We start from the raw sequence: 57,671 nt of genomic DNA on the forward strand, positions 1-57,671 counted from the left end.
GTCGAGCGCGTCTCCGCCAGCCGCGGCCAGGACGCTCCCGACCTCGCGCTGCTGACCGACGGTCTGCGGGCGGAGCGGGAGCAGGGCATCACGATCGACGTGGCCTACCGGTACTTCGCCACGACCAGGCGGCGGTTCATCCTCGCCGACACCCCGGGGCATGTGCAGTACACACGGAACATGGTCACCGGTGCGTCGACGGCCGAGCTGACGGTGATCCTCGTCGACGCGCGCAACGGTGTGGTCGAACAGACCCGCCGCCACGCCGCGATCGCCGCGCTGCTGCGCGTCCCGCACGTCGTCCTCGCGGTGAACAAGATGGACCTGGTCGACTACCAGGAGCCCGTCTTCGCCTCGATCGCCGAGGAGTTCACCGCCTACGCCACGGAGCTGGGTGTCCCCGAGGTCACGGCGATACCGATCTCGGCGCTCGTCGGCGACAACGTGGTCGAGCCGTCCGCGCACATGGACTGGTACGGCGGGCCCACCGTCCTGGAGCACCTGGAGACGGTGCCGGTCAGTCACGACCTGACCCGCTGCCACGCCCGGCTGCCCGTGCAGTTCGTGATCCGGCCGCAGAGCCCCGAGCTCCCCGACTACCGCGGCTACGCCGGGCAGATCGCCGCCGGCACCTTCCGCGTCGGCGACGAGATCACCGTGCTGCCCTCGGGGCGGTCGACCACCATCACCGGCATCGACCTGCTCGGCAAGCCCGTCGACGTGGCCTGGACGCCGCAGTCGGTGACCCTGCTGCTCGCCGACGACATCGACATCTCCCGCGGCGACCTGATCGTCCCCGCCCAGGACGCCCCCGACACCACCCAGGACCTCGAAGCGACCGTCTGCCACGTCGCCGACGAGCCACTGACGGTGGGCCACCGGGTGCTGATCAAGCACGGCACCCGGACGGTGAAGGCGATCGTGAAGGACATCCCGTCCCGGCTCACCCTGGACGACCTGTCCCTGCACCCGCACCCGGGCCGGCTCACCGCCAACGACATCGGCCGCGTCGTCATCCGCACCGCCGAACCCCTGCCCGCCGACACCTACGCCGACTCCCGCCGCACCGGATCGTTCATCCTCATCGACCCGAACGACGGAACGACGCTCACCGCGGGCATGGTCGGCGAGTCCTTCGCCACCCCCGAACCCGTCACGGACGGGGACGACGACGGGTGGGACTTCTGACCACCCGCTGACCTCGGCCCTTCTTCGTCCCGCCCTCGCCGACACCGACCCGCCGACGACCCGGCCGCGCACCGACCGACGCGTGACCGCCGGGCCGCCACCGAGAGGAACGTCCCCTTGCCTGCCACGACCGCCCTGCGCCGCGCCTTCGCGGTGACGGCCGCGCTGCCGTTGCTGGCCCTGGCCGCCTGCGGTTACGGATCGCAGGCGAAGGACGACGACACGGTCCGGGTGACCGCGGGGGCGGAGAAGACCGACGGTCTCGACTCGGTCAGGATCGGCTACTTCGGCAATCTCACGCACGGCACCGCGCTGGTCGGCGCCCGCAAGGGCCTTTTCCAGAAGGAACTCGGCGGAACCGAGGCGAAGTACGCGGTGTTCAACGCGGGCCCGTCGGAGATCGAGGCGCTCAACTCCGGTTCCCTGGACATCGGTTTCATCGGCCCCTCCCCCGCGATCAACGGCTGGACCAAGGCGGACGGCAAGAACCTGCGGATCGTGGGCGGTTCGGCGTCCGGCGGGGTGAAGCTGGTGGTGAACCCGGACAAGGTGACGTCGCTGAAGGATGTCGAGGGCAAGCGGATCGCGACCCCGCAGCTCGGCAACACCCAGGACGTCGCCTTCCTCAACTGGGCGGCCCGGCAGGGCTGGAAGGTCGACCCGCAGAGCGGCAAGGGCGACGTCACCGTCGTCCGCAGCGACAACAAGGTCACCCCCGACGCCTTCAGGTCCGGGTCGGTCGACGGCGCCTGGGTGCCGGAGCCGACCGCCTCCCGGCTGGTCGCCCAGGGCGGCAAGGTCCTGCTGGACGAGGCCTCGCTGTGGCCGGACAAGAAGTTCGTGATCACGAACATCGTCGTCCGCCAGGAGTTCCTGGAGAAGCACCCGAAGGCCGTGGAGGCGGTGCTGAGGGCGTCGGTCGGGACCAACCGGTGGATCAACGCGCATCCGGACGAGGCGAAGGCCGCCGCCAACGAGCAGCTGGCCGCCGACACCGGCAAGCCGCTGCCCGCCGACGTGCTCGACCCGGCCTGGGAGTCGATCACGTTCCTCGACGACCCGCTGGCCGAGACCCTCAGAACGCAGGCGGGCCACGCCGTGGAGGCGGGCCTGCTGGAACAGCCGGACCTGAAGGGGATCTACGACCTCTCTGTGCTCGGCAAGGTCCTGGAGGCGGCCGGCCGGCCACCCGTCGACGACGCCGGACTCGGCACCGCCCAGCCCCGGATCACGCACGCACCCAGGAGGTGACGACCATGGCCACGACCCTCGCCAAGGCCGCCGACGACACGCAGTCGGCGACGCACGCGGCCCGCATCGAGCACGTCTCGAAGTCGTTCGCGGGCGGCCCCGCCGGGCAGCAGCTCGTGCTGGACGACATCAGCCTCGACGTCGCCCCCGGCGAGTTCGTCACCCTCCTCGGTGCCTCCGGCTGCGGCAAGTCCACCCTCCTCAACCTGGTCGCCGGCCTCGACAAGCCCACCCAGGGCGCCATCACCACCGACGGCCGCCCCGCCCTGATGTTCCAGGAGCACGCCCTCTTCCCCTGGCTCACCGCCGGCAAGAACATCGAACTCGCCCTCAAACTCCGCGGCACGCCGAAGAACGAACGCCGCGACCGCGCCGAGGAACTGCTGGAACTGGTCCGGCTGGGGGGCGCGCACGGCAAGCGGGTGCACGAACTGTCCGGCGGCATGCGCCAGCGCGTCGCCCTCGCCCGCGCACTCGCGCAGGAGAGCCGGCTGCTGCTGATGGACGAACCCTTCGCCGCGCTCGACGCCATCACCCGCGACGTCCTGCACGACGAACTCACCCGCATCTGGCGCGAGACCGGCCTGTCGGTCCTGTTCGTCACCCACAACGTCCGCGAGGCCGTCCGCCTCGCCCAGCGCGTCGTACTGCTGTCCTCCCGTCCCGGTCGCGTCGCCCACCAGTGGACCGTGGACATCCCGCACCCGCGCCGCATCGAGGACACCGCCGTCGCGGAACTGTCCGTCGAGATCACCGAGCAACTCCGTGGGGAGATCCGCCGCCATGGCCAGCACTGACACCACCCCCGCCACGGCCAAGGACGGCGCCGGCGACCTGGCCGGGCTCGAAGCCGGGCTGGACGCGCTGGAGACCGTGCAGACCAGCCGCAAGCCGTTCCGTGAGACGTTCACCCAGAAGATCCTCCCTCCGGTCGTCGCCGTCGCGCTCGTGCTGGCCGTGTGGCAGTCGCTGATCACCTTCAAGGTCGTCGACGACCCCACCAAGCTGCCCGCGCCCGCCGACGTCTGGCACGTCCTGGAGAAGGCCTGGCTGCAGGGTGAACTCCTCGGCTACATCTGGACGTCCGTCTCCCGCGGCCTGCTCGGCTTCTGCCTCGCCCTGCTCATCGCCACCCCCCTCGGCCTCCTCCTCGCCCGCGTCAGACTGATCCGCGCCGCGATCGGGCCGATCCTGTCCGGGCTGCAGTCCCTGCCGTCGGTCGCCTGGGTCCCGCCCGCCGTCATCTGGCTCGGCCTGAACAACCAGATGATGTACGCCGTCATCCTCCTCGGCGCGGTCCCTTCCATCGCCAACGGACTGCTCTCCGGCGTCGACCAGGTCCCGCCCCTCTTCCAGCGCGCCGGACGCACCCTCGGCGCCACCGGCATCAAAGGCACCTGGCACATCACCCTGCCCGCCGCCCTCCCCGGCTACGTCGCCGGCCTCAAACAAGGCTGGGCCTTCTCCTGGCGCTCCCTCATGGCCGCCGAAATCATCGCATCCTTCCCCGACCTCGGCGTCGGCCTCGGACAACTCCTGGAGAACGGCCGCAACGCCAGCGACATGGCCATGGTCTTCGAAGCCATCCTCCTCATCCTCACCGTCGGCATCGCCATCGACCTGCTGATCTTCAGCCCCCTCGAACGCCGCGTCCTGCGCACCCGCGGACTCCTGGTGAAGAGCTGAGGTGCCCGCCATGCGTCGTCCCGTCCTCCTCGTCGTCGCCCACGGGAGCCGTGACCCGCGGCACGCCGCGACCGTGCACGAACTGGTGCGCCGCGTGCGCGCGCTGCGGCCCGGGCTGCGGGTGGAGACCGGCTTCCTGGACTTCAACGTGCCGTCCGTGAACGGTGTGCTGGAGTCCCTCGACGCGGAGGACGTGCGGGACGTGGTCGCGCTGCCGCTGCTGCTGACCCGGGCGTTCCACGCCAAGGCGGACATCCCCGCGGTGCTGGCCGAGGCCCCGCCGCGGCTGCGGATCCGCCAGGCCGAGGTGCTGGGCCCGTCCCCGCTGCTGCTGGCGGCGCTGGAGCGGCGGCTGTACGAGGCGGGCCTGACGCCCGCCGACAAGTCCTCGACCGGGGTCGTGCTGGCCTCGGCGGGGTCCTCCGACCCGGAGGCGATCGCAGTGATCGCAGACGTCGCGCGGGAGTGGCGGCACACCGGTTGGTGCGCCGTGCGGCCTGCGTTCGCCTCCGCTTCCCTTCCGCGCACCGAGGACGCGGTGCGGGAGCTGCGGGAGCTCGGCTGTGCCCGCGTGGCCGTCGCCCCGTACGTCCTGGCGCCGGGGCGGCTGCCCGACCGGATCGCCCGGGGCGCGGCCGGGGCCGACGTCCTGGCGGACGTGCTGGGCCCGGCGCCGGAGGTGGCCCAGGTGCTCGTGGAGCGCTACGACGCGGCGCGGACGCCGGTGCTGACGGCGCTGGGCGCGTGAGCCGGCCCGCTCAGGCCCCGGTCAGCTCCACCAGCTTGACCACGGTGTTCCAGTTGCGGCTCGTGGCGACGACGCCCTTGGTGATGCGGGGCCTGGACAGGAACTCGGCGAGCTTGGAGCGGCCGAGGCCGTCGGGGGCGTACAGGTAGAGGGCGCGGTCGCCGAGCCGGAACTCCTCCGGGAGGTAGGTCTCGCGGTCGATCTCCGCGAACCGGTCCTCGGTGACCGGTGCGGAGAAGTAGGTGACGTGGAGCTGCTTCGGCTCCAGGCCGGCGGCCGGGAAGGGGCAGGCGTCGACCACACCCTTCAGATAGGCGTGGTCGCGGACGATCACGTCCACGTCGAAGCCGAAGTGCCGGGCGAGCGCCCCGGACATCTCGGCCGCCAGCGACTCCTCGTCGCCGTGCCCGGCCGTGAAAGCGGCCTGACCGCTCTGCAGGTGGGTGCGTACGTCCTCGTGGCCGAGGCTCTCCAGGAGTGCGCGCAGCTCGGCCATCGGGACTTTCCTGCCGCCGCCCACGTTGATGCCGCGCAGCAGCGCCGCGTATCTCTTCGCCATGCCCCGACTGTAGAGCGGCCGTCGTGCCCCGTGGGGGTGGGCACGACGGCCGTGCCCCGCGCGTGGCGGGCCTCGCAACTCTGACCGACGGGCGGCTTCCGGAGCAACCTGAACACACTGCTGTGACTTATTCAACAAGGTTGCGGAATGGCCGGGACCGGTCCCTGTCGCTCCGCCCCCGCCCCTGATCCACCGTGCCGGTGTCCCGGACATGTGTAGGGGGCCACGGTCCTCCCCAGTGGGGAGGCCGGACGCACCGTCGGGATGAGCCGGGGCCCGCCGGCTTCACCGGGCAGCACGACGAGACGCCCTCACGCCGCCCCTACCGTCGAAACGTCAGGTGGCGGCAGGGGGTCGCTGCCGCATTCGAGGGAGCGAACCCGTCATGGGGAACGGAGACGCGCGGGTACGGGGGCTCGCCGCCCGGGCCGGCGGCTGGAGCGCGCGGCACCGCTGGGCGGCCGTCGGCATCTGGGTGCTGTTCGTGGTGCTGGCGATGGGGCTCGGCTCGGCGGCGGGCCGGGTCGACGTCGAGGACAGCGAACAGCTCAAGGGGGAGACCAGCACCGCGGCCCGCATCATCGAGGAGGCCGGGATCGAGGAGCCGGCCTCGGAGACCGTGCTCGTCCAGGCGAAGGACGACGGTCCCACGTCCACGGACGCGGAGTTCCGGTCTGCGGTCGCCGCGGTGATGACGGCCGTGGAGCGGACCGGCGAGGTCACGGACGTCACCTCGCCGTACGACAGCGGCACGGTCTCGAAGGACGGGCGCAGCGCGCTGGTCCAGTTCGACGTGCGCGGGGACCCGCGGACGGCCGGTGAGCGGATCGAGCCGGTGCTGGAGGCGGTGGCGGACGTCCAGAAGGACCACGGGTCGCTGCGGATCGAGGAGATCGGCGGCGCCAGCATGATGAAGACGTTCGACGACGCGTTCGGCGACGACTTCAAGAAGGCCGAGTACTCCGCGGTGCCGGTGGCCCTGGGCATCCTGCTGATCGCGTTCGGCGCGCTGGTGGCGGCGCTGCTTCCGGTGGCGCTGGCGATCACCGCGATCGTGGCGACCATGGGACTGATGGGACTGGTGAGCCACCTCCAGCCGATGAGTGACACCGCCAACTCGGTCATGCTGCTCGTGGGTCTCGCCGTCGGTGTCGACTACTGCCTGTTCTACCTGCGGCGTGAGCGGGAGGAGCGGGCGGCCGGCCGGGACGCGCAGACGGCGTTGCGGATCGCCGCCGCGACCAGCGGCCGGGCGATCGTCGTCTCCGGCGTCACCGTGTGCGTGGCCATGGCGGGCATGCTGTTCACCGGCATCGCCGAGTTCGAGGCGATGGGTCTGGCCTCGCTGATGGTGGTCGCGGTCGCCATGGTCGGCTCCGTCACCGTGCTGCCCGCGCTGCTGTCGCTGCTGGGCGAGCGGGTCGAGAAGGGCAGGCTGCCGTTCCTGCGCCGGCGTCGCAGCGGCGCCGGCAACGACAGCCGGTTCTGGTCGGCCGTGCTGAAGGGGGTGCTGGCCCGTCCGGTGCTCTCGGTGGTCGTGGCGGCCGGTGCGCTGCTCGCGGTGGCCGCGCCCGCGCTCGGCATGAAGACCGAGAACCTGACGCTGGACCAGGAGTTCGGCGACTCGCTGCCGATCGTGCAGACGTACAACCAGGTCAATGAGGCGTTCCCGGGCGGTTCCGAGCCGGCCGAGGTGGTCGTCAAGGCCGACGACATCAACGCGCCCGAGGTGAAGGCGGCGCTCGCCGACTTCCGTGCGCAGGCGGTCAGTTCGGGCGCCTCGCGCGGCCCGGTGGAGATCAGGCTGCACGACCAGCAGAACCTGGCCCTGGTGTACGTGCCGCTGGTCGGCGGCTCCGACCAGGACGCGGCGGGCGCGAGTCTGGAGAAGCTGCGCGACGAGGTGCGGCCGGCGACGCTGGGCAAGGTCGACGGGGTCGAGGCGCCGGTCACCGGTCAGGTGGCGGGCAACAAGGACTTCAACGACCAGCTGGTCGGCTCGGTGGTCCCGGTGTTCGCGTTCGTGGTGGTGTTCGCCTTCGTGCTGATGCTGCTGTCGTTCCGCTCGCTGACGGTCGCGATCACCTCGATCGTGCTGAACCTGCTGTCGGTGGGCGCCGCGTACGGCATCCTCGTGGCGGTCTTCCAGCACGGCTGGGGCGCGTCCCTGGTGGGCGCGGAGGGCGTGGGCGCCATCATCACCTGGCTGCCGCTGTTCCTCTTCGTGATCCTCTTCGGCCTGTCGATGGACTACCACGTGTTCGTGGTCTCCCGGATCCGGGAGGCGCGGGCGCGGGGTCTTGAGACGCGGGACGCGATCCGGCACGGGGTGGTCACCACGGCCGGTGTGGTCACCAGCGCCGCCGTCATCATGGTGGCCGTCTTCGCGATCTTCGGGACGCTGTCCATGCAGTCCATGAAGCAGATGGGCGTGGGCCTGGCGGCGGCGGTGCTGATCGACGCGACGGTCATCCGGGGCGTGCTGCTCCCGGCGGTGATGTCGCTGCTCGGCGAGCGCAACTGGTACTTCCCGAAGTGGCTGCACCGGCTGCCCGACCTGACGCACGACGAGGCGCCGGAGGCGGTCGCGGCGTCGCCGCGGGCGAAGGACGACGAGGGCGAGAAGGTGCCGGTCTGACCGGCACGGACAGGGAAGGGCCCGGCGGCTGCCACCGCCGGGCCCTTCCCTCGCGTCAGCCCCGTGCGGGGAGTTCGGCCTCGATCAGGTCGGCGGCCCTGCGGGTGCCGCCCTCATCCGCCATCTCCGCCTGGACGCTCTTCAGGCGGCGGGCGACCTCCGGGTCGTCGACCAGGGCGAGGGCGGCGGTGCGCAGCGCCTCGGCGGTGGCCTCCTCGGTGGGCAGGTGCCGGGCCACCCCGAGCGCCTGGAGCATGTCGGCGTTGCCGAACTGGTCCACCGCCTGCGGTACGGCGATCATCGGGGTGGCCGTGGCCAGACCCTCCTGGCTGCCGCCCGCCCCGGCGTGGGTGACGAACAGGTCGGCCTGCCTGAGGATCGCGAGCTGCGGCACCCAGGAGCGCACCTCGACGTCGGGCGGCAGGTCGCCGAGCTCGGCGGGGTCGACGTGCTTGCCGACCTGGAGCACCAGGTGCCAGCCGGTCAGTCCGCCGAACGCCTCGACGCACCGCCGGTAGAAGGCCGGCTGCTTGGTGAAGGACGACCCGAGCGACACCAGGACGACCTTCTCGGCGCCGGCGGGCCGCTGCCAGTCCCCCTCGGCGCCGCGGTCGCCCTGGCAGGCGCCGACGAAGGAGTACACCGTCTCGTCGACCCGGTCGGCGTTCGGCTGGAGGGCCTTCGGGATCAGGACGAGGGAGCGGGCGGGGCGGCCCCCGAAGTCCTCCGGGCTCGTGGTGATCCCGTTCTCCTCCAGCCAGGCCCGGAAGCGGGCCTGGTACGCCTTGCCGCGTTCGGTCCTGTTCGGCTCCTCCCACATCGGCTCGGCGACCTCCTTCTCGTAGCCGTCCCACGCGACCAGGTTCGGTGAGAGGGAGACGGCGGGCACGCCCCAGCGGTGGGCGAGCACGCGGGCCGGGTAGGAGGTGATGTCGTGCAGCACGAGGTCGGGGGTGTCGCCCTCGTAGGCCTCGATGAGCTGCGGGAGCGCCTGGATCGCGTCCGCGAGGAACGGCTCCACGTTGTCGAGGAGGGTGGTGCCCCAGGCCTCGGGGTCGTCGTCGGGGCCGGGCAGGGTGGAGTTCCACAGTCTGGGTTCGGCGCCCGTCCCGGCGACCTTCTCCGCGAAGAGCGGCGGGATCGCGTAGGTCACCCGGTGACCGCGCGCCACGAGCTCGCGGATCACCTCGAGGCTGGGGTTCACGTGCCCGTGGGCGGCGATGGAGAACATGGCGATGTGCGCGGGAGCGGTCATATACCGACCGTAGACGAGACGATACGTCTCGTGCAACCGAATTGGCCGGCGGCCGGGCGAGGGAGGGGAGTCCTCTTCCGGAACCGGCCGACGGCGCGCGGGGGGGTCCGCACGGCCGCGCCCCGCGCCTGCGCCGGCAGGGCGGCCGGGAAGGCGAGCCGCGTGCTCCGACGGTCGCCCGGGGAGGGCCTCCGCGGGCGGCGGCGCGGGGGACCGCGGACGCGCTCCCCCGCGCCGGGCCGTGCTCACCGGCCCGGGCATCCCGGCCGGGCGGCCGTACCCGCGTGCGCCGCCGGGTGCTAGGGGTCCCACCGGGAGGACTCATCTTCCGTAGGGCGGCGGTCCCGCCGGAGGGCTCACCCCCGTCGGCATGTGACGGTCGTTCCGCCGGGAAGGCTCACCTCCCGCCACCGGGCAACCGCCGACCCACCGGGAAGGCTGACCTCCCACCCCCGGGCGACGGCGGTCCCGCCGGGAAGGCTCACCTCCCACCCCCGGGCAACCGCCGACCCACCGAGAAGGCTCACCTTCCGCCACCGCGTGACGGTGGTCCTGCCGGGAGGGGTCACCTCTGGTAGCGGGCGAGTACCAGGTTGCCGTCGTCCTCCAGGCGGGCGCGCAGCTCGCCCAGGCCGATCGCGCCGCTGTAGTACTCCTGGAGCGCCGGGGTGGCGACCTTGTCCTTCCACTCCGGGTAGCCCCGTACGGACTGGGCGGGGGCCGGGCGCAGGTGGGCGGCGAGGGCCGTACCGGTGGCCCAGCCGTGCTCGGGGGTGCGCAGCGCGGGGTGGGCGAGGGCCTGGCGGCCCGTGGGCAGCATCCAGTCGCCGAGCGCGAGGCGGACCATGTTCCGCGGCTGGAGCAGGAAGTCCAGGAAGGCGACGGCCTCCTTCTTGTGCGGGCAGTCCTCGGCGACGGAGAGCGTCTGCGGGCTGACGCCCTGGGCGAGCCCGCCGGTCCCGGCCGGTGCGGGCAGCACCTGCCAGTCGAAGCCCTCGGGCGCCTGCTGGACGATCTGCTGGCGGTAGGAGAAACCGAGCGGCACCATCGCGTACTTCCCCGCGAACAGGCCGGGCAGGGTGTCGGAGCCGCCGCTGCCGAGGGTGGTGGGTGAGGCGCTGCGGTCGGTGTTCACCTGTTCGTGGATCGTGCGCGGGACGACCTCGTCGCCGTCCTCGAACCGCACGGTGACCTTGCCGTCGGCGTCCCGGTGGAAGAGGTGGCCGCCGGCGGAGAGGGACAGGTTGAGCGTGGCGGACACCGGCTCCTTGAGAGGCCAGGCCACGCCGTATCTGCCGTCGCCCGACAGCTTCTTCGTCACCTGCTGGAACTCCGCCCAGCTCCAGGGGTGTCCGGGTGTCGGGACGCGGACTCCGGACTCCTTCAGCCGGGCGGTGCCGGCGATGAGCACGCGCGGCTCCTGGAGGAAGGGGACGCCGTAGACGCCGTCGCCGAAGGTGACGGACCGCCACGCGAGCGGCGGGATGTCGGACCTGAGCCGCTCGGGCAGCAGGTCCGTGAGGTCGGCCAGGTGGCCCCCGTAGGCGAAGTCGGCGAGGTCGTCGGAGGCGTCGTGGACGATGTCGGGGGCCTCACCCCCCTCGAAGGAGGTGAGGAGCTGGTCGTGGACGCTGTCCCAGCTGCCCTGGACGTACTCCACCCGGACGTCGGGGTGGGCGGCGTTCCACTCCTCGACCAGTTCCTTGGTGGCCTCGACCGACTCCTGCTGCCAGGCCAGGGACTGGAAGCGCAGGGTGATCCGGCCGTCGTCGCGGGTGCCGCCGGAGGAGCAGCCGGCCAGCAGCAGGGCGAGCGCGAGGGCCGCGACGAGAAGCCTGGTGCGGGTCATCAGCCCTTCACCGCCCCGGCGAGCACGCCGCCCGTGATGCGGCGCTGGATGAGTGCGAAGACGAGCAGGGACGGCAGCGTCGCGAGGAACGCGGCGGCCGCCAGCGGGCCCAGGTCGGCCACCCCCTCGGCCCCGATGAAGCGGGTGAGGAGCACCGGCAGGGTCTGCTGCTCCGGCGTCTTCAGCAGGACGAGGGCGAAGAAGAACTCGTTCCACGCGGTGACGAAGGCGAACAGCGCGGTCGCCGCGATCCCCGGCGCGAGCAGCGGCGCCGTCACCGACACCAGGATGCGCAGCCGCCCGGCGCCGTCGACGGCCGCGGCCTCCTCCAGCTCGGCCGGCACGGCGCGGACGTACCCGGTGAGCATCCACAGGGCGAAGGGCAGCGCCCAGACGACGTAGACCAGCACCAGGCCGGGCAGGGAGTCGATGAGCCGCAGGTTCTTCAGCACCAGGAACAGCGGGATGATCAGCAGCACGAACGGGAACGCCTGGCTGACCACCACCCAGCCGGTCGTCGCGCGGCCCAGGACGGTGCGGTGCCGGGCCGTCACGTACGCCATCGGGGTGGCCACGGTGACCGCGACGACCGCCGCCGCGGAGGCGGTGAGCAGAGAGTTGAGGGCGGCCCGCAGCAGCGGCTGCTCGTCGAAGGCCTGCCGGAAGTTGGCGAGGGTGGGGTCCTCGGGGATCCAGGTGGGGTGCAGCCCGGCCAGCTCGGCCGGGGGCTTGAACGCGGTGGACGCCAGCCAGACGAGCGGGAAGGCCAGGAAGACCAGGTACGCGAGCAGCGCGGCGTACTGGCCGGCCCGGGCGGCGGTGCGGGTCCTCATGTCTCGTCGCCTCCCTTGAGCCGGCCGGCGAGGAAGACGGCCAGCAGGACCGAGATCGCGGCGACCATGACGCAGCCCATGGCGGCCGCGTAGCCGAACTGCCCGTACCGGAAGGCCTCTTCGTAGGCGAACAGCATGGGCAGCCGGGTGCGTCCGCCGGGGCCGCCGTTGGTCAGCACGTAGACCAGGGCGAAAGAGTTGAGGTTCCAGATCAGGTTGAGCGCCGTGATGGCGAACGCGACGGGCCGCAGGGCGGGCCAGGTGACCGTGCGGAAGCGGCGCCACGGTCCGGCGCCGTCCACGGCGGCGGCCTCGTGCAGCTCGCGCGGGGTGTTCTGGAGCCCCGCGAGCAGTGCCACCGTCGTCTGCGGCATCCCCGCCCACACGCCGACGACGATCACCGCGGGCAGGGCGGTGGCGAGCCCGCTCAGCCAGTCCCGGTCGCCGCCGAACCCGAGGTCGCGCAAGGTCTCGTTGAGGATGCCGGCGTCCGGGTTGTAGGTGATCCGCCACATGATGCCGACGACCACCTCCGGCATCGCCCAGGGGACGATGGCGAGGGCGCGGGCCGCCCAGCGCAGTCTCAGGTCCTGGTTGAGCAGCAGGGCGAGGCCGAGCGCCAGCAGGAACTGCGGCACCGTCACACCCACCGCCCACACCAGGCCGATGCGGAACGACTCCCAGAACAAGGTGTCCTGGAGCAGGTCCTGGAAGTTCAGGGTGCCGATCCAGCGGGTCGGCCCGGTACGGCCCGACTGGGCGTCGGTGAAGGCCAGCAGGACGCCGTAGAGCAGCGGGCCGACGCTGAGCACCAGAATCGGGATCAGCGCGGGGAGCACCAGGAACCACGGGCCGTGACCGGCGGCGCGCCGCACGCGGCGGTCCGGGTCGGGCGCGCGGGGTTCGGATCTCCTCGCCTCGGTCACCGAGGTCACGGCATCAGCCCCTTCGCACGGTGGGGGGTGGGCCCGGTCATGGTCGTGAACCTGCCATCCCCCGTCAAGGGCCCGCGCACACCACCCGACCTGTACGAATGCGAGACTGACCGGCGAAGGGCCGCCGGACGGCGGCGTCCGGCGGGACGGCGGGCTCAGGGCGGACACGGAGGCGGGACGATGGACGAGGCACGGGCGCGGGAGGTCCTGGACGCCGCGGGGGTGCTTCCCGGGGGCGCCGGGGACGCGCGGCTGCTGGCGCTCGGGGAGAACGCCGTCTTCGCGGCCGGCGACCTGGCCGTCAAGGTGGGCCGGGACGCCGAACTGCTGGAGCGGGCCCGCCGGGAGCTGGCCGTCGCGGGGTGGCTGGCGGAGCAGGGCGTGCCCGCGGTGCGGCCGGCCGTACCGGAGGCGCTGCTGGTCGACGGGCACCCGGTGACCGTCTGGCACCGGCTGGCGGAGCCGGTGCGGCCGGCGGGCCCCGCGGACCTGGCCGCGCTGCTGCGGCAGGTCCACGCGCTCCCCGCTCCCCCGTTCGCCCTGCCGCCCCGCTCGCTGCTGGACGGCGTCGAGCGCTGGCTGCGGCTCGCGGGCGACGCCGTCGACCCGGCGGACGCCGCCTATCTGCGCGAACGCCGCGACGGATTCGCCGAGGCCGCCGCCGCGCTGACGCCCCGGCTGCCGCGCGGGCCCATCCACGGCGACGCGCTGACCCGCAACGTGCACGTCGGTCCGGACGGACCGGTCCTGATCGACCTGGAGACCTTCTCCTCGGACCTGCGCGAGCACGACCTGGTGGTGATGGCCCTCTCGCACGACCGCTACGGGCTGCCGGACGAGGCGTACGCCTCCTTCACCGGGACCTACGGCTGGGACGTGCGGGAGTGGGACGGCTGCTCGGTGCTGCGCGGGGCGCGTGAGACGGCCAGCTGTGCCTGGGTCGCCCAGCACGCCCCGGGGAACCCCAAGGCGCTGGCCGAGTTCCGCCGCCGGGTGGCGTCGCTGCGGGACGGCGACGAGACGGTGCGCTGGTATCCGTTCTGATCGGGCCGGGTCAGGAGGCGGTGGGCCGCAGGGGCTCGCCCGCCGGCTCGCGCAGCGGCCAGGTGCTGTCGACGACGGCGGCCGGGTCGCCCTTGCGGCGCAGGAAGTCCTGGAAGTCCGCCGCCCAGGCCGCGTACCACTCGATCTGACGGCGGTGCAGCTCCCCCGGGCCGAGGGCCGCGACCTTCGGGTGGCGGACGGCTATCGCGCAGGCCAGCCGGGCGGCGGCGAGGGCGTCGGCCGTCGCGTCGTGCGCCGCGTCGAGGACGACGCCGTACTCCGCGCAGACCGCTTCGAGGGTGCGCTTGCCGCGGCGGTAGCGGTCGACGGCGCGGTCGATGGTGTACGGGTCGATGACCGGGGCCGGGTCGGCGCCGCCCAGGCGGTCGCGCAGGGACGGCAGTCCGTACCGCCGCAGTTCGGCGGAGAGCAGGCTCAGGTCGAAGGAGGCGTTGTAGGCGACGACCGGGACGCCGGTCTGCCAGTAGGCGGCGAGGACGCCGGCGATGGCGTCGGCGACCTGGTCGGCGGGGCGGCCCTCGGCGGCCGCGCGCTCGTTGCTGATGCCGTGGACCGCGACCGCGTCGTCCGGGATCGGCACGCCCGGGTCGGCCAGCCACTCACGGCGCCCCAGCGGCTCCCCCGCCCGGAGCTCGATCACGGCTCCCGTGACGATCCGCGCCTCGCGCGGGTCCGTCCCCGTCGTCTCCAGGTCGAAGCCGATCAGCAGCTCCCGGTGCCAGCCCATGGGCTGTCCCCCTTCTGTGTGGTGCGTTCCCCCAGTGGCTTTCACCCTGACACGCGCCACTGACAATCAGAGGATCGCATTCCGCTTGCTGAGAGAAACGGCCCGGCCCGGCCCCGAGCGGTACGGCCCGCACGAGCCCGGACAGTCACCCGCTTTCAGGACACCGGCCGCGAATCCGCCCACATCAGCTCGAACTCCTCGCGGTAGGTGGGGAACAGGCCCCCCTCCTCGATCTCGCCCGGCTTGACCACCTTGGTCCCGTTACGCAGGACCAGCACCGGCGCCTCCATGCCGCGGACGCGCCGCAGGTGGTTCTGCACCACGGCGATGCCGTCCGAGCCGTCGCCGTCCACCAGGTAGGCCGTGCAGCGCGGCGTCTCGTCGTACACCTGGATCTCGAAGGCGCCCGGGTCCCGCAGCCGCGACCGCACGCGGCGCATGTGCAGGATGCTCATCTCCACGGAACGGCCCAGCTCGCCGCGCTTGATGCCCAGTTCGCGCTCGCGGCGCTTGACCGCGCTGGAGGCCGGGTTGAGGAACAGCAGCCGCACCCGGCAGCCGGACTCGGCCAGCCGCACCAGCCGGCGCCCGGAGAAGTTCTGCACGAGCAGGTTCAGGCCGATGCCGATCGCGTCGAGCCGGCGGGCCCCGCCGAATATGTCCTCGGCCGGGAACTGGCGCAGCAGCCGCACCCGGTCCGGGTGGACGGCGACCACGTCCGCGTACCGGTCGCCGACCAGGTCCTCCACCGCGTCCACCGGCAGCCGGCGCGCCGAGGGAACGTCGCCGCCCGCGCCCAGCATCTCCAGCAGCCGCGCGGAGGCCCGCTCGGCCTGGTTCAGCACCGCCTCGGACAGCGCCCGGTTGCGGGAGACCACGTTGCGGGTGACCTCCAGCTCGTCCAGGGCCAGTTCGACGTCCCGGCGGTCGTCGAAGTACGGCTCGAAGCACGGCCAGTGCTGCACCATCAGCTCACGCAGCTGCGGCAGGGTGAGGAACGACAGCACGTTGTCGTCGGCCGGATCGAGCAGATAGCCCTTGCGGCGGCTGACCTCGCGCACGGCGACCGCGCGCTGCACCCACTCCTGCCCGGCGGGCCCGGCGGCGGCCACCACCCAGTCGTCGCCGTGCACGGGCTCGTAGATCGGCCGCAGGACGGCGGCCACGACCGCGCGCAGCCGCTGCTCGACCAGATTCAGCCAGATGTAGGCCCGGCCGGCCCGCTGCGCGCGGGTGCGCACCTCGCGCCAGGCGTCCGCGCCCCAGTCCAGCTCCGGCCCGATCGAACCCGCGTCCATCGGCCGTGCCAGGGACACCGCACCGGGCGGGACGTCCGTGGAGCCGCTCCCCTCGTGACCCTCGTCACCAGGGGGCAGTTCCAGCCCTCCCGACCCCACCCGCGCACCGCCTTCCGCTCCCCCGAGCACTCCCCGTCCTGACGATCAAGGAGAGTACTCCGCCTGCGGTGCACGGTGCAGCCCGATGGACAGGGTCGTTTCCCAACTTCCCCCGTCCAAGCGACCGTTCCGCCCTCCGCGGGACGGCGAGTGAGCGGTTTCATAGCGGATTCGCGAGGTGTGCGGTCGTCGGCGGCGAGGGCCGGGGTAGAAGGTTCTTCCCGCCCTTTCGGGGAGACACGGAGACACTCGGACCCAAGGCGTCCCCACCGGCGCCGTACACCTGAAAGAGTCGTGTCCATGCAGGTCTGGCCTGGCGAGGCATATCCGCTCGGTGCCACGTACGACGGCGCCGGAACGAATTTCGCGGTCTTCACGGAGGCCGCGGACCGAGTAGAGCTGTGTCTGCTGCACGACGACGGCTCCGAGACCGCGGTCGAACTGCGGGAGAGCGACGCGTTCGTGCGGCACGCGTACCTGCCCGGGGTCATGCCCGGGCAGCGGTACGGCTTCCGTGCGCACGGGCCGTACGCCCCCGAGAGAGGGATGCGCTGCAACTCCTCGAAACTGCTGCTCGATCCGTACGCGCGTGCGATCAGTGGCTCGATCCAGTGGGGCGAGGAGGTCTACGGCTACCACTTCGACGACCCCGAACGGCGCAACGACCTGGACTCGGCGCCGCACACGATGACGTCGGTCGTGGTCAACCCGTACTTCGACTGGGGGGACGACCGGCGCCCCCGGACGGAGTACCACCACACGGTGATCTACGAGGCCCACGTCAAGGGCCTCACCATGCGCCACCCGGGGCTCCCCGAGGAGCTCCGCGGCACCTACGCGGGCCTGGCGCACCCCGCGATCGTCGAGCACCTGACCGAGCTCGGCGTGACCGCGCTGGAACTGATGCCGGTGCACCAGTTCGTGAACGACCACCGGCTGGTCGACATGGGGCTGAACAACTACTGGGGCTACAACACCATCGGCTTCTTCGCCCCGCACAACGCCTACGCGTCCTGGGGCGACCGGGGCCAGCAGGTGCTGGAGTTCAAGTCGGCGGTGAAGGCGCTGCACGAGGCCGGGATCGAGGTGATCCTCGACGTGGTCTACAACCACACCGCCGAGGGCAACCACCTGGGCCCCACGCTGTCCCTCAAGGGCCTCGACAACCCCTCGTACTACCGGCTGACCGACGACCCCCGGTACTACATGGACACCACGGGCACCGGGAACTCGCTGCTGATGCGGTCACCGCACGTGCTCCAAATGATCATGGACTCGCTGCGGTACTGGGTCACCGAGATGCATGTCGACGGGTTCCGCTTCGACCTCGCGGCGACCCTGGCGCGGCAGTTCCACGAGGTGGACCGGCTGTCGTCGTTCTTCGACCTGGTGCAGCAGGACCCGGTGGTCTCCCAGGTGAAGCTGATCGCGGAGCCCTGGGACGTGGGCGAGGGCGGCTACCAGGTGGGCAACTTCCCGCCGCTGTGGACCGAGTGGAACGGCAAGTACCGCGACACCGTGCGGGACCTGTGGCGGGGCGAGCCGCGCACGCTCGCGGAGTTCGCCTCCCGGCTGACCGGCTCCTCCGACCTCTACCAGGACGACGGGCGGCGCCCGCTGGCCTCGATCAACTTCGTCACCTGCCACGACGGCTTCACCCTGCACGACCTGGTGGCCTACAACGACAAGCACAACGAGGCCAACGGCGAGGACAACCGGGACGGCGAGAGCCACAACCGGTCCTGGAACTGCGGCGCCGAGGGCGACACCGACGACCCGGACGTGCTGGGGCTGCGGACCCGGCAGATGCGGAACTTCATCGCGACGCTGATGCTCTCCCAGGGCGTGCCGATGATCAGCCACGGCGACGAGCTGGCCCGCACCCAGCGCGGCAACAACAACGCCTACTGCCAGGACAACGAGCTGGCTTGGCTGGACTGGCCGGAGGGGGAGGACGAGCCCGAAGAGGGGGACGTCCGCCGGCAGCTGCTGGAGTTCACCCGGGCGATGGTGTGGCTGCGCAAGGACCACCCGGTCTTCCGCCGACGCCGCTTCTTCCACGGCCGGCCGGTGGAGGGCACCCACGACGACCTCTCCGACATCGCCTGGTTCACCCCCGAGGGCGCGGAGATGATCCAGCGGGACTGGGACTCGGCGCGGGCGTCGGCGCTGACGGTGTTCCTCAACGGCAACGCCATCTCCGAGCCCGGGCAGCGCGGGGAGCGGATCGCCGACGACTCGTTCCTGCTGATGTTCAACGCCTCCCCCAAGCCGCTGGACTTCGTGGTGCCGGTGGACCACGGCGCCCAGTGGCAGGTGGTGGTCGACACCGCGCGCGCGGACGGCGTGCCCCCGGGCACGGGTCCGAAGGTGTCGGCCGGCACCCGGCTGACGCTGGCCGACCGCAGCCTGACGGTGCTGCAACGGCCGGCGTAGAGGGCGGAGAGGCTGAGGATCAGCCCCTCCGGCGTTTGAGGGGCGGGGTCCGGGACGGAGCCCCGGTGTCGGGACGGGAAGGGGCGGCGGGGGCGGAAAACCACCGCTCACACCCCCGAACGGAGCAGCGGTGGCACGAGACGCGCCTACGCGGGTACGTACGTCCCCATGACCCCTGAGCGCCCTGACCCGGCAGTCCCCACGGCGACCTACCGGCTGCAGCTCCAGCCCTCCTTCCCGTTCGCGGCGGCCGCGGAGGCCGTCCCGTACCTGGCCTCGCTCGGCGTGTCCCATCTGCATCTGTCGCCCGTCCTGGAGGCGGTGCCCGGCTCCCAGCACGGCTACGACGTGGTGGACCACGGGCGCGTACGGGAGGAGCTCGGCGGTGAGGAGGGGCTGCGGGAGCTGTCCCGCACCGCGCGGCGGCACGGGCTGGGTCTCGTGGTGGACATCGTCCCGAACCACATGGCGATGTCCCCCCGCCACAACGCGGCACTGTGGGAGGTGCTGCGCGACGGACCGTCCTCGCGCCGCGCCCGCTGGTTCGACGTCGACTGGGAGGCGCAGGGCGGGCAGGTGCTGCTGCCGGTGCTCGGCGGCCCGCTCGGCGACGAGGCGGACCGGCTGAAGGTCGACGGCGACGTCCTGCGCTACTACGACCACGCCTTCCCGCTGCGCGAGGGGACGGCGGGGCTGCCGCTGCCGCAGCTGCTGGACGCGCAGTGGTACCGGCCGGTGTGGTGGCGGCTGGCCCGCACCGAGCTCAACTACCGGCGGTTCTTCAGCATCTCCGAGCTGATCGGGGTGCGGGTGGAGGACCCCGAGGTGTTCGAGGCGACGCACGGGAAGATCCTGGAGCTGCTGCACGGGGGCGTGGTCGACGGGCTGCGCGTGGACCATCCGGACGGGCTCGCCGACCCCGACGGCTATCTGCGGCGGCTGCACGAGGCGACGGGCGGCCGCTGGACGGTGGTGGAGAAGATCCTCGCCGACGGCGAGCCGCTGCCGCCCTCCTGGCCGGTCGCCGGCACCACCGGTTACGACGCCCTGCGCCATGTCGACGGGGTGTTCACCGACCCGGCCGGGTTCGGGGAGCTGCTGGGCCGCTACCGGGCCTTCGCGGCCCCGCAGACGGACCGGGGCGGCGACTGGGACGCCACGGTGCGGCGGGCCGCGTACAAGGTGCTGACGCATGAGCTGGCCACCGAGATGGACCGGCTGACCCGGACGGTGAGCCGGCTGTGCGCGACCGCGCCGGAGACCGCGCTGCGGGACCGCGCGCCCTGGGCGTTGCGCACCGCCCTGCTGGAGCTGCTGGTACGGCTGGACGTGTACCGCCCGTACGCCTCCGTGGACGCGGCCTCGGTGGTGACCGAGGAGGCCGCGGACGGGGCCCGGCACGCGTTCGCCGTCCCGGAGGAGGCCGGCGCGGTGGACGTCGTACGCGACCTGGTGCTCGGGCGGTACGGGGACGGACCGGCGTACGTGGAGTTCCGTACGCGGTTCGCGCAGACGGCGTCGGCACTGCGGGCCAAGTCCGTGGAGGACACGGCGTTCTACCGCTACGTTCCGCTGCTTTCGGCGACGGAGGTGGGCGGCGAGCCGGGCGGTCCGGCGGTGGACCCGGACCGGTTCCACGCGTACTGCGCGCGCGCGCAGCGCGACTGGCCGGTCACGGGGACGGTGCTGTCGACGCACGACGCCAAGCGCAGCGCGGACGTGCGGGCGGCGCTGCATGTGCTCACCGAGTGCCCGGAGCGCTGGGCGGACCTCCTCGCCGAGGTGTCCCGCACCGGGGACGGGGTGCCCGACGCCCAGCTGGCGTGGGCGGCCTGGCAGACGGTGTTCGGGCTGGGACCGGCCGACGAGGAGCGGGTGCGGGCGGCGCTGCTGAAGCATGTGCGCGAGGCGGGCCTGTTCACCAGCTGGACCGAGCAGGAGCCGCCGTACGAGGAGGCGGTGGCGGGGTTCGTGTCGGCGGGCCCGTGCGGGGTGCCGGGCCGGAAGGTGGCGGAGTTCCGCGCGTCGCTGGAGCCGCACATCCGGGCGAACGTGCTGGGCGCGGCGCTGGTGCACCTGACGATGCCGGGCGTGCCCGACCTGTACCAGGGCACCGAGCACGAGTACCGGGCCCTGGTCGACCCGGACAACCGGCGGCCGGTGCGGTTCGGGGAGGACGGCGGCGACAAGGAGGCGGTCACGCGGGCGGCGCTGGCCCTGCGGGCACGGCGGCCGGAGCTGTTCGGCGAGACGGCGTCGTACGAGCCGCTGACGGCCGAGGGCCCGGCGGCGGCGCACTGCCTGGCGTTCGCCCGCTCCGGCGAGGTGATCACCGCGGTGACCCGCCTGTCCCTCCGCCTCGCCGAGTCGGGCGGCTGGCACGACACCCGCCTCCCGCTCCCACCGGGCCGGTGGGCCGATGTACGGGACGCGGGCCGGGAGTTCGGCGGCGAGGTGCTGGCGGCGGAGCTGTTCACGGCGTTGCCGGTGGCTCTGCTGGAGAGGGTGCCGGAGTGAGGTAGGCGGAGGCCCTCGTGGGCACGCGCACGCGAGGGTCTGGGGGCGGCGTGCGGGGCCGGTGGGGGGCTCGGGCGGGTGCGGCGGGCCCGGGGCGGCGGGTGTGCGGGCGGGGGCCGGGAAGTGCCTCCGGGCGCCCCCTGACGGCTCCCCCTCGGTGCCCTTGACACCACCTCGTGACCGTGGGGTACTGCGCAGTGCGGATGCGGGCGGTGACGGGGGGTGGGTCCGCTGCGGGAGTCGCGCTATCCGACGGTGGCCGAGCTGGTCTTCTCCGCCCGGGCGCTGGCCGTCCAGTGGCCGGGGCTGTGTGTGCTGCGACAGGTGGGCGTCTCCCGTGCGGGACGGCCCCTGCACCTGCTGTCCGTCGGACGCGCCCGTAGCGCCGTCCTCGTGGTGGCGGGCGCCCACGCCAACGAACCCGCGGGCAACGGCACGTTGCTGGCGCTGGCCCGGCGGACCCTGCAGCAGCGGGAGCTGCGCGACGGCATGTCGTGGCACTTCCTGCTGTGCGCCGACCCCGACGGGGCGAGCCTGCACGTCACACCGGCCCCGCTCAGCCTCTACGACTACCACCTCGGCTTCTTCCGTCCCGCCGGGCCGGAGCAGCCCGAGTGGGCCCCCTCGGTGCTGCCGGCCGACCGGCTGCCCCCGGAGACCCGGGCGCTGACCGGGGTGATCGACGAGCTGCGGCCCTTCCTCCAGGTGTCCCTGCACGGCACCGATCTGGGCGGCAGCTGGGTGCAGCTGACCCGGGACGTGCCGGGGCTGGCGGAACCGTTCGCCAAGTCCGCGGCCGAGCTGCACATACCGGTGGAGACGGGCGCCTCGGACGCGGCGGGCTGGCCCGCGTCGGGACCCGGGGTGCACGTGATGCCCGCGCCGGAGGCCGCGCCGGCCTACCCCAGCCTGTCCGACGACGCCCGGCACAGCACCTGGTACCACGCGCACCGCTACGGCGGGCTGACCGCGGTGATCGAGGTGCCGATGTGGGCGAGCGACCTGGTGGACGACCCCGCCCCGCATCCGGCGCCGGACACCGCGATGCACGCGCTCGCGGAGCGGCTGCTGCGGGACGCCGGGGAGGTGCGGCACGTACTCGAAGGTGCGCGGCCCCTGCCCGGTGACACCGACGGCCCCCTGCTGCGGGCGGCCACCTGGGTGCTGGAGCTGGTCCCGGGGCTGGCCGCCGACCTCGCCCACACACCGCCCGCCGACGGCACCCGCGCCTACGTCGGCAGCGTGGACGCCTTCGCCCGCCGGGTGCCGCTCCGGGCGGCGGCGATGCTGCGCCGCGCGCTGCGGCACACCGACGCGCAGGCGGCGGCACGGCTCGACCAGCTGGTCGCCCAGTGGAGCGACGCCTTCGCCACCCGGTTCCGGGCCCGTTGGGTACCGGTGCCGCACCAGGTGGAACACCAGTCCCGCACGGTGGTGGCGGCCGCACGGCAGGCGCGGGTCAGGCTGTGACCCCCGGGACCGGGCGCTCGGGGTCGTCGGCGATCCGCCGGGCCAGGGATGACGGCGTCGGGCCAGGGATGACGGCGTCGGGCCAGGGATGACGGCGTCGGGCGGGACGGGGGGCGACATAGGACCGCTCGGGGGCTGAGGGCCAACACCCGGGGAAGCCCGCCCGGGCTCCTGTCCGGCTGTGATCGGCAGCGGGCGCGGGGCGCAGGGGGTGCGGGTCCGGTGACCGGGCCCGTCCCCGGGCCTCTGGACCCGCAGGCCCAGGGGCCGGTGCCCGGACGGGCACGCGGCACGGTGACGACACGCCCGCTGGGCCAGTGCGCGGGCAGGCGTGCGGCACCGTGGAATGCCCGCCCGGGCCGGTCCGGCCGGTGGCCGGGCAACGGGCGTCAGGCCCCACCCGGGGGTCGACGGACCGGCCCGTCAGGTCGTGGGACGGGGCCTGCGCACGAGCCGGTGGGCAGGCACGCCCCGGGCAGATGAGCGGGCACTCCCCGGGCAGACGAACGGGCACGCCCGGGGCAGATGAGCGGTCACGCCCGGGCCCGGTGGGCGGGCGTGACCTACGGACCGTCCAGTGCGAACAGCGCCCCCGTGCGGGCGCGCAACGTGCAGGTGTTCGGGAAGGTTTCCGTGTAGTCCACGGGGCGGTCGCGCCACATGCCCTGGGCGTGGGCGGTGACCGGGGCGTAGATCATCGGGCAGAGGGCGTCCTCCGCGGGAAGGGCCGTGATGCGGCCGTCCGCCGCCGTCAGGTCCGCGCAGGCCTCCTCCGCGTGCGGGTGGCCGCCGCCGGGCGGGTCGCACCGCAGCATGGTGCCGCCGTCCGCCGCGGCCGGGGCCTCCCCGTGGCTGACGCCGAGCATCAGCCAGTTCGCGGACTCCTCCGGCGGGGTGTCGGCGTGGGCCGTGGGTGTCGCGCCGGCGAGCAGGAGGAAAGCAGCGGCGGCCAGTCCTGCCCGTACCGCTGTCACTGAGGTGTGCGTCATTCCCGGTGCATCGGCACGGCGGGCCCCGGACCCCAGCCCGGCTCACCCGAACGGGAGGGCCCCGGTGTCCGCCGTACCGCCAGGGCGCACGCGGCGAGCACCACCCGGGCCTGGTACTCCGCCTGGCGGTCCACCGGGATCCAGCGGGCGCCGAGCGCGTCACGCAGGTCGGCGCAACGCGCGTCGATCAGCCGGTCCAGCCGGGGCAGCGCCCCGACGGGATCGCGTCCGGCGCGGGTGACCAGCTGGTGCAGCAGCCCGGCGGTGCGCAGCGCCAGGCGCCGCCCGGCGAGCCTCAGGGCGGCGAGGCGGGCGGTGGTCATGGGCGGCAGCGGATGCGCGGAATCGTTTCCGCAGTCGGGGTCCCAGGCGTCGGCGAGGCCGGGACAGACCAGCAGGTAGTCGTCGACCGGGGCGAGCAGCCGGGCCGCGTCGGGCACACCGGTGAGGTACGGGCGGATCCGCTCAGCGAGGTCGCCGAGCATGCGGGTGTCCTGGCGCAGGGTGCGGCTTGCGGAGCGCAGTTCGCCGTCCGGGTCGGGGTGCGGTGCGCCGTCCTCGACGGCCGGCACGGCCCACATGGGCGCCTCCACGACCGCGGTGACCGTGCCGTACCCGTACGGGTGGAACCACGTCGACTCCACGGCCGCCTCGGTGATGGCGGCGGCGAGGTCCCGGCGGCGCGGGGGCGGGATGCGGTAGACGGCGGGGCCGAGGCCGGGCCAGTACAGGGCGTCGTACGCGCCGAGTTCACGCGGAACGCCGTGGCGGGCGGCGAGGGCGGCCACGCGGCGGTCCAGGCCCGGCAGGTCGTGGGTGAGTTCGACGAAGCCGCCGCCGACGTCGACGCCGTGCAGGGAGCACTGGAGGAAGGGGCGCAACTCGTCCTGGAGTGCGAGCAGCGCGCGGGTCTCCGGGAGCGCGGCGGAGGCGGCGCCGTCGGGCAGCCACTCGGGCTGTTCCAGGAAGCCGGGGCGGAAGAAGTTCCGGTAGTGCCGGCCGAGGGTGTACGGGCCGGTCAGCCAGCGTTCGTTGCGGCGAAGGCCGTCGGGGTCGAGGCAGAGCAGCAGGTTCCAGGTGACGTCGGCGCCGTCGGTGAACCGGCTGTCGGCGAGGGCGTGCTCGGCCAGCCGCAGCACGGTCGCGCCGCCCACCGGTTCGTTGGCGTGCGGACCGGCGACGACGAGCGCCTGACGGCTGCCGTGGCCGACGCGGAGCAGCCACAGCGGGGTGCCCGCGCGGGAGACGCCGACGCGGCGCAGTCGGGCGTCGCGGGGATGCCTGGCGGCGAGGGCGGCGGCCCGGGCGCCGAGTTCGTCGACGGTCGGATAGCTCAGGAGGGGCGTCAGGTCACACCTCCACGAAGCGACGCCGTCGTCCACCGGATGTACTGGCCGTGCGGGCAGTGCGGGCAGTGCGGGCAGTGCGGTGAGCACCGGGACGTGCAGATAGCGCCGGGTAGCGCGGGAGCACTCCGAGTGCACCGCACACCTACAGTCGGTCACGCATCATGGGGCCGCGTCAACACCGCGAACCCCCAACAATGCCTGACGAAACATCAGTTGACGGCGAGCCGGTAGCTGATCCGGCCGAAGCCGACCTGGTCGCCGTCGCGTACGACGGCCGCGCCGACCACCCGACGGCCGTTCACCGTCGTGCCGTTGGTGGAGCCGAGGTCCCGGAGGACCCACAGACCGCCCTGATGGCGGAGTTCGGCGTGCACCCGGGAGACCGTCTCGTGTGTCAGCCGCAGCCCGTTGGCGGGGTCGCGCCCTATCCGCAGCGGATGGCCGTGCGCCGGGTGCGGCAGCAGCAACTTCGGCAGCTTCTCCGCCTGCCAGGCCCGGCGCAGCCGGACGGTGAACCCGGAGACGGCCTCGACCGTGCCGAACACCGCACGCGAGAGGCGGTTCTCGCGCGGGAGGTCGGCGGTGAGCGCGGCGAGTTCGTCGGCGCGCCGCGCGGTGAGCGCCAGTTCCATGCGCCGGATGAACGTGTCGTGGGACAGGCGGCCCTTGGCGACGCCGTCCCGCAGCACGCTCAGCGCCTTGTCCCGCTCCGCGTCGGACAACCGCGCGGGGTACGTGGAGAACTCGAAGGACGACGTCACGCTGTCGATTGTCGGTCAGTCACGGCCGGGCTGTCCAGAAACCGCGGAAACGGACGCCCTTCGCACGCACGCCTCGTACGACACCCGCCGCAAAACGGCGGATCCCCCGGCGAATTGATCTCTCATGCCGCACGATGGAGGCGCTTCATCACGGTGAGCAGACGAAGGGGAACCGTCCGTGCAGTTCGAGGTGTGGGCACCACAGGCCGGCCGAGTGACGCTCCGGTGCGACGGCGTCACGCGCGCGTTGGAGCGCGATCCGGAGCGGGAGGGGTGGTGGCGGGGGGAGGCCGAGGCGCACGACGGCTCCCGGTACGGCTTCACGCTGGACGACGGGCCGGTGCTGCCGGACCCGCGCTCGCGCCGCCAGCCCGACGGGCCGGACGGACTCAGCGCCGTCGTCGACCACGACGGCTTCTCCTGGCGGACCGGGTGGACCGGGCGCCCGCTGCCCGGCGCCGTGCTGTACGAACTGCACGTCGGCACCTACACCCGCGAGGGCACCTTCGACGCCGCCGCCGAGCGGCTCGGCCACCTCGCCGACCTCGGCGTCACGCACGTCGAGTTGATGCCGGTGTGCCCGTTCCCGGGCCGGCACGGCTGGGGGTACGAGGGCGTCTCGCTGTGGGCGGTGCACGAGCCGTACGGCGGGCCCGAGGGGCTGAAACGGTTCGTCGACCGGGCGCACGCGCTCGGGCTCGGCGTGGTCCTGGACGTGGTGCACAACCACCTGGGCCCGTCGGGCAATTACCTCCCGCAGTTCGGCCCGTACTTCACCGACACCCACCAGACGCCGTGGGGCGCGGCGGTCAACCTGGACGCGCCCGGCTCGGACGAGGTGCGCGCGTACCTCGTGGACAGCGCGCTGGCGTGGTTGCGGGACTACCGGATCGACGGGCTGCGCCTGGACGCGGTGCACGCGCTGGTGGACACCCGCGCGCGCCACTTCCTGGAGGAGTTGTCGCAGGCCGTGGACGCCCTGGCCGGGGACACCGGCCGGCCGCTGTTCCTGATCGCCGAGTCGGACCTCAACGACCCGCGGGTGATCACCCCGCGCGAGAACGGCGGCTTCGGGCTGCACGCGCAGTGGAACGACGACTTCCACCACGCCCTGCACACCGCGCTGACCGGTGAGGCGCAGGGCTACTACGCCGACTTCGCGCGGGCCCCGCTCGCGGCCGTGGCCAAGACGCTCACCGGGGGCTTCTTCCACGACGGCACGTACTCCAGCTTCCGGGGCCGGCACCACGGGCGCCCGCTGGACCGGACCCGGGTGGCCGCGCACCGGCTGCTGGGCTACAGCCAGACGCACGACCAGATCGGCAACCGCGCCCAGGGCGACCGTCTCGCCGCGCTGGTCTCCCCCGGGCTGCTGGCCTGCGCGGCGGCGCTGACGCTGACCGCGCCGTTCACGCCGATGCTGTTCATGGGCGAGGAGTGGGCGGCGGGCACGCCGTGGCAGTTCTTCACCGACCACACCGACCCGGAGCTGGCGAAGGCGGTCAGCGAGGGCCGGCGCCGGGAGTTCGCGGCGCACGGGTGGGCGGAGCAGGACGTGCCCGACCCGCAGGACCCCGCCACCCGGGACCGCTCCTGCCTGGACTGGTCGGAGCCGGAACGCGAGCCGCACGCACGGGTGCTGGGCTGGTACCGGCGGCTGCTGGAGCTGCGCCGCGAGCAGCCGGACCTCACCGATCCCGACCTGGCCGACACGAAGGTGGCCTACGACGAGGAGCAGCGCTGGCTCGCCTTCCGGCGCGGTGACGTCCGGGTCGCCGTGAACCTCGGCGACCGCCCGGCCGACATCCCGCTGGGCATCCGCGACGCCCGCGTCCTGGCGGCCTGGGAGCCGGTCGGCCCCCCGGGCCCGAACGGCGTCCTGCGCCTCCCGGCGGAGTCAGCGGTGGTCCTCCTCCAGGAGTAAGGCGGAGCACCCCGCGACCGGGGGCCGGCCCCCGTGAATCACCCTCGGGGGGTGCGCGGCGGATCTCACCGGTCCGGGGCGGGGGCGGGAGCCTGCGTGGGTGGGAGCCCCTTAACCGGGCCCCGGGCCCGGTCACGGGGCTGCGTCGCTGTCTCTGAGATCCGTGACGCGTTCCAGCATGATGGGTTCCCAGGCGCGCCGCAGGCGGGTGCGGAGGAGAGGCAGCAACGCCTTGGCGTCATGGGCGAGGGCCTCGGCGAGCTGGACGACACAGTCGCAGCGGGCGAGCCACAGGCCGCGCAGGCAGGGGCGGGCGCCGTAGCCCGCGAGGGTGGCGGCGCGGACGGCGGCCGGGGCCCCGAGCGCGCGGGCCAGTCCCGCGATGTCCTCGGCCGGGTCGCCGATCACCGCCGCGTCCCAGCCGAGGACGCCGCGCACCCGGCCGTCCGCGCCGACCACGAGGTTCCCTCCGGTCAACGCGTGGTGGACGAGGACCGCCGAGCCGGCCTGGGCGGCGAGCTGGACCGTCGCGGCCGGAGTGAACTGGCGCAGCCGCCCGGCCTCGAACTCGTCGGCCTCGGCGAGTTGTTCGGCGGCCTCCGCGCCGGCCCGGCGCAGTGCCTCCAGGGACCGCGGCGGCACCCGGGGCACGCCCAGTGCCTCGGCCTGCCGGGCCGGCACCTGGTGCAGCCCGGTGAGCAGTCCCGCCAGGTCGGTCTCACCGACGGCGGACACCCTGTTCTCCTCCGCCGTCCCGCCGGGCAGCCGGGTGTCCAGGGTGCACAGCAGCCCGGGCGCCCACTCGGCCTGCGCCACCCCGACGGGCAGCGCCACCGGGACGTACGGGCGGACCAGCTCGCGCAGCCTCAGCTCGCGGCGGCGGCGGGTGCTCGCCGCACGGTCCGGGGCGAGGCGCAGCACATGCCGGGTGCCGACCCACCACGTGGTGGACCCTGCCCCCTCGACGGGCCTGAGGTCGGGCTCGGCGGAGGTCGCGTCGCCGGTCTGCCCGCCGTCCTTGAGCAGGGTTCGGGCCAGTCGGCGGACGGTGTCCGCGGTGGGTGTCGGTGCCTGGGTCATGGTCGCGCCATTGCCGTTCGGAGAGGCAGGGAGGGACGGGAGGGGCCGCTCAGTCCACCATGACCATCTCCCGCGTGGTGTCGTTCAGCCGCCGCCCGCCGTCCTCGGTGACCGTCACGATGTCCTCGATGCGCACTCCGAACCGCCCCGGCAGGTAGATGCCGGGTTCGACGGAGAAGCACATGCCGGGGACGAGCGGCTGCTCCTCGCCCTCGATCATGTACGGGGGTTCGTGGGTGGTGACGCCGATACCGTGCCCGGTGCGGTGGACGAAGTACTCGCCGTACCCGGCGTCGGCGATGACCGCGCGGGCCGCCCGGTCGACGTCCTGGCAGGCCGCCCCCGGCCGTACCGCGCGGAAGCCCGCCTCCTGCGCCTCGCGCACCAGGTCGTGCACCCGGCGCTCCTCCTCGGTGGGTTCGCCGACGTGCACCGTGCGGGAGGTGTCGGAGCCGTAGCCGTCCTTCAGCCCGCCGAAGTCGAGGACGACCATGTCGCCGCGCCCGATGCGGCGGTCGCCGGCCTCGTGATGCGGGTTGGCGCCGTTCGGTCCGGAGGCGACGATGGTGAAGTCGACCTGCGAGTGGCCGAAGCGGCGCAGCAGACCGGCGAGATCGGCGGCCACCTCGGACTCGAGGCGGCCGGCGAAGGCGACGTTCCTGATCTCCTCGAACGCGGCGTCGGCGGCGGCACCTGCCGCGGCGAGCCGGTCCAGTTCCGCCGGGTCCTTCACGGCGCGGAGCATCGGCAGCGCCTCGGTGAGGGAGACGTAGGCGGTGCGGGGCAGTGCCTGCTGAAGCCTCAGCAGGTGCAGGGCCCAGGCGTTGTCGCTGACGCCGAACCGTCCCTCGGCGTCCAGCAGGGCGGCGGTGGCGGCGTAGGGGTCCTTGCCGTCGGTCCAGTCGCGCAGGGCGAGGGCGGGAGCGCCGGCGGCGCGCTCGGCGTCGGGTGCCTCCAGGGTGGGCACGACCAGCACGGGTTCCCGTCCGGCGGCCAGGACCAGCAGGGTGAGCCGTTCGGTGACGGCGGGGGGCGTGTACCCGGTGAGCCACACCATGTCCGGGCCCGGGGCGACCAGCAGTCCGGCCAGTCCCGCGTCGGCGGCCTGCCGCGCCGCCCGGTCCATGCGGGTTGCGTAGTCGTCGGTGGTGAAGGACGCGGGCGCGGTGCCGGTCATCCGGGGTGCCTCCCAGGGCGGACGTCGGGGCTACGGGCAGCATCCTGCCCGCCGGACGGGTGCGGCGCGAGCCGGTTCGCGGTGTTCGTCCCGCCGATCCGCACCCGGCCGGCGGGCACCCCGTTGCCCCACACCCCGGCCTAATGCTTGGATCACGGTCAACCATTAACGGCTCGGCCGAGGAGGCTTACGACCGTGCTCGTACTCGCGCACATCAGCGACCTGCACCTGGACGGCACCGCACGGGCGACGGAGCGGGCCCGCAGGGTGCGCGACCACCTGTGGGGGCTGCCGGTCCCGCCGGACGCGCTGCTGGTGACCGGTGACATCGCGGACCACGGCACCGAGACCGAGTACGAGGAGGCCGCCGCCCTGCTCGGGCTGCGCGACGGACACGCCCCGTTCCCCGTGCTGACCTGTCCGGGCAACCACGACAGCCGGGGGCCGTACCGCAAGGCGCTGCTGGGTCTGCCGCCCGCGGACGGGCCGGTCAACGAGGTGCGGGTGCTGGACGGCGCCGCCGTGCTGATGTGCGACTCGAGCGTTCCGGGCGAGGACGAGGGCGCCCTGGACGACGCGACCGTCGCCTGGATCGGGTCCACCCTGGACGGGCTCGACGCGGGACTTCCGGCGCTGCTCGCCTTCCATCACCCGCCGGTGCCGCTGCACCACCCCTTGCCCGACGCGTATCCCCTGCGCGAGCCGGAGCGGCTGGCCGGGCTGCTGGCGCGCCACCCCGAGGTCGTGGCGCTGATCACCGGTCATGCCCACACCCCCGCCGCCACCACGTTCACCGGCCGGCCGGTGCTGGTGGCGCCGGGTGTGACCTGGACGCTGCGGCTTCCCTGGGAGGGCGAGCAGCCGGCCGACCGGGACGCCCCGGTCGGGCTCGCCTTCCATGTGCTGGACGACGAGGGGCGGCTGACCAGCCACTTCCGGGTGGTCACGTGAGGATGCCGGGGACGGCCGTCAGCTGCCGGTAACCGCCGCCGGGGTGGCGCACGGTCAGTTTCACCTCGTCGCCCGGGCGTGCCCGGGACACGGCGCGGGCCAGGTCGGCGGCCGAGTCGACGCGGGTGGACCCGAAGGCCAGCAGCAGGTCGCCCTGCTCCAGACCGGCGGCGGAGCCGGGCCCGGGGACGTGCACGCCGACCACCAGGGCGCCCGGTCCACTGTCGTCGGCCACCTCCACGCCGAGCCGGGCGGCGACGGGTGCGGCCGGTGCCTGCCGTGGTGCCGGCGCGCTGGGAGAGGACGCCCCGGCGGCCGGAGACAGGCCCGCCTGCCGCGTCAGTTCGGCGAGCCCTCCCCCGCCGGCCAGCGTGGCCCCGAGCACGCCCAGACCGACGCCGGCCAGCAGCAGCACCAGGCCCGCCGCCGTGCCCAGCAGCGCGGGCAGCAGCCGCCTCGGCCGCTTCGACGTGCCGTCCCCGGGAGGGGCCGGCTCGGGAGACTGCTGCGGCCCGACCCGGTCCCCCGGCATCGGCCGGGGCCGCAGTACAGGTTGTTCCATGATGTCGCCTCCGCCGGACGTGCCGGCCGTCAGGGGGACCGCCCGAGGTCGGGGCCGGCCGTCAGACGAGAACGGGGGGTGCCGGTGAGCGGTGGGCCACGAAGCCGTGCACCCGGCCCGAGAGGTACTCGTCCTTGTACCGGTCGACGCTGCGGTGCCAGTTGAGGATGCCCGCCATCCAGTTCTGCAGGTCGGTCACATAGCCGCGCATGACCGTCCGCGCCTCCTCCGACAGCTGGAAGTCGTCGTAGACCACGGGCAGTTCATGCTCCACCACATGCTCGAACTGGCGCATGCGCTGGTTCATCAGGTCCGCGACCACGGACAGCGCGGTCGGGTAGTCGATGCCGAAGAAGTTCTGCACGACGAGGACGGCGTTGTGCATCTCGCCCTCGAACTCGATCTCCTTCTGGTACGAGAAGACGTCGTTGAGCAGGCAGGCGTAGTCGATGGCCGCGTTCTCCAGGGAGCGGACCGGGCCGGTGCGGTAGACCTCGGGCGGGACCGCCGGTCCGTGTCCGGCGCGGCACAGTCCCAGGGTGAGGTCGGAGCCGAAGGTGGCGCGGCGCATCTCCAGGTAGTCCACCGGGTCCGGGACGCGGTTCTGGATCTGGTTGGACAGCTCCCACACCCAGGACTCGGTCATCGTGTCGACGGCCGCCCTCAGGGGCCGCCGCTGCTCGGGGGTCATGCCGGCCGTGGTGCGGGCCCACAGGTCGATCAGGGACCGCTCCATGGCGTTGGCGGGGGGCGGGACCTCCTCGCCGTCCAGCGGCATGCAGGCCGACAGGCGTGCCGTGGTCAGCCGGGCGGCGGCCAGGTCCCGGCGGTGGCCGTAGACCAGCGGGTAGTAGTCGTCGCCGTAGGTGCCGAAGGCCAGCCAGCCGGAGGCGAGGTCGAGCTGTTCCTGGGTGGCGTCCGGGTCCAGGCCCGCCGCGCACAGGGGCAGGTCGCAGCTGGCGAGCTTGTCCTCGTCCCAGACGCCCTCGCTGAGGATGCCCATGCGGTGCGACCACTCCAGCAGGTGCCGTCGTGATCCGTCGAGGGCGGGGCTGAGGGTCAGCGGGAACGGCATCCGGATGTCCGGGATGACCGACGGCCCGACCTTCTGGTACGGCACGTGCCGGTAGGGGCGCAGCCGCTCCGCGCCGGCCCTCGCCAGCAGCGCGCCGACGTCGGCGGCGGACGTGCCGGGGCCGGTGAGGGACTGCCAGGAGGCGCCGGGCCGGGCGTTCTCGTTCATGTAGCGGCTGGAGCGCAGGTGCCATTCGTGGCCGCCGGACTGCCAGTCCTGCAGGCCCTTCGCGTACGCGGCGACGGCCGCGGTCCCGGGCGGGGTGAGCCCGTTCTCCAGGGCGACGGCGGGGACCTCGGTGAAGGCCGTGTGCTCGAACTGGTGCAGCCGCGAGGTGAGGACGTCGTTGACCAGGTCGGCGGCCTCCTGGGTGGTGCAGCCGAAGAAGGTCTCCAGGACGAGGACGCCGTTGCTCAGCTCGCCCTCGTCCTCGACCTCCCGCTGGTAGGAGAACAGGTCGTTGCGCAGGTGCACGGCGTCGGAGAACGTCTCCATCAGCACCCGCAGCGGGCGGGTCCCGGCGACGGCGGGCGGCACCTCCGCGGTGGCGTACTCCACGAGTCCGGCCGACCAGGGGGCGCCGCCCACCTTGCGGCGCATCTCGATGTACTCGACGGGGTTGGCGATCCGCCCCTCGTTGATGTTGGACAGCTCCCACAGGGACTCGTTGAGGAGGTGCTCGGTGGCGACGGCGAAGCGGCGGCGCCAGTCCGCGGACATGGCCGGCACGGTGCGCGCCCACAGGTCGGCGAGGCCCGCCTCGACCGGGTTCTCCGGCTCGGGGACGGGCGCCCCGGGCTCCAGGGGCATGAACAGCGGCAGCCGGTCCAGGTGGGCCTTGCCGCCGACGCGGTCCTGGGTGCGCTTGTACTTCTCCAGGAAGTGGTCGTCGAAGAAGAACACCCACACGTACCAGTCGGTGATCAGGGACAGCGCGGGGCCGTCGCAGTCGGGGTGCGTGTAGGCGCAGAGCAGGCCGTAGTCGTGCGCGTCGAGATCGGCCTGCTCCCAGACCCCGCTGCCCTCCAGCATGCCCATCTCGCGCGCCCAGGCCGTGGAGTGGGCCCGGGCCTGGTCCACGTGCGGATTGAGGCGCGCGGGGTGCGGCATGTAGAAGTGCGGGAGTTCGAAGGGCTGCGTCATGGCCGGGGGCTACCCGCGCCGCTCCGGCCGCATCCGCCGGCCGCTTCGTGATCACACCTTCGCGTGAACCGTGCCCGGAAACGGGAGGTGGCGGCTCAGGTCCGTACCTGGACCAGCGCGTGGGTGCCGCCGGTGCGCCAGCGCCCGCCCTCCTCCGCGTCCAGCGCCGCCTCCGTCTGCGGGGCGAGTCCGGTGATCACGTCGGACTTCAGGGTGCGCAGGGCGGCGACCGGTCCCGGGAAGTAGGCGGTGACGTCGGAGAACGGGGTGGTCGGGGGCCAGTAGCGGTCGCCCACGAGGCGGCGGTAGTTGAGGTCGCCCTTGAGGACGGTGACGGTCGTGGCGGCGAAGTCGGCGCGCAGGTCGTCCGGCATGTCGGCGTACGGCAGGGGCGCGCAGGAGAAGGGGTGGGCGCGCAGGACGAGCCGGCCGTCGGTCAGGGCGGCGCGCAGGCCCTGTCCGTACGCCCCGGCGGCCCCCTTGGCGCCGGTGAGCCGGTGCACCGCGTCGAGGACGTCGGCCGTGGTGGCGTCGGAGACGTAGTACGGGTACGGCTTGACGTGCAGCACCGCGCGGGCGACGCGACCGGAGGCCAGCAGGTGGGCGATCAGCAGCAGGTCCGGGACGAGTTCGCGGCCCGCGTTGTCGGCGACCAGGCACAGGGCGCCGGCCGGGGAGCCGTCGAGCAGCGCCCACAGGCGCTCGCTGTCGTCGGCCACCAGCGCGGGGACGGCGGCGGTCTCCTCGGCGCCCTCGTCGGACAGGCGGAAGCCGAGGTCGGCGCGGTTGCCCCAGAGGGAGCCGTGCAGCAGGGCGCGGGCCCGCTCGTCCTCGGGGCGGCCCTCGAGGTCGTCGAGCGCGGCCAGTTCCTCGTCGGTGGCGGGGGCGTCGAGTTCGGCGAGCTTGGCGGGGCGGAAGGGGTCGATGCCCTGCCAGGGGCCTGGTGCGAAGTAGCCGACCGCATGGAGCAGTTGCCGGTAGAACCAGCTCTCCGACCACAGCCAGGGCACGTCGTACCAGGAGCGGCCGGCGTGGGCGTCCATGCCCCAGGCGGCCCAGCGGTCGCGGTCGTGGGCGTCGGCGGGCAGGGGGGTGACGGTGCCCTCGGTGCAGTTCGCCAGCAGGGCGTCGAGCGCGCGTCGCTGATCGGGCCCGTACGGGAGGGCCTCGGCGATCTGCCGGAGGATCGCGGGATGCCGCTCGGCCAGCACGCCGTGCGGGAAGGTGCCGGGCTCGTCGGCGACGATCACGGGGGCGGCGGGGGTGTCGGACATGGGGCTCACCGTAACCCGGGGGCGCACGGCGCGCCGGGTGTCACAGCGGTGCGATCTCCCGTTCCAGCCGTGCGGCGAGGGAGAGGTAGCGGGCGCGGCGGGTCACGGGGACCAGACCGCGGACGAGGAGTTGCCACATCTCGGCCGTGCGGCGGGGCTGGCGGGTGACGTCTTCCCGGGTCCGGCCGACCACCCGGGTGCCGACGAAGAAGCAGACGAGGGAGTGGGCGACGGCGTCGATGTCGACGTCCGGGTGGACGTCGGACTCCTCGACGGCGCCCTCAAGCCGGGCCGTGACGATGTCGAGCCATTCGGTGAAGGGGTGGCTGAGCGGCGGGCGCGGCCGGGTGCCGCCGGTGGCCAGGCGCAGCCCGGCCCGCAGCACCGGGTCCTCGGCGGACATCCTGGCCACGCAGAAGGTCAGGCGCATCAGCGACTCCAGGGAGGTGCGGCCCCGGGTCGCGGTGTCCCGGGCGAGCCGGCGGCAGGTCGCGGACTGGAGCTCGAGGACGGCGTGGGCGAGGTCCTCCTTCGCGGCGAAGTGGAAGTACAACGCCCCTTTGGTGACCCGGGCGTGCTCGACGATGTCGCTGAGACTGGTCGATTCGTAGCCCTGCCGGTCGAACAGGTCGGCGGCGGCCGTGATGATCGTCGCGCGCGTCTTCTCGGCGCGTACCTGCCTTGCCATCGACTGCACTCCTGTGTGGCCGGAAAGCGACGGTCCATGCCGTTTGTTTTAACGCCCTGTACACGATAACTCACTGTCCGCGGGCAATCATCACCCCGTCGGGCGCGCGCAGTTGAACAAGGGAGGCAAAAGCGGCGTATGCCGCAGAACGAAACAGCGCGCCGGGTCTCCGCACGCCGTGCCGGGCCGCCCGGAGCGGAGGGCGCACACCCGCACCGCCTCTGCTCACGGTTCATCACAATGCGGCAGCGACGCCTCACTTCGCGTGGCTGTTCACTTGACGACCAGTGGTTCCACGCGGTTGGCTCCGGCCAGCGAGAGTCACCCGGTCGGCCGCACGCTGCGGCGGTCCGGACCCCCGTGCTCTCCCCTGCACTTGCTCTGCCGCACAGCGAGGTCCGCGCTCCTCATGAACACTCGTCCCCCGTCCCGCCGCATCCCGAGACGCCGTACGGCGGCCGTGGCGGTCGCCATCGGTCTGCTGACGGCCGGCTGCTCCGTCTCCGCGACGGACGAGGGGCCCTCGGACGCGACGGGCGGCTCCGGAGGGATGCGGGTCGCCCTGGTCACCCACGGCAGCGAGGGTGACGTCTTCTGGGACCGGGTGCGCAAGGGCGCCGAGGCGGCGGCCGCCCGGGACGGCATCGAGCTGACCTACCTCAGCGACCCGGACGCGGCGGGCCAGGCGGACCTGGTGCGCCAGGCCGTCCGGGACGGCGTCGACGGCATCGCGCTGACCCTGGCCAAGCCGCAGGCGATGAAGGGCCCGGTCAACGAGGCGCGGGCCGCCGACATCCCCGTGGTCGGGCTCAACTCGGGCCTCGACGCGTGGAAGAAGGCCGGACTGCTGGCCTTCTTCGGCCAGGACGAGAGCCTGGCGGGCAGGGCCGTCGGCGAGAAGCTGAACGACCTGAAGGCCAAGCACACCCTGTGCGTCGTCCACGAGCGCGGCAACGTCGGCCTGGAGGCCCGCTGCGCCGGGGTGAAGAAGACGTTCCGCGGCACGACCGAGAACCTCTACGTGGACGGCACCGACGAGCGGGCCGTCTCCGGCATCGTCACGGCCCGGCTGCGCCAGGACCCGACCATCGATCAGGTCGTCACCAACGGGGCCGACGTCGCGCTCACCGCGGTCGAGGCGGCGGCGGAGGCGGAGAGCGACGCCGCCGTCGCCACGTTCGACCTCAACGAGGACCTGGTGGACGCCGTGCGCGGCGGCAACGTGCGGTTCGCCGTCGACCAGCAGCCCTACCTGCAGGGCTACCTCGCCGTGGACGCGCTGCATCTGTACCGGACCAACGGCAACGTCAGCGGCGGCGGGATCGCGCCCGTCCTGACCGGGCCGGCGTTCGTCACCAAGACGCAGGCGGACTCGGTCGCCCGGTTCGCCGCCGACGGAACCCGCTGACAGGCCACCCGTGCGTACCGTCCCCCTCACCCGACCGCTCTAGGACCACGATGTCTTCTCGGACAGGTGCCCGGCGCCGTCTCGGCTCCATACGCCTTTCGTTGATCCTGCTCGCCCTGGTGCCCTGCGTCACCCTCGCGGCCCTGTGGGGCCTGACGACGATCCGCATGTTCTCGGAGGGTCTGGAGCTGCGGTCCCAGACGCAATTGAGCCGTGACACCGGCGCGATGGGCACCCACGCCACGCTCGCCCTGCAGCGGGAGCGGCGGCTGACGGCGGCCTGGCTGGCCGGGCCGGGGGGTTCGCGGTCCGCGCTCGACGCCCAGCGCCGGACCACCGACCGGTCGGTGGCGCGGCTGATGGGACAGGCCGACGCGATCGCCGAGGCGCCGGCGCGCGTCTCCGACCGGCTGTACTCGGTGCTCGGTTCGGTGGGCAGCCTGGAGTACTACCGGGACCAGGTCGACAGCCCCCGCGACATCACCGCGGAGGAGGCGCTGGAGCAGTACACCTCGATCATCGACGACCAGATCCACGCCTTCCAGGAGCTGTCCCAGGTCGACGACGGAGACCTGACCTCCGAGGCGCAGCCGCTGGTGTCGCTGGAGCACGCGGCGGAGCTGGTCTCCCGGGAGGACGCGCTGCTCACCCTGGCGTGGCCGTCGGGCCGTCTCGACGCCGAGCGCCGGCAGGAGTTCGCCGCGCTGGTGCACACCCGGCGCTGGCTGGTCGGGGACCAGATCGTGCCGTCGCTCAGCGGCGGCATCAAGACGCAGGCCGAGGAGATCCTGCAGAGCCCCGCGTGGCGGGCGCTGGAGGCGGTGGAGGACCAGGTGCTGGCCACCCCGGCCGACGGGGAGGCCGGTGAGATGGAAGTGCCGGACCTGAAGGACCGCTGGGACGAGGCCATGGACACGGTCTCCCCGCGCTACAGCACCATGATCCGGGAGCAGACCGACGCGCTGCTCACCCGCAGCGCCGACGAGGCCCGCAGCCTGCTGGTGACGGCCGCGTCGCTGAGCGCCGCCGGGCTGCTCGCGCTGCTGCTGTGCGTGGGGCTGTCCTGGCGCATCACCCGCTCGCTGTCCCGCCGGCTGCGCGGGCTGCGGCTCGCCACCCTGGGCCTGGCGCAGGAGCGGCTGCCCGACGTGGTGGCGCGCCTGGAGCGGGGCGAGAAGGTCGACGCGGAGTCGGCGACCACTCCCCTGGACTACGGCCACGACGAACTCGGGCAGGTGGCACAGGCGTTCAACACCGCGCAGCGCACGGCCGTGCACACCGCGGTGGAACTCGCCGACACCCGGCGCGGCTTCCAGAAAATCATCCTGGGCATCGCGCGGCAGAGCCAGAACCTGGTCAACCTCCAGCTCAGCAAGCTCGACGCGCTGGAGCGCCGGCACACCGACCCCGAGGTCCTCAAGGGCCTGTACGAACTGGACTCCGCCGCCAGCCAGTTGCGCCGGTACGAGGAGAACCTGGTCATCGTCAGCGGTGAGCGTCCGGGGCGGACCTGGAGCGAACCGGTCGCGCTGATCGACATCCTGCGCAGCGCCGTCGGCGAGGTGGCCGAGTACCAGCGGGTGGAGGTGTTCACCGACGAGGAGGTGGCACTCGCCCCGCCGGCGGTCGCCGACGTGATCCACCTGCTGGCCGAACTGATCGACAACGCCACCGTGTACTCGCCGGCGCCCGGTCCCGTCACGGTGCGCGCGGCGATGGTCGCCAAGGGCCTCGCCGTGGAGGTCGAGGACCGGGGCCTCGGCATGTCGGAGGAGGACTACGACTCCCTCAACGGGCAGTTGGCCAGGCCCCCGCAGTTCGACGTGGTGGCGCTCGCCGACGACCTGCGCCTCGGCATGTTCGTGATCTCCCAGCTCGCGCACCGGCACGGCGTCACCGTCACCCTGCGCCCGTCGCCGTACGGCGGGACGACCGCGATCGTGCTGGTCCCCCACGACGTCGTGGTCCGCGACGCCGAGGCCGCCGACGGCACGGCGGGCGCCGCGAAGCCCGACGACGTGGACGGTGGGCCGGAGACGCGCCCCGCCCGTGCGGCGGCGGACACCGCCGCTCCGGCCACCGTGCCCCGGACCGCCGCCCCGCAACGGTTCGTGCCCGCGCGGCAGAACGACGCGGCCGTCCCGGGTTCCGGCGGGCTCGCCCCGCTTCCCCGCCGGGTGCCGCAGACCAGCCTGGCCGCCGAACTGCTCGAGGAACCGGCGCCCTCGCGGGAGCCCGAGGACGCGTCCGACGAGGAGTTCACCGCGGAGCGCGCCGCCTCCTCCCTCGGAGGCTTCCAGCGCGGCACGTCCAAGGCCCGGGACGCCGTCGGCGGGCCAGAGGGCGATGACCGCGCCGCGCCGGACGGGAAGCCGGACCACGAGGACACCCCGCAGGACCCGCCACCGCGCGTGCCCGCCTCCTCCCCCGGGCACCCGACCCCGACCGCTGACGCCGACCGCTGAACGCCGACGAAGGAACACCGCCATGACACGCCCCCTGCCCGCCACCCACACCCAGCTCGACCAGCTGCTGACCGGACTCGTGGAACGGGTCGCCGACGTGAACCAGGCCGTGGTCCTCTCCGAGGACGGCCTGGTGGTCAGCAAGTCCACCGGCTTCCTGCGCGACGACGCCGAACGCCTGGCCGCCACCGCGTCCGGTCTGATGAGCCTCAGCAAGGGCGTCAGCATGGACTTCCGCGGCGGCCCGGTGCGCCAGGCGCTCATCGAGATGGCGCACAGCTACCTGATCCTCACCTCGGCCGGGCCCGGCGCCCACCTGGTGGTGCTGACGGGTCCGAAGGCGGACGTCGGCGTGGTGGCGTACCAGATGAACATGCTGGTGAAGAAGATCGGCGAGCACCTCAGCGCGGCCCCCCGGGACGCCGGCGGTCCCGCCGTCGACCCAGGCGTGTGACGTGGGCGGCAGCGACTCGGCGGGCCGGCTGGTACGGCCGTTCACCCTGACCGGGGGCCGCACCCGGCCGAGCCGCGCCGACTTCACGCTCATCACGACGGTGACGGCGGTGGACCCGCAGCCGGAGACGGCCGCCCGGCCGCAGCCGGAGCACACGCGGATCCTGCGGCTGTGCGCGGAGCCGGTGGCGGTCGCCGAGCTCGCCGCGCGGCTCGACCTGCCGGTGAGCGTGGTCGTCATCTTGCTGAGCGACCTGCTGGAGGCGGGCCGGATCACCGCCCGCGCGCCGCGTTCCGTCACCACTCCGGATCCGGACCTGCTGCAGAAAGTGAGGGAGGGCCTTGGCCGGCTCTGACACCACCGCCCGGGCGTCCGCGGACCGCGGAGCGCCCGACACGGTCAAGATCCTGATCGCCGGCGGCTTCGGCGTGGGCAAGACGACCATGGTCGGCTCGGTCAGCGAGATCAGGCCGCTGCGCACCGAGGAGTCGCTGACCATGGCGGGGCTGGACGTCGACGACCTGGACGGCGTGGAGGAGAAACGTGTCACCACGGTCGCGATGGACTTCGGCCGGATCACCGTCTCCGACGACCTGGTGCTGTACCTGTTCGGCACGCCGGGACAGCAGCGGTTCTGGTTCATGTGGAACGACCTGGCCCTCGGCGCCCTGGGCGCGGTGGTCCTGGTCGACGTGCGCAGGCCCAAGTCGAGCTTCGCCGCGATCGACTTCTTCGAGCGGCGGGGCATCCCGTTCGTGGTCGCCGTCAACGGCTTCCACGGCGAGCACCCGTACCCGGCGGAGGACATCCGGGAGGCGCTGACGCTGCCCGTGGAGGTGCCCGTGCTGCTGTGCGACGCGCGGGAGCGGGAGTCCTCCCGGGACGTGCTGATCGCGCTCATCGACCTGCTGATCGCGCAGGCGGCCACGGTGGGCTGAGCGTGTCCACGGGGTACGGCCGGATGAAAGCACCCGCGGAGGGTGCCGGCCGGATCAACGCACCCATGGAGGGTGCGGCCGGATCAACGCACCCACGAGGTGCCAACCGGGAAAGCCCGCCCGTGGGACGCGACCGGGTGAGCGCACCCACAGGATGCCGGCCGGAGGAGCCCACCCGCAGGGTGCCGGCCGGGTGAGCACCCGTGGGGTGCGGCTGCCGCCGCACCCCACGGCGCGCCTCAGGCGAGACCGGCGGACTTCAGCCAGGCCTTGGCCACGTCCAGCGGGTCCTTCTTCTCCAGCTGCACCTGGGCGTCCAGGTCGAGGAGCGTCTTGGTGTCCAGCTTCGCGGAGACCGCGTTCAGGGCCTCGACGCCCTCCTGCGACAGCCCGTCCTTGCGGACCAGCGGGGTGACGTTGGCGAACCCGAAGAGGTTCTCCGGGTCCTTCAGGACGACGAACTTCTCCTTCACGATCGTCGGGTCGGTCGTGAAGACGTCCGCCGCCTGGACCTCGTTCTGCGCGAGGGCCGCCTGGGTCAGCGGGCCGCCCGCGTCCAGCGCCTTGAAGGTCTTGAACTTCAGCCCGTAGACCGCCTCCAGGCCCTTCAGGCCCTGCTGCCGGGTCTGGAACTCGGGCGAGCCGCCGATCGCCAGCTCGGGCGCGACGTCCTTGAGGTCGGCGAGCGTGGACTCGGCGGTCAGGCCGTACTTCTTCGCCGTAGCGGCGTTGACGCTCACCGAGTCCTTGTCCTCGGCCGGCGAGGACTCCAGCAGCGTCAGCTGCTTGTCCAGCTTGGCCTTCGCCGCCTCGTTGACCGCGTCGGCGGAGGTCTGCTCCGCGTCGGCGTCGAGGTAGGCGAGGAGGGAGCCGTTGTACTCCGGAAGGACCGTCACCGAGCCGTTCTTCATCAGGCCGTACGTGGTCTCACGGCTGCCGATGTTGTGCTTGTAGGTGACCTTCAGGCCCTTGGCGCGAAGCGCCTCGCCGTAGATGTCGGCGAGCAGGGTGGACTCGGCGAAGTTGTTCGAGCCGACGACGACGGTGCCGGCGTCCGCCTTCTCGCCGTCGAGCGGGTTCTCGGAGGTGTCACCGGAGGAACAGCCCGCGAGCAGCGCCGCCGCGGCGGCGAGCGCGACGGCCGCCGCCCCGGTGTGCCTCTTGGTGGGTCTGCAGCTCTTCGCCGTGGAAATCATTAACCGATCCAATCCAGCCGTTTCACGGTCGGTCAAGACCGTTGGGGTTACGTTTGTCGCACAGCCGATCGAATGTCAGCGGCGGCGCACTCCGGGCGACACCGCGAACCGTCCCGCGGCCCAGAACAGAGCGAGGGTGACCAGCGCCAGAACCGCCACCAGCGTCGCACCGCCGACGACCTTCTCGTAGTCGCGCTGGTACAGCCCGTCGATGATGTACCGGCCCAGCCCGCCGAGGCTGACGTAGGCGGCGATGGTGGCCGTCGACACGATCTGGATGGCGGCGGTCCGCAGACCGCCGAGGATCAGCGGGAGCGCCACCGGCACCTCCACCCGGAACAGGATCCGCGACTCGTGCATGCCCATGCCGCGGGCCGCGTCCACCGGCGCCGGGTCGACGGTGCGGACCGCCTCGTACGTGGTCACCAGGATCGGTGGGACGGCCAGCACGACCAGCGGGATCATGACGGGCAGCAGCCCGAAGCCGATGAGCAGCACGGCCAGCACCAGCAGTCCGAAGCTGGGCAGGGCGCGGGCCGCGTTCGCGACGAAGGTGATCGCGTTGCCGCCGCGTCCGGTGTGACCGGTCAGCAGCCCGACGGGCAGGCCGATCGCGGATGCGATCGCGAGGGCCAGCAGCGAGTACTGGACGTGCTCCACGAAGCGCGTGGGGATGCCGTCGTAGCCGTGCCAGTGGGCGTTGTCGCTGAAGAACGCCTGGACGAAGTTGAGGACGTTCACCGGACGGCACCCTTCGCGAGGAGTTCCTCACGCGGCGGCGCGGCCGGTTTCCGGCCGGGCATCCAGGGCGTCAGCGCCCGGCGCAGGGCGACCAGCGCGACGTCGCACAGGATCGCCAGGGCCGCGGTGGTGAGCACGGCGTTCATCGCGAGTTCGGGCCGGTCGTACTTCTGCGCGGCGGCCAGCAGGTTGCCGAGGGCGCCCTGGTTGCCGATGAGGGCGCCGACGCTCACCAGGGAGATGCTGGACGCGGTGGCGACCCGCAGCCCGGCGATGATCGCGGGCGCGGCGATGGGCAACTGCACCTGTACGTAGCGCCGTACGGGACCGAAGCCCATGGCGGTGGCCGCGGCGAGGGTCTCGTCGGACACCGAGCGCACACCGTCGACGATCGCCGGGACCAGCACCACCAGGCTGTACAGGGCCAGCGGGATCATCACGGTCAGTTCGGTCTGGCCGGTGTAGTCGATGAGCACGACGAAGAACGCCAGGGACGGCACGGCGTACAGCACGGTCGTCACACCGAGCACCGGCGGGTACAGCCAGCGGAACCGGCCGCACAACAACGCCAGCGGCAGCGCGAGGAGCAGCCCGGCGGCCACCGGCAGCAGGGCCTCGCGCAGGTGCAGCCCGATCAGGCCGGCCCAGCTGTGCTGGAGGTCGCTGGGGATGTCGAAGAAGCCGCTCATCCGGCGACCTTCTCGTCCTCGCCGCGCGCCGACGCGGGGGCTTCCGGCGCGGCCCCGGCGGATGCGGTGCCGGCCGCCGTGTGGGCGGCACGGACCGCCTCGCCGATGGTCTGCTGGGAGACCACCCCGGTCACCCGGCCGTCGCCGTCCACGGCGACCGCCCAGCCGGTGGGCGAGAGGACCGCGCAGTCGAGCGCGACCCGCAGCGAGTCCGTACCGGGCCGGAACGGGCGCCCGTAGGGCAGGAGCGGGCCGGAGTCGCCGGTGCTCCCGCGCTCGCGCCAGCCGAGCGGGCGGCCGTCGGCATCGGTCACCAGCAGGTACGGGGCCTTGGGGGCGGTGAGGCGTTCGGCGGGGGCGTCGGCCGCGACCACGGCGTCGGTGGTCAGCTCCAGCGTGCCGGAGGTGAAGAAGGAGAGCCGGCGGATGCCCCGGTCGGCGCCGAGGAAGTCCTCGACGAAACCGTCCGCGGGGTTCGACAGCAGTTCGGCGGGCGGGGCGTACTGGGCGAGCCGGCCGCCCTCGCGCAGCACGGCGACCATGGTGCCGAGCTTGACCGCCTCGTCGATGTCGTGGGTGACGAAGACGATGGTCTTGCCCAGTTCGTCCTGGATGCGCAGCAGTTCGTCCTGGAGTCCCTTGCGGACCACCGGGTCGACGGCCGAGAACGGCTCGTCCATCAGCAGCACCGGCGGATCCGCGGCGAGCGCCCGCGCCACCCCGACGCGCTGCTGCTGGCCACCGGAGAGCTGGTACGGGTACCGCTTCGCGAGCGAGGTGTCGAGGCCCACCCGCTCCATCAGCTCCGCCGCCCGCTCCCGGGCGCGCTGCTTGCCCCAGCCGAGCATGCGGGGGACGGTCGCGATGTTGTCGACGATCGTGCGGTGCTGGAAGAGGCCCGCGTTCTGGATGACGTACCCCATGGAGCGGCGCAGGGTGGTGACCGGCTGCCGCTGCACGTCCTCACCGTCGAGGAGGATCGTCCCCTCGGTGGGCTCGACCATCCGGTTGATCATGCGGAGGGTGGTCGTCTTGCCGCAGCCCGAGGGTCCGACGAGGACGGTGATCGAGCGGTCGGGGATCTCCAGCGACAGCCGGTCGACCGCCACCGTGCCGTCCGGGTACCGCTTCGTGACTGAGTCGATCCGTATCAAGACGCCGCTTGCCCTTCGGGTGGCTGAGGATGGTCGGCCGGAGTCGACCGCGCCGCGTGCCGGTCGAGTGTAGACGGCGGCACCGACGACGCCCCGGGTGTCACGGGACCCCGGCGGCGGGGCGGCCCAAGGCCAGGTCGGCACCTGCCCGGATCCCGGCGGGGCAAACCACCCGCTCCGTGCGGGCGGCGGCCCGCGTCCTGTCGGTTCGCTGTCGGTTCGCTGTCGATCGGGCTCCGGTCGTGCGGGGGCCTCGGGCGCGGGCGATGCCGTGCCGCAGTATGGGCGCGTGGACAGAGTGCGCGTACTCGTGGTGGACGACGACCCTCCGATAGCCGACCTGGTGGCGACGGTCGCCCGGTACGAGGGCTGGGAGGCGGTCACCGCCCACTCGGGCGAGGAGGCGCTGCGCCGCGCCGCCGCGTTCCGCCCGGACATCGTGGTGCTGGACCTGATGCTGCCGGACGTCGACGGCTTCGGGGTGCTGGACGGGTTGCGCAGCTCGGGGCGGATGGTGCCGGTGGTGTTCCTCACCGCCCGGGACGGGGTCGCCGACCGGGTGGCCGGGCTCACCCGGGGCGGCGACGACTACCTGGTCAAGCCGTTCGCCGTGGAGGAGCTGATGGCGCGGCTGCGCACGGTGCTGCGGCGCAGCGCGGGCCCGGACTTCCAGCGGTCGGTGCTGCGGGTGGGGGACCTGTCGCTGGACGAGGACACCCGGGAGGTGCGGCGTGGCGAGCACCTGCTGGCGCTCACCCCGACCGAGTACGAGGTGCTGCGCTACCTGATGCGCCGCTCGCCGACCGTGCTGACGAAGGCGCAGATCCTGGACCACGTGTGGGAGTACGGCTTCGGCGGCCGGGCCAACGTGGTGGAGCTGGTGGTCAGCCGGCTGCGGCGCAAGCTGGACGCCACCGGCGCGCCGCTGATCCGGACCGTGCGGGGCTTCGGGTACGTGATCCGGCAGGCGGCGGAGTGAGGGCGGCGGCCCGACGGCTGCGGGACGTCCACCGGCGGATGCGGCTGGGCACCCGGCTGGCGCTGGGCCTCGGGGTGCTGTCGCTGGCGGTGTTCGCGGTCGTCGGCACGGCGCTCACCGCCTACATGCGGGACTATCTCCAGCAGCAGCTCGGCGACCAGCTGAAGCTGATCCAGACCGTGCAGGCCAAGGACGCGGCGGCGCACGGCACGGTGCGGCGCAAGCCGTACTACGGCTGGTACACGGCGGTGTACGACGTCACCGGCGACGCGGTCCGTCTGCGCCGGCCCGCCGACGTCCCCGCCGACACCGGCCCGCTGGCCGACCTCGCACGGGCGATGGCGCACTCCGACACGGAACTGATGCGCACCGCGCGGGTCGACGGGGAGGGTACGTACCGGCTGCGCGGCTGCGAGGTGGAGCCGGGGGTGGTGCTGGTGAGCGCCGCCCCCGTGGAGGACGTCGAGAAGACCGTCGAACGGCTGGTCACCGTGCAGGTGGTGGTGTTCGCGCTCGCGCTGGCGGCGCTGGTGGTGTTCGGGCGGCGGATGCTGCGGCGCGGGCTGAAACCGCTGAGCGACATGGCGCACACCGCGCACGGCATCGCCTCGCACGACCTGACCGAGTCGGCGGCCCGGCTGCCGCTGCGCGCGGACGGACGCGACGGCGGACGCGAGGTGGCGGAGCTGCGCACGGCGTTCAACACGATGCTGGAGCACATCGACGACTCGCTCGCGGTCCGCGCGCGGGCCGAACAGCGGCTGCGCCGCTTCGTCGCGGACGCCTCGCACGAACTGCGCACCCCGCTGATGTCGGTGCGCGGCTACGCAGACCTGTTCCAGTACGCCGCCGCGAACGAACCCGCCGAGCGCGAGCGGCATCTGGCCCGGCTGCGGGCCGAGGCCGCGCGGATGGGTGTCCTGCTGGACGACCTGCTGCTGCTCGCCCGGCTGGACGCGGCGGAGGCGGAGGCGCCGCTGCGTCCGGCCGACACGGATCTGACGGAACTGGTGCGGCAGGCCGCGGACGCGTTCCGGGCGGCGCGCCCGGCGCATCCGCTCACGGTCACGGCCAGGACCCCCGGCGCCCTGGTGCTGCCCCTCGATCCGCAGCGGGTGCGGCAGGTGCTGGACAACCTGTTGGCCAACGCGGCCGTGCACACTCCGGCCGGCACCCCGGTGTCCGTCGAGGTCTCGGTCTCCGCTGACGCGGCCCTGGTGCGGGTCGCCGACGCGGGCCCCGGCATCCCGGCCGAGGACCGGGAGCGGGTCTTCGACCGCTTCCACCGCGTCGACAAGGCCCGCGGCCGGGACCGCGGCGGCAGCGGCCTGGGCCTGTCGGTCGCCCGCTCCCTGGTCCTGGCCCACGGCGGCGACATCACCCTGACCGCCGAGCCGGGGGCGACGGTCTTCACCGTACGGCTGCCGCTGCGAGGGGTGCGCTGAGGTCCCGGGCGCCCACCCGGCCGGCGGCCCACGGGTCTTACGGACCCGTGACGTGCCCGGCGGGGAGCCGGTGCGGGGGCGGGGGCGGGCATAGCGTGTGGGCATGCGCGTACTGGTCACCGGCGGTGCCGGGTTCATCGGGTCCCCCATCGTGACGGCGCTGCGGGAGCGCGGGCACGAACCGGTGGTGTTCGACGTCCGTACCGATCCGGCGGCGGACGTCCGCTCACCGGGCGCGGTGCGCGCGGCGCTCGACGGGGTGGACGCCGTCTGCCACCAGGCGGCGATGGTCGGCCTCGGCACGGGCTTCTCCGACGCGCCGGAGTACGTCTCACGCAACGACCTGGGGACGGCCGTCCTGCTGGCCGCGATGGCCGACGCGGGCGTACCGCGACTGGTGCTGGCCGGCTCGATGGTGGTGTACGGCGAGGGCCGTTACGTCTGTGCCGGGCACGGCGTGGTGCGGCCGGGGCCGCGCGCCGAGGAGGACCTGGCGGCCGGGCGGTTCGAGCCCCGGTGCCCGGTGTGCGGTGCCGTCCTGGAGCCGGGCCTGGTCGGCGAGGACGCCCCGGCCGACCCGCGCAACGTGTACGCCACCACCAAGCTGGCGCAGGAGCACCTGGCCGCCGCGTGGGCCCGCGCGACGGGCGGCTCGGCGGTGTCGCTGCGCTACCACAACGTGTACGGACCGGGGATGCCCCGGGACACCCCGTACGCCGGGGTGGCGTCCTTCTTCCGCTCGGCCCTGGCCCGTGGCGAGGCCCCGCGGGTCTTCGAGGACGGCGGCCAGCGCCGGGACTTCGTGCACGTCCGCGACGTGGCGTCGGCCAACGTGGCGGCGCTGGAGGCGGGTCCGCCCGCCGGCGCCCTCACCGCCTACAACACGGGCAGCGGCACACCGCACACGGTCGGCGAGATGGCCCACGCCCTCGCCGAGGCCCACGGCGGCCCGCCCCCCGTCGTGACCGGCGAGTACCGCCTGGGCGACGTACGCCACATCACCGCGGACTCGACCCGCCTACGAGCGGACCTGGGCTGGAAGCCGGAGATCACCTTCGAGGAAGGAATGAGAGAGTTCGCAAGCGCCCTGTAGGGGCACGGTGAACAGCGCGCCCAGGCACCAACCCCAACCACCGCTCCTCAGGGGCGCGGGGAGCTGCGCGACAAACCCCCACCCCACCCGCACCCACCAACGAACCCCACGGGCACACGTCCTCCCAGGGGCGCGGGGAACTGCGCACCCAGCCACGACGCCGCCGCGCCCGAACGACAACACCGACCCCCACCCCCTCAGGGGCGCGGGGAACTGCGCGACAAACCCCCACCCACCCGCACCCACCAACGAACCCCACGGGCACAAGCCCTCCCAGGGGCGCGGGGAACTGCGCACCCCCCTTCAAGCCTCCGCAGGCAACCTCACCTCGAACCGGCACCCTCCCCTGACGTTACGGACGGACGCCGTCCCCCGGTGCGCCTCGACAATCCCCCGCACGATCGCAAGCCCGAGCCCCGCCCCCGCCGGAGGCGTCCGCGCATGCGTCCCCCGCCACCCCGTGTCGAAGACCCGCGGCAGATCCTCCTCCGGAATGCCCCCGCACCCGTCCGTCACGGACACCACCACCGCCCCCTCGGACGACCGCCGCGCGGCCACCGCCACCGTGCCGTCCGCCGGAGTCCGGCGAATCGCGTTCACCAGGAGATTCCCCAGCACCCGGCTCATCTCCCGCCCGTCCACCTCCACCGGCAACGGCTCCACCCCGTCACCCACCAGCCGTACGCCGTGCTCGCGGGCGAGCGGGTCCGCGCCGGCGAGGGCGTCGCCGACCAGGTCGTAGAGGCTGATCCGGACGGGGGACAGCTTCAGCGTGCCCGCGTGGATGCGGGACAGCTCGAACAGGTCGCCGACCATGTCGTTGAGGCGTTCCACCTCGGTGCGGATCTGCCGCAGGTAGCGGTCGGGGTCCGCGGCGACGCCGTCCTCCAGCGCCTCCGCCATGGCGCGCAGTCCGGCGAGCGGTGTGCGCAGGTCGTGGGAGATCCAGGCGACGAGTTCACGCCGGGAGGACTCGAGGGCCCGCTCCCGGTCCCGTGACTGGGCGAGCCGCACACTGGTGGCCTCCAGTTCCCGGCTCAGCGCGGCGAGTTCGGCGGTGGCCGGCCCGTCGGGCGCGGCGAACTCACCGCCGTCCCCGAAGGAGCGCGCGGCGAGCGCGAGTTCCCGGCTGCGGGCGACGACCCAGCGCCCCAGCAGCAGCGCGGTGACCAGGGAGACCACGGCGGCCATGGCGACGACCGTGGTCACCACGCTCAGATCGTGCGGCGAGAGGAACATCGCCCGCGCGACGGCCAGCGTGCCGGCGAACATGGCGGTGACCGCGACGGCGGCGACGACCGCGAGGTGCGCGGTCAGCGACCGGCGCCGGATCAGCAGCAGCACGCCCGCGCCGAGCACGCCGGCCGTGGCGGCGCCGAGGAACGCGAACAGGGCGATGAGCAGGGTGTCCCGCATCGTCACGCCTCCCCGGTCGCGGGGTCGAAGCGGTAGCCGACGCCCCACACGGTCTGGATCAGCCGGGGCCGCGCCGGGTCGTCCTCGACCTTGCCGCGCAGCCGCCGTACATGGACGGTCACGGTGGACAGGTCGCCGAAGTCCCAGCCCCACACCTCCCGCATCAGCTCCTCCCGCGCGAACGCCCGCCCCGGATGGGCCAGGAGGAACGCGAGGAGGTCGAACTCACGGATCGTGAGGGCGAGCTCGGCGCCGTTCTTGGTGGCCCGGCGGGCGGCGGGGTCGACGGTGAGGCCGGCGGCGCGCAGCAGCCCGGACGCGGCCGGCCCGGGACGGGTGCGGCGCAGCACGGACTCGACGCGCAGGACCAGCTCGCGCGGGCTGAACGGCTTGGTGACGTAGTCGTCGGCGCCGACCTCCAGGCCGAGGATGCGGTCGTCCTCGTCGCCGCGCGCGGTGAGCATGATGACCGGCACGGGCCCCTGTCCGCGCATCCTGCGGCATACCTCGAGGCCGTCCATGCCGGGCAGCATGAGGTCGAGGACGACCAGGTCGGGCCAGTGGGCGGCGGCGCGGGCGAGCGCGTCGGGGCCGTCGCCGGCCCGGTCGACGACGTAGCCGGCGCGGTCCAGGTAGCCCGTGACGATCTCGGCGACGGTGGGGTCGTCGTCGACGACGAGGACCCGGGCTCCGGCCTCGCCGGTCGGTGGTGGCTGATCCATGCCGTCCAGCGTCGCACCCGGCGCGCGCGAACCGGCCGGGCGGGCGCCGACGTCCGTGTTTCGTAAGGAGGCGTTGCCCGGAATGTCCGTTTGGCGTTCGTAAGGTGAGAGCCGTGACCTCCTCCCCCTCCTCCCCGGAACCACCGGGCCCGGCGTCCGTGGACGTCGTCCTGCCCTGTCTCGACGAGGCCGCGGCGCTGCCGTGGGTGCTGCGGCGGATCCCGCCCGGCTGGCGCGCGCTCGTCGTCGACAACGGCTCCACGGACGGCTCCGACCGCGTCGCCCGTGAGTTCGGCGCCACCGTCGTGCACGAGGCGCGGCGCGGTTTCGGCGCCGCGTGCCACGCCGGGCTGAGCGCCGCCACGGCCGACGTCGTCTGCTTCTGCGACTGCGACGCCTCGCTGGACCCGGCGGACCTGGTGCCGTTCGTCCACGAGGTCCGCACCGGCGCGGCCGACCTGGTCCTGGGCCGGCGCCGGCCGCGGGGGCGGGGCGCCTGGCCGTTGCACGCCCGGGCCGGCAACGTCGCCCTGGCCCGGCTGCTGCGCCGGCGCACCGGACTGCGGCTGCGCGACCTCGGCCCGCTGCGGGCGGCCCGGCGCGAGGAGCTGCTCGCCCTGGAGCTGACCGACCGGCGCAGCGGCTACCCGCTGCAGATGGTGGTGCGCGCCGCCGACGCGGGGTGGCGGATCACCGAGCACGACGTGCCGTACACGCCGCGCACCGGTGCCTCCAAGGTGACCGGCACCTGGCGCGGCACCTTCCAGGCGGTACGGGACATGAGCCGGGTGCTCCAGGAGCCCGCCGCGCGCGAGGGGGTGGCCTCGTGACGTCGTCCCCGCTCACGCTGCTCGTCATCGCCAAGGAGCCCCGGCCGGGCCGGGTGAAGACCCGGCTGACGCCGCCGTTCACGCCCGAGGAGGCGGCGGCGCTCGCCGAGGCCGCGCTCGCGGACACCCTCGACGTGGTCGCCCGCACGCCCGCGGGACGCCGGGTGCTGGTGCTGGACGGGGCGCCGGGACCGTGGCTGCCGGCCGGCGTGGAGGTCGTACCGCAGGGCGCGGGCGGTCTCGACGAGCGGCTGGCCGCCGCGTTCGCCGGGTGCGACGGGCCCGCGCTGCTCATCGGGATGGACACCCCGCAGGTGACGCCGGAGCTGCTCACCGTGGACTTCGCGGACTGCGACGCCTGGTTCGGCCCGGCCGCGGACGGCGGCTTCTGGGCGCTGGGCCTGGCCGCACCCGACCCTGGGCTGCTGCGCGGGGTGCCCATGTCACGGCCGGACACGGGGGCCGCGCAGCGGCGGCGGCTGGACGGCCTGCGGGTACGGGACCTGCCGTTGCTGCGGGACGTCGACACGGCCCGGGACGCGGCGGCCGTCGCCGGTGCGGCGCCGGGCGGCCGGTTCGCCGCGGTGCTGGCCGAGCTGACGGCGGCCCGCCGGTGAGCGGGGCACGGGTGGCGACGACGCCCCGCCTCGGACCGCAGCGCACGACCGGCCGTCCGGCTCCGGCCGCGGACCGCGCCTGGTCGGCCGACCCCTACGCCGACGCCCTGCGCGCAGGGCGGGGCCCGCTGTTCCTGCGCCGGTCCGACGGCCGGCTGCTGCCGCTGGACGTGGAGCGCTGGTGCGCGGAGCCGGACGCGGCCGACCTGGAGGTGCTGGGGCGCTGCGAGGGCGCGGTGCTGGACGTGGGCTGCGGCCCCGGACGGCTGGTGGCCGCGCTCGGCGCGCAGGGGCGCCGAGCCCTCGGCATCGACGTCAGCGAGGCCGCGGTCGCGCACACCGTCCGGCGCGGCGGGCAGGCGGTGCCGGCCTCGGTCTTCGGCCCGCTGCCGGGCGCCGGGCGCTGGGACACGGCCCTGCTGATGGACGGCAACATCGGCATCGGCGGCGACCCGGCCGCGCTGCTGGACCGGCTGGCCCGGGTCCTCACGGCGGGAGGTCTGCTGATCGTCGAGACGGTGCCGGACCCGGAGGTGGACGAACGGATCCTGGTCCAGGTCACCGACGCCCACGGCAGCCCCGGCGAACTCTTCCCCTGGGCCCGCCTCGGCACTCCGGCACTGCTGCGCCACGCCCGGGCGGGCGGCTGGCACCCGGAGGACCGGTGGTCCACCCCCACCCGCACCTTCGCAACCCTCCGCGCCCCGGCCCCGGGGCCCACCGACACGGCGAGGACCGGCGCCCGCTAGCCAGACCGGACGCCCGGCCTCCGGGGTCCCGGCCTTCCAGCTCCGGGAGCCGGGAGCCCGGGGCCCGGGCACCGGGCTACCGGGCCGGGTCCAGGCCCAGGCCCAGGCCCGTGGCGAGGGTGGGCCAGGAGGTCTCGAACTCCGTGCGCCATGCGGACCACGCGTGTGTGCCGCCCCGGTACAGGTGCGACCGCACCGGGACGCCGAGGTCGTCGAGCCGGTCGACGAACTTCCGCGCCTGCGACCACAACGTGCCCTCCAGCACGGCGCCTTCGAGGTTGCCGAAGTCGTCGCTGGGCAGGCCGCTGCCCTGCGAGACGAACAGGTGGGTGCCGTGCAGCCGGTCCGCGAGCCGGTAGGGGTTGTGGGCCGACCAGTTGGCCCACTGCAGGACGGCGCTGCCCCACAGGGCGCCCGGCAGTTGTCCCTCCCGGGCGACGATCGCGCCGACGACGGTGCGCATGCCGGTGGCGGTCGTGTCCAGGATGCCGCTGTAGGAGGCGGCAGCCGTGCACGTACCGGGTCTGCGGGCCGCGAACGCCAGGGCGCCGTAGCCCCCGGTCGACGCCCCGGCGACGGCCCTGGCCGGCCCCGCGTGGAACTCCTCACGCAGCAGTCCCATCACCTCGTCGATCTGGAAGGTCTCGTAGTCGGCCCCGCGGCGGCCGAAGTTCCACCAGTCGGTGGGGATGCCGGTGGGCCCCGCCGACGGCATGACGGTGATGACCTCCTTGTCGGCCAGGAACTCCTCGACGTCCGTCTCCCGCGTCCACGAGGTGTGGTCGTCGTGCGCGCCGTGCAGCAGGTAGAGCACCGGCCGCTCACGGTCGGGCGCTTCGGCGTACGAGTCCGGGAGCAGCACCCGTACGGGGACGTCCGCGCCCACGGCCGGGGAACGGACCGTCAGGTCGACGGTCCGCTCGTCGAGCCAGCGGCGTTCGACGACCTCGGCGGCCGCGGCCGTGCGCTCCCCGGCGGGAGTCGTCGTGCCCTGTGCGGTGGACGCCGCGAGCGCGCCGCCCGTCGCGAGCAGCGCGGCGGTGGCGGTGAGTGCGGCGAGGCGGGTGCGGAGGGATCTGCGGTGCCGGCGGGTTGGTCGCATCAGGGCTCCATCGGGGCGGGGTCCGGCGGGAGGCCGGAGGGGTCGAGGGCGCGGGTCAGGTCCGCGGCGAGGGTGTCCACGGCCGGCGGGTCGAGCAGCGCCAGGTGGTGGGCGGGCAGGTCGGTCACGGTCAGGTCGGGGCAGTGGGCGTCCCAGCCGAGGGTGGCGTCGGTGCGTTCGTAGCGGGCGTCGCGGACGGTGTGCGGCGCGGGCCGCGTCGCCCGGTAGAGGAGGGTGCGGCCCGGGTACGGGCCGGGGCTGTGCCGTTCCGCGCTGCGCAGGTCCAGGTAGGAGGAACGCTGGTGCGCCAGGACGGCGGCCGGCAGGTCGACGGCCTTCTCCAGCAGCGCGAGCACGAGATCGACCTGCGCGGTGTCGTCCATCGTCCCCAACTCTGCGTACGGCAAGGCGAGTTCAGCCCCGTACACGGTGTGCACGTACGCGGTGAAGCCGGCGAAGCGACGCCGTGCCTCCTCCGCCGGAGTGGCCACGGGCGGGGCCGGCAGGGGAAGGATCGAGTCGACGAGGACCAGTGCCGTGACCTCGCCCTCCCGGCTCAGCAGCCTGGCCGTCTCCTGGGCGACGACTCCCCCGTACGACCAGCCGCCGAGGGTCCAGGGGCCCTCGGGCCGGATCTGCCGGATCCGGCGGGCGAACTCGGCGGCCCGGGCGGGCACGTCGTCCGGGTGTTCCAGCCGGTCGAATCCGTACACCGGCCGGTATCCGTCCAGGCGGGCGGCCAGGTGGCCGTACACGTCGGAGGAGCCGCCGGCGGCGTGCGCCAGGAACAGGGGCGGATGCGGCCCGGTTCCGGGGAACGAGCGCAGGACACCGGGCGTGCCGTGCGTCGGTTCCCCGGGGTGCGCGAGGGGCGGCAGGGGGGACGGGGCGGGCGCGTCGTCGAGCAGGGCGGCCACGCCGCGCAGGGTGCCCTGGCGCAGCAGCACACCGAGCTCCGGCGCCGAGCCGAACTCTCCCAGCAGGGCGGTCCTGATGCGGACCGCGGTGAGCGAGTCGAGACCGAGGTCGGTGAGCGGGACGTCCGGGTCGAGCCGGTCCGGGGCGAAGCCCATGACGCGGGCGACGAGGCCGCGCAGCCGGTCCAGCCGGGTGGCCGCGGCGGGCCGGGACTCCGGTTCGGGCAGCGGCCGTACGTCCTCACCCGCCCAGTACCGGCGGTGCTGCCAGCGGGGCGAGGGCACGTCCGTGATCCGGCCGCCCGGGTGCAGCGTCTCCCGCGCCGAGGGGACGCGGGCGCCGTGCACCAGGAGCGTGGCGAGAGCGGTACGGAACGACGTCGCGTCGTCGGTGCCGCGCCGCAGCGTCGGCACGACCAGCGCCTCGTCCGCCCCGGCGGCCTCGAGGGTGCGGGCCAGCGGGTGGGCCTGGGTGGGGTGCGGGGCGACTTCCACGAACACGCGGTGTCCGTCCCGCGCGGCCGCGCGCACCGCCTGCTCGAAGCGGACCGGGCGGCGCAAATTGGCCAGCCAGTAGGCGGTGTCGTAGGGGTCGTCGTCAAGGGGGTCGTCCAGCACCGTGGAGTAGCGCCGGCATGCGGGGTCGCCGTACGGGACGGCGCCGAGCTCCCAGGCGAAGGCGTCCAGCAGCGGGTCGACGTCCGGTGAGTGTCCCGCCACCGGCACCGGCATGGTCCTGGCGAAGCCGCCCTCGGCGGTGACCCGGGCGACCAGGGCGCCGACGTCCGCCGCCGAGCCGGTGACGACGCACTGCTCCGGCGACGCGTACACCGCCACGTGCAGGGTCGGCAGGTCTTCCGTCATCCGGCCGAGGGCCCGCGGGGGCAGGTCGACGACGGCCATGGTGCCGCCGCGCACGGTGGTCAGGAGCCGGGAGCGGGAGGCCACGATCCGTGCCCCGGTGGGCGCTTCCAGGGCGCCGGCCGTGACAGCCGCCGCGATCTCGCCCAGCGAGTGGCCGATCACCGCCGAGGGTTCGACGCCGTAGGAGCGCCAGAGTTCGGCGAGGGCGACCTGGAGGCCGAAGAGGGCCGGCATGACGGTGGTGAGGGAGGTGAGGTCGGCGTCGGGTTCCGTCGCGCCGAGCAGCGAGACGCCCGCGTGCTCGCGCAGCACCGGCTCGAGCCGTTCGACGGCGGCGGCGAACGCCGGTTCCGCGGCGAGCAGTTCGCGCCCCATGCCGGGCCACTGGGAGCCGTATCCGGAGAAGACCCACACCGGGCCCGGGTCGTCGGGGGCGATGGGGGCACGGTCGGTGGTGACGAGGTGCGTGTCCGGGTCGCCCACGGCGAGACGGTGCAGGGCGGTGGTGAGGGTGTCCCGGTCGCGGGCGACGACGGCGGCGCCCCGCCGGCCGCGACCGGTGCGGCCGGCCAGGGTCCGCGCAACGTCGGCCGGCCGTACGCCGCGGCCCGCCGGCGAGTCGAGCCACACCGCCAGCTCACCGGCGTGGGACCGCAGGCGACCGTCGGTGGGCGCGTCGAACAGCACCACGGCGGGCCGGCGGGACCCGGGCGGCAGGTGGTCGGCCAGCGGTGGGCGAGCACCCGGCCGGTGTACGGGGCCGCCGGTCCCGGGGCCGGGACGCTCGTCTCCGGGGGCGGGGCGGCGGCCTTCACGTGTGCCGCCGCCGGGCTCACGTGTGCCGTCGGCGGATCCATGGGCCGGACGGTCGCCCGGACGCGCGAGGTCGGCCTCCTCGGCCGGGCGGTGTTCCCGGAGTACCACGTGTGCGTTCGTCCCGCTGAAGCCGAAGGACGACACCCCCGCGGTCGCCGTGCCGGAGTAGCGGGGCCACGCTTCGGGGGCGGTGAGGACGCGCAGGCGCAGGGCGTCCAGGTCGATGTGCGGGTTGGGGTCGGCGAAGTGCAGTTGGCCGGGGAGTTCGTCGTGGTGGAGGGCGAGGACGGTCTTGATGAGTCCGGCGATGCCCGCCGCCGCCTCCAGGTGGCCGATGTTCGACTTCACCGAGCCGAGCAGCAGGGGCTGTTCGGCGGGGCGGCCCTGGCCGAGCACCGCGCCCAGCGCCCCGGCCTCGACGGGGTCGCCGAGCGGGGTGCCGGTGCCGTGGGCCTCGACGTAGTCCAGCTGCCGGCCGTCGGGGCCGTGGGCGTGGGCCAGCAGGGCGCGCTGCGCGGCGGCGTTGGGGGCGGTCAGGCCGTTCGAGCGGCCGTCGGAGTTCACCTCGGTGGCGGTGATCACGGCGAGGACGCGGTCGCCGGCCCGTTCGGCGTCGGTGAGGCGCTTGAGGACGACGACACCGCATCCCTCACCGCGCACCATCCCGTCGGCCGCCGCGTCGAACGCCTTGCACCGCCCGTCGGCGGACAGCGCGCCTGCCCGCTGGAGTCCGAGCGTCACGGTCGGCGAGAGCAGGACGTTGACGCCGGCGGCGAGCGCCACCTCACAGGTGCCGTCGGCCAGGGCGCGCACCGCGTGGTCCACGGCCACCAGGGACGACGAGCAGGCCGTGTCGACGGCCAGGCTCGGGCCCCGCAGGTCCAGCGCGTAGGAGACACGGCCCGCGGCCACGCTGAGGGAGGCGCCGGCCGCCGTCCACGGGGTCACCGACTCCGGCCGCCCGGCGGTGAGATGGGCGTACTCGGTGCCGCTGATCCCGACGAACACCCCGGTGCGGGTCCCGGCGAGCGAGGGCGCCGGGATCGCCGCGTGGTCGAGGGCCTCACGGGTCACTTCGAGCAGCATCCGCTGCTGCGGGTCGAGGGCCACGGCCTCGTCGGCGGCGATGCCGAAGAACTCGGCGTCGAACTCCTCGACGCCGTCCAGGAATCCACCGTGCCGGCCGAGGTCGCCGGGCAGGACGGAACCGGCCGGCACGAACCGCTCCCAGCGTCCCTCGGGCACCGTGCCGACGGCGTCCCGGCCGTCGGTGAGCAACCGCCAGTACGCGGCCGGGGAGTCGGCTCCGCCCGGGAAGCGGCAGCCGACCCCGACCACGGCGACCGGTGCCCCGGCGGCGGGGGAAGCGGTCGTCGCCGCTCCGGCGGACGGTACGTCGGCCGGGGACCGGTCCTCGCCCGCGGTGAGCGCCGCGACCAGCGCCGCCGGGGTCGGTGTCTCCCACAGCAGGGTCGCGGGCAGTTGGCGCCCCACGGCCCGGCCGAGGAGCGCGGTGAGGGCGACCGCGTCCCGTGAGGTGAGTCCGTGC

General features: G+C 73.8%; 47 protein-coding genes (2 of these 47 only partly in view). 23 read left to right on the top strand and 24 right to left on the bottom strand.

Going from position 1 to position 57,671, the window contains the following annotated elements; genetic code table 11:
- The 5 genes from B100_RS0111790 to B100_RS0111810 all read left to right on the top strand — a co-directional run.
- Positions 1-1,188, top strand: partial view of a GTP-binding protein gene (locus B100_RS0111790; RefSeq protein ID WP_024884638.1) — the 3' portion only. It extends 144 nt beyond the left edge of the window; only the last 1,188 of its 1,332 coding nucleotides appear in the window; its start codon lies beyond the left edge, outside the window; the stop codon is at positions 1,186-1,188.
- Between the two features lie 117 nt (positions 1,189-1,305).
- Complete coding sequence (locus B100_RS0111795) at positions 1,306-2,439, top strand: aliphatic sulfonate ABC transporter substrate-binding protein (protein WP_024884639.1); 1,134 nt, start codon at positions 1,306-1,308, stop codon at positions 2,437-2,439.
- Between the two features lie 5 nt (positions 2,440-2,444).
- Entirely contained in the window at positions 2,445-3,236 is a 792-nt protein-coding gene (locus B100_RS0111800; RefSeq protein ID WP_024884640.1) for an ABC transporter ATP-binding protein, read from the top strand.
- Complete coding sequence (locus B100_RS0111805; protein WP_024884641.1) at positions 3,223-4,125, top strand: ABC transporter permease; 903 nt, start codon at positions 3,223-3,225, stop codon at positions 4,123-4,125. The genes B100_RS0111800 and B100_RS0111805 overlap by 14 nt, the downstream gene beginning before the upstream one ends.
- Before the next feature lie 10 nt (positions 4,126-4,135).
- Positions 4,136-4,873, top strand: a complete 738-nt coding sequence (locus B100_RS0111810; RefSeq protein WP_024884642.1) for a sirohydrochlorin chelatase — start codon at positions 4,136-4,138, stop codon at positions 4,871-4,873.
- Positions 4,874-4,883: 10 nt separating this feature from the next.
- On the opposite strand, the gene B100_RS0111815 is transcribed toward B100_RS0111810, so the two are convergent.
- Entirely contained in the window at positions 4,884-5,432 is a 549-nt protein-coding gene (locus B100_RS0111815; RefSeq protein WP_024884643.1) for a DUF1697 domain-containing protein, read from the bottom strand.
- 385 nt (positions 5,433-5,817) lie between these two features.
- On the opposite strand from B100_RS0111815, the gene B100_RS0111820 reads away from it, so the two are divergent.
- Positions 5,818-8,070 carry an MMPL family transporter gene (locus B100_RS0111820; protein WP_024884644.1) on the top strand — a complete coding sequence of 751 codons (2,253 nt, stop codon included), beginning with the start codon at positions 5,818-5,820 and terminating at the stop codon, positions 8,068-8,070.
- A 55-nt stretch (positions 8,071-8,125) separates the two neighbouring features.
- On the opposite strand, the gene mgt is transcribed toward B100_RS0111820, so the two are convergent.
- The 4 genes from mgt to B100_RS0111840 all read right to left on the bottom strand — a co-directional run bounded on the left by mgt (position 8,126) and on the right by B100_RS0111840 (position 12,942).
- Positions 8,126-9,325, bottom strand: a complete 1,200-nt coding sequence (gene mgt / locus B100_RS0111825) for a macrolide-inactivating glycosyltransferase (RefSeq protein ID WP_024884645.1) — start codon at positions 9,323-9,325, stop codon at positions 8,126-8,128.
- Positions 9,326-9,890: 565 nt separating this feature from the next.
- Positions 9,891-11,174 carry an ABC transporter substrate-binding protein gene (locus B100_RS0111830; RefSeq protein ID WP_024884646.1) on the bottom strand — a complete coding sequence of 428 codons (1,284 nt, stop codon included), beginning with the start codon at positions 11,172-11,174 and terminating at the stop codon, positions 9,891-9,893.
- On the bottom strand, positions 11,174-12,007 hold the full coding sequence (locus B100_RS0111835; RefSeq protein WP_024884647.1) for a carbohydrate ABC transporter permease: 834 nt from the start codon (positions 12,005-12,007) through the stop codon (positions 11,174-11,176). The genes B100_RS0111830 and B100_RS0111835 overlap by 1 nt, the downstream gene beginning before the upstream one ends.
- A complete protein-coding gene (locus tag B100_RS0111840) occupies positions 12,004-12,942 on the bottom strand; it encodes a carbohydrate ABC transporter permease (protein WP_024884648.1) in 939 nt (312 codons plus the stop codon). The genes B100_RS0111835 and B100_RS0111840 overlap by 4 nt, the downstream gene beginning before the upstream one ends.
- Positions 12,943-13,122: 180 nt before the next feature.
- Here B100_RS0111840 and B100_RS0111845 point away from each other — a divergent pair, with 180 nt between their 5' ends.
- On the top strand, positions 13,123-13,986 hold the full coding sequence (locus B100_RS0111845; RefSeq protein ID WP_024884649.1) for an aminoglycoside phosphotransferase family protein: 864 nt from the start codon (positions 13,123-13,125) through the stop codon (positions 13,984-13,986).
- A 10-nt stretch (positions 13,987-13,996) separates the two neighbouring features.
- Here the strand turns inward: B100_RS0111845 and B100_RS0111850 are convergent, their stop codons facing one another.
- A complete protein-coding gene (locus B100_RS0111850; protein ID WP_024884650.1) occupies positions 13,997-14,734 on the bottom strand; it encodes a 3'-5' exonuclease in 738 nt (245 codons plus the stop codon).
- 155 nt (positions 14,735-14,889) lie between these two features.
- Positions 14,890-16,131, bottom strand: coding sequence for an SAV2148 family HEPN domain-containing protein (locus B100_RS0111855; RefSeq protein WP_024884651.1), 1,242 nt, complete (start codon positions 16,129-16,131; stop codon positions 14,890-14,892).
- A 300-nt stretch (positions 16,132-16,431) separates the two neighbouring features.
- On the opposite strand from B100_RS0111855, the gene glgX reads away from it, so the two are divergent.
- The 3 genes from glgX to B100_RS0111870 all read left to right on the top strand — a co-directional run bounded on the left by glgX (position 16,432) and on the right by B100_RS0111870 (position 22,554).
- Positions 16,432-18,567 (top strand): glycogen debranching protein GlgX, encoded by a 2,136-nt coding sequence (glgX, locus tag B100_RS0111860; RefSeq protein WP_024884652.1) that lies wholly within the window; start codon positions 16,432-16,434, stop codon positions 18,565-18,567.
- Between the two features lie 168 nt (positions 18,568-18,735).
- A complete protein-coding gene (gene treY, locus B100_RS0111865; protein WP_024884653.1) occupies positions 18,736-21,084 on the top strand; it encodes a malto-oligosyltrehalose synthase in 2,349 nt (782 codons plus the stop codon).
- 222 nt (positions 21,085-21,306) lie between these two features.
- Positions 21,307-22,554 carry a M14 family zinc carboxypeptidase gene (locus B100_RS0111870; protein ID WP_024884654.1) on the top strand — a complete coding sequence of 416 codons (1,248 nt, stop codon included), beginning with the start codon at positions 21,307-21,309 and terminating at the stop codon, positions 22,552-22,554.
- 563 nt (positions 22,555-23,117) lie between these two features.
- On the opposite strand, the gene B100_RS0111875 is transcribed toward B100_RS0111870, so the two are convergent.
- The 3 genes from B100_RS0111875 to B100_RS0111885 form a co-directional block, all read right to left on the bottom strand.
- The gene (locus B100_RS0111875) at positions 23,118-23,543 is read right to left on the bottom strand and encodes an SSI family serine proteinase inhibitor (protein WP_024884655.1); all 426 of its coding nucleotides are present in this window, start codon (positions 23,541-23,543) and stop codon (positions 23,118-23,120) included.
- Entirely contained in the window at positions 23,540-24,925 is a 1,386-nt protein-coding gene (locus B100_RS0111880) for a M14 family zinc carboxypeptidase (protein WP_024884656.1), read from the bottom strand. Before B100_RS0111880 ends, B100_RS0111875 begins: the two co-directional genes overlap by 4 nt.
- 176 nt (positions 24,926-25,101) lie before the next feature.
- Entirely contained in the window at positions 25,102-25,653 is a 552-nt protein-coding gene (locus B100_RS0111885; RefSeq protein WP_024884657.1) for an FHA domain-containing protein, read from the bottom strand.
- 178 nt (positions 25,654-25,831) lie between these two features.
- On the opposite strand from B100_RS0111885, the gene treZ reads away from it, so the two are divergent.
- Positions 25,832-27,577, top strand: a complete 1,746-nt coding sequence (treZ, locus tag B100_RS0111890; protein WP_024884658.1) for a malto-oligosyltrehalose trehalohydrolase — start codon at positions 25,832-25,834, stop codon at positions 27,575-27,577.
- A 132-nt stretch (positions 27,578-27,709) separates the two neighbouring features.
- On the opposite strand, the gene B100_RS0111895 is transcribed toward treZ, so the two are convergent.
- Positions 27,710-28,657, bottom strand: coding sequence for an aminoglycoside phosphotransferase family protein (locus B100_RS0111895; protein ID WP_024884659.1), 948 nt, complete (start codon positions 28,655-28,657; stop codon positions 27,710-27,712).
- 49 nt (positions 28,658-28,706) lie between these two features.
- Positions 28,707-29,834, bottom strand: a complete 1,128-nt coding sequence (locus B100_RS0111900) for an aminopeptidase P family protein (protein ID WP_024884660.1) — start codon at positions 29,832-29,834, stop codon at positions 28,707-28,709.
- A 195-nt stretch (positions 29,835-30,029) separates the two neighbouring features.
- Between B100_RS0111900 and B100_RS0111905 the strand changes: the two genes are divergently transcribed.
- Positions 30,030-30,785: a metallophosphoesterase gene (locus tag B100_RS0111905; protein WP_024884661.1), complete on the top strand. Its 756-nt coding sequence runs from the start codon at positions 30,030-30,032 to the stop codon at positions 30,783-30,785.
- Here B100_RS0111905 and B100_RS0111910 read toward each other — a convergent pair.
- The 4 genes from B100_RS0111910 to B100_RS0111925 all read right to left on the bottom strand — a co-directional run bounded on the left by B100_RS0111910 (position 30,778) and on the right by B100_RS0111925 (position 35,527).
- A complete protein-coding gene (locus B100_RS0111910; RefSeq protein ID WP_024884662.1) occupies positions 30,778-31,347 on the bottom strand; it encodes a PDZ domain-containing protein in 570 nt (189 codons plus the stop codon). The genes B100_RS0111905 and B100_RS0111910 overlap by 8 nt on opposite strands.
- A gap of 61 nt (positions 31,348-31,408) precedes the next feature.
- Positions 31,409-33,565, bottom strand: coding sequence for a germacradienol/geosmin synthase Cyc2 (gene cyc2, locus B100_RS0111915; RefSeq protein ID WP_024884663.1), 2,157 nt, complete (start codon positions 33,563-33,565; stop codon positions 31,409-31,411).
- 95 nt (positions 33,566-33,660) lie between these two features.
- On the bottom strand, positions 33,661-34,839 hold the full coding sequence (locus tag B100_RS0111920; protein WP_024884664.1) for a damage-control phosphatase ARMT1 family protein: 1,179 nt from the start codon (positions 34,837-34,839) through the stop codon (positions 33,661-33,663).
- Positions 34,840-34,879: 40 nt separating this feature from the next.
- Positions 34,880-35,527, bottom strand: a complete 648-nt coding sequence (locus B100_RS0111925) for a ScbR family autoregulator-binding transcription factor (RefSeq protein WP_024884665.1) — start codon at positions 35,525-35,527, stop codon at positions 34,880-34,882.
- Between the two features lie 409 nt (positions 35,528-35,936).
- On the opposite strand from B100_RS0111925, the gene B100_RS0111930 reads away from it, so the two are divergent.
- From B100_RS0111930 to B100_RS0111950, 5 genes are read left to right on the top strand one after another with little or no spacing between them, the layout of a single operon-like run.
- On the top strand, positions 35,937-36,935 hold the full coding sequence (locus B100_RS0111930) for a substrate-binding domain-containing protein (protein WP_024884666.1): 999 nt from the start codon (positions 35,937-35,939) through the stop codon (positions 36,933-36,935).
- A 50-nt stretch (positions 36,936-36,985) separates the two neighbouring features.
- Positions 36,986-39,400, top strand: a complete 2,415-nt coding sequence (locus tag B100_RS0111935; protein ID WP_024884667.1) for a nitrate- and nitrite sensing domain-containing protein — start codon at positions 36,986-36,988, stop codon at positions 39,398-39,400.
- Between the two features lie 22 nt (positions 39,401-39,422).
- Positions 39,423-39,854 (top strand): roadblock/LC7 domain-containing protein, encoded by a 432-nt coding sequence (locus B100_RS0111940; protein ID WP_024884668.1) that lies wholly within the window; start codon positions 39,423-39,425, stop codon positions 39,852-39,854.
- Position 39,855: 1 nt separating this feature from the next.
- Positions 39,856-40,209: a DUF742 domain-containing protein gene (locus tag B100_RS0111945; RefSeq protein ID WP_024884669.1), complete on the top strand. Its 354-nt coding sequence runs from the start codon at positions 39,856-39,858 to the stop codon at positions 40,207-40,209.
- Positions 40,196-40,792, top strand: a complete 597-nt coding sequence (locus B100_RS0111950; protein WP_024884670.1) for an ATP/GTP-binding protein — start codon at positions 40,196-40,198, stop codon at positions 40,790-40,792. Before B100_RS0111945 ends, B100_RS0111950 begins: the two co-directional genes overlap by 14 nt.
- Before the next feature lie 239 nt (positions 40,793-41,031).
- Here the strand turns inward: B100_RS0111950 and B100_RS0111955 are convergent, their stop codons facing one another.
- The 4 genes from B100_RS0111955 to B100_RS0111970 form a co-directional block, all read right to left on the bottom strand.
- Positions 41,032-41,988 (bottom strand): ABC transporter substrate-binding protein, encoded by a 957-nt coding sequence (locus B100_RS0111955; RefSeq protein WP_024884671.1) that lies wholly within the window; start codon positions 41,986-41,988, stop codon positions 41,032-41,034.
- Positions 41,989-42,063: 75 nt separating this feature from the next.
- Entirely contained in the window at positions 42,064-42,729 is a 666-nt protein-coding gene (locus tag B100_RS0111960; RefSeq protein ID WP_024884672.1) for an ABC transporter permease, read from the bottom strand.
- Entirely contained in the window at positions 42,726-43,418 is a 693-nt protein-coding gene (locus tag B100_RS0111965) for an ABC transporter permease subunit (RefSeq protein WP_024884673.1), read from the bottom strand. Before B100_RS0111965 ends, B100_RS0111960 begins: the two co-directional genes overlap by 4 nt.
- Complete coding sequence (locus B100_RS0111970) at positions 43,415-44,572, bottom strand: ABC transporter ATP-binding protein (protein WP_024884674.1); 1,158 nt, start codon at positions 44,570-44,572, stop codon at positions 43,415-43,417. Before B100_RS0111970 ends, B100_RS0111965 begins: the two co-directional genes overlap by 4 nt.
- Before the next feature lie 289 nt (positions 44,573-44,861).
- Here B100_RS0111970 and B100_RS0111975 point away from each other — a divergent pair, with 289 nt between their 5' ends.
- From B100_RS0111975 to B100_RS0111985, 3 genes are all read left to right on the top strand, one after another.
- Complete coding sequence (locus B100_RS0111975; protein ID WP_024884675.1) at positions 44,862-45,551, top strand: response regulator transcription factor; 690 nt, start codon at positions 44,862-44,864, stop codon at positions 45,549-45,551.
- 38 nt (positions 45,552-45,589) lie between these two features.
- The gene (locus B100_RS0111980; RefSeq protein WP_037722612.1) at positions 45,590-46,996 is read left to right on the top strand and encodes a sensor histidine kinase; all 1,407 of its coding nucleotides are present in this window, start codon (positions 45,590-45,592) and stop codon (positions 46,994-46,996) included.
- A gap of 103 nt (positions 46,997-47,099) precedes the next feature.
- Complete coding sequence (locus tag B100_RS0111985) at positions 47,100-48,089, top strand: NAD-dependent epimerase/dehydratase family protein (RefSeq protein ID WP_024884677.1); 990 nt, start codon at positions 47,100-47,102, stop codon at positions 48,087-48,089.
- 303 nt (positions 48,090-48,392) lie between these two features.
- Here B100_RS0111985 and B100_RS0111990 read toward each other — a convergent pair whose 3' ends face one another.
- Both B100_RS0111990 and B100_RS0111995 read right to left on the bottom strand, forming a co-directional pair.
- Positions 48,393-49,505, bottom strand: a complete 1,113-nt coding sequence (locus tag B100_RS0111990) for a sensor histidine kinase (RefSeq protein WP_024884678.1) — start codon at positions 49,503-49,505, stop codon at positions 48,393-48,395.
- A gap of 2 nt (positions 49,506-49,507) precedes the next feature.
- On the bottom strand, positions 49,508-50,227 hold the full coding sequence (locus B100_RS0111995; RefSeq protein WP_024884679.1) for a response regulator transcription factor: 720 nt from the start codon (positions 50,225-50,227) through the stop codon (positions 49,508-49,510).
- 104 nt (positions 50,228-50,331) lie between these two features.
- Here B100_RS0111995 and B100_RS0112000 point away from each other — a divergent pair, with 104 nt between their 5' ends.
- The 3 genes from B100_RS0112000 to B100_RS0112010 are packed head-to-tail and all read left to right on the top strand — an operon-like array spanning position 50,332 to position 52,423.
- Entirely contained in the window at positions 50,332-51,057 is a 726-nt protein-coding gene (locus tag B100_RS0112000) for a glycosyltransferase family 2 protein (RefSeq protein ID WP_024884680.1), read from the top strand.
- Positions 51,054-51,674, top strand: a complete 621-nt coding sequence (locus B100_RS0112005) for a DUF2064 domain-containing protein (RefSeq protein WP_024884681.1) — start codon at positions 51,054-51,056, stop codon at positions 51,672-51,674. The genes B100_RS0112000 and B100_RS0112005 overlap by 4 nt, the downstream gene beginning before the upstream one ends.
- Positions 51,671-52,423: a methyltransferase domain-containing protein gene (locus B100_RS0112010; protein WP_024884682.1), complete on the top strand. Its 753-nt coding sequence runs from the start codon at positions 51,671-51,673 to the stop codon at positions 52,421-52,423. The genes B100_RS0112005 and B100_RS0112010 overlap by 4 nt, the downstream gene beginning before the upstream one ends.
- A 76-nt stretch (positions 52,424-52,499) precedes the next feature.
- On the opposite strand, the gene B100_RS0112015 is transcribed toward B100_RS0112010, so the two are convergent.
- Both B100_RS0112015 and B100_RS0112020 read right to left on the bottom strand, forming a co-directional pair.
- Positions 52,500-53,525 (bottom strand): alpha/beta hydrolase, encoded by a 1,026-nt coding sequence (locus B100_RS0112015; protein ID WP_024884683.1) that lies wholly within the window; start codon positions 53,523-53,525, stop codon positions 52,500-52,502.
- Positions 53,525-57,671: the 3' portion of a type I polyketide synthase gene (locus B100_RS0112020; protein WP_024884684.1), read on the bottom strand. It continues 104 nt past the right edge of the window; the window shows 4,147 of its 4,251 coding nt (coding positions 105-4,251); the start codon falls outside the window, past its right edge; its stop codon occupies positions 53,525-53,527. The genes B100_RS0112015 and B100_RS0112020 overlap by 1 nt, the downstream gene beginning before the upstream one ends.

Source organism: Streptomyces sp. CNH189 (assembly GCF_000527195.1).

Excerpts from the sequence above, each read along its gene's own strand:
- B100_RS0111920 (WP_024884664.1), bottom strand. The coding sequence starts at position 34,839 with ATGTCCGACACCCCCGCCGCCCCCGTGATCGTCGCCGACGAGCCCGGC.
- B100_RS0112015 (WP_024884683.1), bottom strand. The coding sequence starts at position 53,525 with ATGCGACCAACCCGCCGGCACCGCAGATCCCTCCGCACCCGCCTCGCC.
- B100_RS0111820 (WP_024884644.1), top strand. The coding sequence starts at position 5,818 with ATGGGGAACGGAGACGCGCGGGTACGGGGGCTCGCCGCCCGGGCCGGC.
- B100_RS0111810 (WP_024884642.1), top strand. The coding sequence starts at position 4,136 with ATGCGTCGTCCCGTCCTCCTCGTCGTCGCCCACGGGAGCCGTGACCCG.
- B100_RS0111815 (WP_024884643.1), bottom strand. The coding sequence starts at position 5,432 with ATGGCGAAGAGATACGCGGCGCTGCTGCGCGGCATCAACGTGGGCGGC.
- B100_RS0111805 (WP_024884641.1), top strand. The coding sequence starts at position 3,223 with ATGGCCAGCACTGACACCACCCCCGCCACGGCCAAGGACGGCGCCGGC.
- B100_RS0111925 (WP_024884665.1), bottom strand. The coding sequence starts at position 35,527 with ATGGCAAGGCAGGTACGCGCCGAGAAGACGCGCGCGACGATCATCACG.
- B100_RS0111930 (WP_024884666.1), top strand. The coding sequence starts at position 35,937 with ATGAACACTCGTCCCCCGTCCCGCCGCATCCCGAGACGCCGTACGGCG.
- B100_RS0111995 (WP_024884679.1), bottom strand. The coding sequence starts at position 50,227 with ATGGATCAGCCACCACCGACCGGCGAGGCCGGAGCCCGGGTCCTCGTC.
- B100_RS0111985 (WP_024884677.1), top strand. The coding sequence starts at position 47,100 with ATGCGCGTACTGGTCACCGGCGGTGCCGGGTTCATCGGGTCCCCCATC.
- B100_RS0111850 (WP_024884650.1), bottom strand. The coding sequence starts at position 14,734 with ATGGGCTGGCACCGGGAGCTGCTGATCGGCTTCGACCTGGAGACGACG.
- B100_RS0111910 (WP_024884662.1), bottom strand. The coding sequence starts at position 31,347 with ATGGAACAACCTGTACTGCGGCCCCGGCCGATGCCGGGGGACCGGGTC.
- B100_RS0111800 (WP_024884640.1), top strand. The coding sequence starts at position 2,445 with ATGGCCACGACCCTCGCCAAGGCCGCCGACGACACGCAGTCGGCGACG.
- glgX (WP_024884652.1), top strand. The coding sequence starts at position 16,432 with ATGCAGGTCTGGCCTGGCGAGGCATATCCGCTCGGTGCCACGTACGAC.
- B100_RS0111835 (WP_024884647.1), bottom strand. The coding sequence starts at position 12,007 with ATGAGGACCCGCACCGCCGCCCGGGCCGGCCAGTACGCCGCGCTGCTC.
- B100_RS0111990 (WP_024884678.1), bottom strand. The coding sequence starts at position 49,505 with ATGCGGGACACCCTGCTCATCGCCCTGTTCGCGTTCCTCGGCGCCGCC.
- treY (WP_024884653.1), top strand. The coding sequence starts at position 18,736 with ATGACCCCTGAGCGCCCTGACCCGGCAGTCCCCACGGCGACCTACCGG.
- B100_RS0111900 (WP_024884660.1), bottom strand. The coding sequence starts at position 29,834 with ATGACCGGCACCGCGCCCGCGTCCTTCACCACCGACGACTACGCAACC.
- cyc2 (WP_024884663.1), bottom strand. The coding sequence starts at position 33,565 with ATGACGCAGCCCTTCGAACTCCCGCACTTCTACATGCCGCACCCCGCG.
- B100_RS0111980 (WP_037722612.1), top strand. The coding sequence starts at position 45,590 with ATGCGGCTGGGCACCCGGCTGGCGCTGGGCCTCGGGGTGCTGTCGCTG.
- B100_RS0111965 (WP_024884673.1), bottom strand. The coding sequence starts at position 43,418 with ATGAGCGGCTTCTTCGACATCCCCAGCGACCTCCAGCACAGCTGGGCC.
- mgt (WP_024884645.1), bottom strand. The coding sequence starts at position 9,325 with ATGACCGCTCCCGCGCACATCGCCATGTTCTCCATCGCCGCCCACGGG.
- B100_RS0111955 (WP_024884671.1), bottom strand. The coding sequence starts at position 41,988 with ATGATTTCCACGGCGAAGAGCTGCAGACCCACCAAGAGGCACACCGGG.
- B100_RS0111935 (WP_024884667.1), top strand. The coding sequence starts at position 36,986 with ATGTCTTCTCGGACAGGTGCCCGGCGCCGTCTCGGCTCCATACGCCTT.
- B100_RS0111845 (WP_024884649.1), top strand. The coding sequence starts at position 13,123 with ATGGACGAGGCACGGGCGCGGGAGGTCCTGGACGCCGCGGGGGTGCTT.
- B100_RS0111830 (WP_024884646.1), bottom strand. The coding sequence starts at position 11,174 with ATGACCCGCACCAGGCTTCTCGTCGCGGCCCTCGCGCTCGCCCTGCTG.
- B100_RS0111940 (WP_024884668.1), top strand. The coding sequence starts at position 39,423 with ATGACACGCCCCCTGCCCGCCACCCACACCCAGCTCGACCAGCTGCTG.
- B100_RS0111895 (WP_024884659.1), bottom strand. The coding sequence starts at position 28,657 with ATGACCCAGGCACCGACACCCACCGCGGACACCGTCCGCCGACTGGCC.
- B100_RS0111875 (WP_024884655.1), bottom strand. The coding sequence starts at position 23,543 with ATGACGCACACCTCAGTGACAGCGGTACGGGCAGGACTGGCCGCCGCT.